40 protein-coding genes and 2 pseudogenes are annotated in these 43,647 nt (G+C 62.6%); 24 read left to right on the forward strand and 18 right to left on the reverse strand.

Annotated elements, in window-relative coordinates; genetic code table 11:
- Positions 1–269: 269 nt before the first annotated feature.
- From msrQ to ilvC, 4 genes are all read right to left on the reverse strand, one after another.
- Entirely contained in the window at positions 270–896 is a 627-nt protein-coding gene (msrQ, locus tag DBO86_RS10980) for a protein-methionine-sulfoxide reductase heme-binding subunit MsrQ (RefSeq protein ID WP_108233684.1), read from the reverse strand.
- Positions 896–1,906: a protein-methionine-sulfoxide reductase catalytic subunit MsrP gene (msrP, locus tag DBO86_RS10985; RefSeq protein WP_108233685.1), complete on the reverse strand. Its 1,011-nt coding sequence runs from the start codon at positions 1,904–1,906 to the stop codon at positions 896–898. The genes msrQ and msrP overlap by 1 nt, the downstream gene beginning before the upstream one ends.
- A 66-nt stretch (positions 1,907–1,972) precedes the next feature.
- On the reverse strand, positions 1,973–2,788 hold the full coding sequence (gene pssA / locus DBO86_RS10990; protein WP_045107781.1) for a CDP-diacylglycerol--serine O-phosphatidyltransferase: 816 nt from the start codon (positions 2,786–2,788) through the stop codon (positions 1,973–1,975).
- A gap of 147 nt (positions 2,789–2,935) precedes the next feature.
- Positions 2,936–3,952, reverse strand: a complete 1,017-nt coding sequence (ilvC, locus tag DBO86_RS10995) for a ketol-acid reductoisomerase (protein WP_108233686.1) — start codon at positions 3,950–3,952, stop codon at positions 2,936–2,938.
- A 126-nt stretch (positions 3,953–4,078) separates the two neighbouring features.
- Here ilvC and ilvY point away from each other — a divergent pair, with 126 nt between their 5' ends.
- On the forward strand, positions 4,079–4,960 hold the full coding sequence (gene ilvY, locus DBO86_RS11000) for an HTH-type transcriptional activator IlvY (RefSeq protein WP_075749422.1): 882 nt from the start codon (positions 4,079–4,081) through the stop codon (positions 4,958–4,960).
- A 53-nt stretch (positions 4,961–5,013) separates the two neighbouring features.
- On the opposite strand, the gene ilvN is transcribed toward ilvY, so the two are convergent.
- A complete protein-coding gene (gene ilvN / locus DBO86_RS11005; RefSeq protein ID WP_003462832.1) occupies positions 5,014–5,505 on the reverse strand; it encodes an acetolactate synthase small subunit in 492 nt (163 codons plus the stop codon).
- Between the two features lies 1 nt (position 5,506).
- Positions 5,507–7,231, reverse strand: a complete 1,725-nt coding sequence (locus DBO86_RS11010) for an acetolactate synthase 3 large subunit (protein ID WP_108233703.1) — start codon at positions 7,229–7,231, stop codon at positions 5,507–5,509.
- A gap of 402 nt (positions 7,232–7,633) precedes the next feature.
- On the opposite strand from DBO86_RS11010, the gene DBO86_RS11015 reads away from it, so the two are divergent.
- Positions 7,634–8,068 carry a DUF4124 domain-containing protein gene (locus DBO86_RS11015; protein WP_003462834.1) on the forward strand — a complete coding sequence of 145 codons (435 nt, stop codon included), beginning with the start codon at positions 7,634–7,636 and terminating at the stop codon, positions 8,066–8,068.
- Between the two features lie 18 nt (positions 8,069–8,086).
- Here DBO86_RS11015 and DBO86_RS11020 read toward each other — a convergent pair whose 3' ends face one another.
- The 3 genes from DBO86_RS11020 to mrcB all read right to left on the reverse strand — a co-directional run bounded on the left by DBO86_RS11020 (position 8,087) and on the right by mrcB (position 11,482).
- A complete protein-coding gene (locus DBO86_RS11020) occupies positions 8,087–8,416 on the reverse strand; it encodes a YqcC family protein (RefSeq protein WP_003462835.1) in 330 nt (109 codons plus the stop codon).
- Entirely contained in the window at positions 8,416–9,096 is a 681-nt protein-coding gene (locus tag DBO86_RS11025) for a tetratricopeptide repeat protein (RefSeq protein ID WP_003462836.1), read from the reverse strand. The genes DBO86_RS11020 and DBO86_RS11025 overlap by 1 nt, the downstream gene beginning before the upstream one ends.
- Before the next feature lie 67 nt (positions 9,097–9,163).
- Entirely contained in the window at positions 9,164–11,482 is a 2,319-nt protein-coding gene (gene mrcB, locus DBO86_RS11030) for a penicillin-binding protein 1B (protein WP_137088567.1), read from the reverse strand.
- Positions 11,483–11,596: 114 nt separating this feature from the next.
- On the opposite strand from mrcB, the gene DBO86_RS11035 reads away from it, so the two are divergent.
- From DBO86_RS11035 to DBO86_RS11050, 4 genes are all read left to right on the forward strand, one after another.
- Entirely contained in the window at positions 11,597–13,159 is a 1,563-nt protein-coding gene (locus DBO86_RS11035; protein ID WP_039964999.1) for a bifunctional aminoglycoside phosphotransferase/ATP-binding protein, read from the forward strand.
- Positions 13,160–13,245: 86 nt separating this feature from the next.
- Entirely contained in the window at positions 13,246–13,590 is a 345-nt protein-coding gene (locus tag DBO86_RS11040) for a pentapeptide repeat-containing protein (RefSeq protein ID WP_003462839.1), read from the forward strand.
- 99 nt (positions 13,591–13,689) lie between these two features.
- Positions 13,690–13,962: a TfoX/Sxy family protein gene (locus tag DBO86_RS11045; RefSeq protein WP_003462840.1), complete on the forward strand. Its 273-nt coding sequence runs from the start codon at positions 13,690–13,692 to the stop codon at positions 13,960–13,962.
- Between the two features lie 105 nt (positions 13,963–14,067).
- Complete coding sequence (locus tag DBO86_RS11050) at positions 14,068–14,865, forward strand: cyclic nucleotide-binding domain-containing protein (protein WP_108233687.1); 798 nt, start codon at positions 14,068–14,070, stop codon at positions 14,863–14,865.
- 295 nt (positions 14,866–15,160) lie between these two features.
- Here DBO86_RS11050 and DBO86_RS11055 read toward each other — a convergent pair whose 3' ends face one another.
- From DBO86_RS11055 to DBO86_RS11080, 6 genes are all read right to left on the reverse strand, one after another.
- Positions 15,161–15,568, reverse strand: coding sequence for a nuclear transport factor 2 family protein (locus DBO86_RS11055; protein WP_017675300.1), 408 nt, complete (start codon positions 15,566–15,568; stop codon positions 15,161–15,163).
- 61 nt (positions 15,569–15,629) lie between these two features.
- Complete coding sequence (locus tag DBO86_RS11060; RefSeq protein WP_074859704.1) at positions 15,630–16,514, reverse strand: ChaN family lipoprotein; 885 nt, start codon at positions 16,512–16,514, stop codon at positions 15,630–15,632.
- Positions 16,515–16,529: 15 nt separating this feature from the next.
- Positions 16,530–17,297, reverse strand: a complete 768-nt coding sequence (locus DBO86_RS11065; protein ID WP_108233688.1) for a heme ABC transporter ATP-binding protein — start codon at positions 17,295–17,297, stop codon at positions 16,530–16,532.
- Positions 17,297–18,337, reverse strand: a complete 1,041-nt coding sequence (locus tag DBO86_RS11070) for a FecCD family ABC transporter permease (protein ID WP_108233689.1) — start codon at positions 18,335–18,337, stop codon at positions 17,297–17,299. Before DBO86_RS11070 ends, DBO86_RS11065 begins: the two co-directional genes overlap by 1 nt.
- Entirely contained in the window at positions 18,334–19,230 is an 897-nt protein-coding gene (locus DBO86_RS11075) for a heme/hemin ABC transporter substrate-binding protein (protein WP_074859698.1), read from the reverse strand. The genes DBO86_RS11070 and DBO86_RS11075 overlap by 4 nt, the downstream gene beginning before the upstream one ends.
- Positions 19,231–19,285: 55 nt before the next feature.
- Entirely contained in the window at positions 19,286–20,350 is a 1,065-nt protein-coding gene (locus DBO86_RS11080) for a hemin-degrading factor (RefSeq protein ID WP_074859694.1), read from the reverse strand.
- A gap of 192 nt (positions 20,351–20,542) precedes the next feature.
- Between DBO86_RS11080 and DBO86_RS11085 the strand changes: the two genes are divergently transcribed.
- Together DBO86_RS11085 and DBO86_RS11090 are read left to right on the forward strand one after the other, a co-directional pair.
- A complete protein-coding gene (locus tag DBO86_RS11085) occupies positions 20,543–22,753 on the forward strand; it encodes a TonB-dependent hemoglobin/transferrin/lactoferrin family receptor (RefSeq protein WP_108233690.1) in 2,211 nt (736 codons plus the stop codon).
- Positions 22,754–22,890: 137 nt separating this feature from the next.
- Positions 22,891–23,208, forward strand: a complete 318-nt coding sequence (locus DBO86_RS11090; protein WP_004424327.1) for a Rieske (2Fe-2S) protein — start codon at positions 22,891–22,893, stop codon at positions 23,206–23,208.
- A gap of 54 nt (positions 23,209–23,262) precedes the next feature.
- Here the strand turns inward: DBO86_RS11090 and sfsA are convergent, their stop codons facing one another.
- On the reverse strand, positions 23,263–23,970 hold the full coding sequence (gene sfsA / locus DBO86_RS11095) for a DNA/RNA nuclease SfsA (RefSeq protein ID WP_108233691.1): 708 nt from the start codon (positions 23,968–23,970) through the stop codon (positions 23,263–23,265).
- The gene (locus DBO86_RS11100; protein WP_108233692.1) at positions 23,960–25,141 is read right to left on the reverse strand and encodes a pyridoxal phosphate-dependent aminotransferase; all 1,182 of its coding nucleotides are present in this window, start codon (positions 25,139–25,141) and stop codon (positions 23,960–23,962) included. The genes sfsA and DBO86_RS11100 overlap by 11 nt, the downstream gene beginning before the upstream one ends.
- Before the next feature lie 258 nt (positions 25,142–25,399).
- Here DBO86_RS11100 and dksA point away from each other — a divergent pair, with 258 nt between their 5' ends.
- The 16 genes and pseudogenes from dksA (at position 25,400) to DBO86_RS11180 (ending at position 43,364) form a co-directional block, all read left to right on the forward strand.
- Positions 25,400–25,846 carry an RNA polymerase-binding protein DksA gene (dksA, locus tag DBO86_RS11105; RefSeq protein ID WP_004424336.1) on the forward strand — a complete coding sequence of 149 codons (447 nt, stop codon included), beginning with the start codon at positions 25,400–25,402 and terminating at the stop codon, positions 25,844–25,846.
- Positions 25,847–25,896: 50 nt separating this feature from the next.
- A complete protein-coding gene (gluQRS, locus tag DBO86_RS11110; RefSeq protein ID WP_108233693.1) occupies positions 25,897–26,781 on the forward strand; it encodes a tRNA glutamyl-Q(34) synthetase GluQRS in 885 nt (294 codons plus the stop codon).
- Between the two features lie 154 nt (positions 26,782–26,935).
- Entirely contained in the window at positions 26,936–27,112 is a 177-nt protein-coding gene (locus DBO86_RS11115) for a hypothetical protein (protein ID WP_003244646.1), read from the forward strand.
- Positions 27,096–30,050, forward strand: coding sequence for a sensor histidine kinase (locus DBO86_RS11120; protein WP_108233694.1), 2,955 nt, complete (start codon positions 27,096–27,098; stop codon positions 30,048–30,050). Before DBO86_RS11115 ends, DBO86_RS11120 begins: the two co-directional genes overlap by 17 nt.
- A 53-nt stretch (positions 30,051–30,103) precedes the next feature.
- Positions 30,104–31,537: a sigma-54-dependent transcriptional regulator gene (locus tag DBO86_RS11125; RefSeq protein ID WP_108233695.1), complete on the forward strand. Its 1,434-nt coding sequence runs from the start codon at positions 30,104–30,106 to the stop codon at positions 31,535–31,537.
- 765 nt (positions 31,538–32,302) lie between these two features.
- Complete coding sequence (locus DBO86_RS11130; RefSeq protein ID WP_108233696.1) at positions 32,303–33,697, forward strand: polynucleotide adenylyltransferase PcnB; 1,395 nt, start codon at positions 32,303–32,305, stop codon at positions 33,695–33,697.
- Entirely contained in the window at positions 33,694–34,182 is a 489-nt protein-coding gene (folK, locus tag DBO86_RS11135; RefSeq protein ID WP_108233697.1) for a 2-amino-4-hydroxy-6-hydroxymethyldihydropteridine diphosphokinase, read from the forward strand. The genes DBO86_RS11130 and folK overlap by 4 nt, the downstream gene beginning before the upstream one ends.
- A 273-nt stretch (positions 34,183–34,455) precedes the next feature.
- Entirely contained in the window at positions 34,456–35,256 is an 801-nt protein-coding gene (gene panB / locus DBO86_RS11140) for a 3-methyl-2-oxobutanoate hydroxymethyltransferase (RefSeq protein WP_108233698.1), read from the forward strand.
- Positions 35,253–36,110, forward strand: a complete 858-nt coding sequence (gene panC, locus DBO86_RS11145; protein ID WP_108233699.1) for a pantoate--beta-alanine ligase — start codon at positions 35,253–35,255, stop codon at positions 36,108–36,110. The genes panB and panC overlap by 4 nt, the downstream gene beginning before the upstream one ends.
- Before the next feature lie 80 nt (positions 36,111–36,190).
- Positions 36,191–37,855, forward strand: a complete 1,665-nt coding sequence (gene pgi, locus DBO86_RS11150) for a glucose-6-phosphate isomerase (protein WP_108233700.1) — start codon at positions 36,191–36,193, stop codon at positions 37,853–37,855.
- Between the two features lie 139 nt (positions 37,856–37,994).
- The gene (gene acs / locus DBO86_RS11155; protein ID WP_108233701.1) at positions 37,995–39,932 is read left to right on the forward strand and encodes an acetate--CoA ligase; all 1,938 of its coding nucleotides are present in this window, start codon (positions 37,995–37,997) and stop codon (positions 39,930–39,932) included.
- Between the two features lie 70 nt (positions 39,933–40,002).
- Positions 40,003–40,875 (forward strand): oxygenase MpaB family protein, encoded by an 873-nt coding sequence (locus DBO86_RS11160; protein WP_074859668.1) that lies wholly within the window; start codon positions 40,003–40,005, stop codon positions 40,873–40,875.
- A gap of 70 nt (positions 40,876–40,945) precedes the next feature.
- A pseudogene (locus DBO86_RS11165) lies at positions 40,946–41,602 on the forward strand (class I SAM-dependent methyltransferase); the annotation flags it as partial.
- Positions 41,490–42,743, forward strand: a pseudogene (locus DBO86_RS11170) (DUF748 domain-containing protein); the annotation flags it as partial. The pseudogenes DBO86_RS11165 and DBO86_RS11170, both read left to right, overlap by 113 nt.
- The gene (locus tag DBO86_RS11175; protein ID WP_004424376.1) at positions 42,740–43,048 is read left to right on the forward strand and encodes a DUF2845 domain-containing protein; all 309 of its coding nucleotides are present in this window, start codon (positions 42,740–42,742) and stop codon (positions 43,046–43,048) included. The pseudogene DBO86_RS11170 and the gene DBO86_RS11175, both read left to right, overlap by 4 nt.
- Before the next feature lie 13 nt (positions 43,049–43,061).
- Positions 43,062–43,364 carry a DUF2845 domain-containing protein gene (locus DBO86_RS11180; protein ID WP_108233702.1) on the forward strand — a complete coding sequence of 101 codons (303 nt, stop codon included), beginning with the start codon at positions 43,062–43,064 and terminating at the stop codon, positions 43,362–43,364.
- A gap of 157 nt (positions 43,365–43,521) precedes the next feature.
- Here DBO86_RS11180 and DBO86_RS11185 read toward each other — a convergent pair.
- The coding region (locus DBO86_RS11185; protein ID WP_146173196.1) for a transposase domain-containing protein at positions 43,522–43,647 on the reverse strand (126 nt) is incomplete at its 5' end.

The following is a 43,647-nucleotide window of genomic DNA, read 5'->3' on the forward strand; positions in this document are numbered from 1 at the left end:
TCGATCAGAACTTCTTCTCTCCAGCGGGAGGCGCATTCTACAGCGTTCAAAACCGCTGTCAACCACCTCTTTCAAACCGCTTTCGATCCATTCGACCGAACCACCAACAGGACTAAACCACCACCCTGTCGACCGACGCGCATTCTACACGCCAGATCCAGCTTTGCAAGCTCTTCATTCAACTTAACTTATTGATTAACAAGCAGTTTTTGAAGCGCTTCATCGCTGAAGTGGCGCGCATTCTACATCCAGCAGAATGCGCGTCAAGCTTATATTTCAATTTTCTTTGGATTCTCTCGAAAAAGGACGCCCGCTCTCTGCAATGCGCCCGCGACAGCGGAGAGACGCATCAGCAGCAACGCGCCACCGATCAACGCGTAAGCGAGCCACTCCCCCAGATCAGCCCGCACCACCCAGAGCATGTGCAACAAAGCCAGCAGCAAGATGGCGTAAACCAGGCGGTGCAGCGTCTTCCACTTACGGCCCAGCTTTCTGATGCTGAAGCGATTGGAAGTAACGGCCAGGACAAGCAAGCCTATATAGGCCAATGCCCCCACGATTATGTAGGGGCGCTCGGAAAGATCGCGCAGCACCAGGTCCAGGCGCACCCCGGCGATAAACAGCACATAGCCGGACAGGTGCAGCGTCACGTAGGCAAAGCACCACAGTCCCAGCTGTCGTCGCACGGCAATCCACCCACCCCAACGCGTCAACTGCTGCAGTGGCGTCATGGCCAGGGTGATCAACAGAAGAACCAGTGCTCCGAGCCCCAGGTTGTCCACTAAAACCTTGCCAGGGTCAGGCCCCAGGAGATTGAAGACGGCGCAGTACAACCAATACAGCGGCGGCATCGATGCCGCCAGGAATACGCCGACGCGCCAAAGCCTGTAGCGCATCAGTAGTACCTCGACAGATCCATACCCGCATAAAGGTCAGCGACCTCCCCATAACCATTGAACATCCGTGTATCGATCACATTCGGACTGAACAAGCCACTGGGCAGTCTCCGCTCGGTGGTCTGTGACCAGCGCGGGTGATCCACCTGCGGATTGACGTTGGCATAGAAGCCGTATTCGTTCGGTGCAATGCGTTCCCAGGTCGTCTTGGGTGCCTCATCGACCAGACTGATCCGCACGATGGACTTGATGCTCTTGAAACCATACTTCCATGGCACCACCAGACGCAGCGGCGCACCATTCTGGTTCGGCAATACACGCCCATACATCCCCACCGCCATAAAGGCCAACGGATGCATGGCCTCATCCAGACGCAGCCCCTCGACATAGGGCCAATCGATCAGCGAGAACCCCGAACGCTGGCCCGGCATGCGCTCACGATCGACCAGCGTCTCGAAACGTACATAGCGCGCCGACGAAGTGGGTTCGACCTGCTTGAGCAGATCAGCCAACGGAAAGCCCAGCCAGGGAATGACCATGGACCAGGCCTCGACACAACGCAGCCGGTAGATGCGTTCCTCGAATGCATGCGGTTTGACCAGATCCTCGATGGAGTAGCGCCCTGGCTTGCTTACTTCGCCATCGACCATCACCGTCCAAGGCTCACCCTGCAGCTTGCCGGCATTGGCTGCCGGATCTCCCTTGCCTATGCCAAACTCATAGAAGTTGTTGTAATGCGTGGCGTCCCTGAAAGGCGTGATGCTTTCACCTTCAGCGGTTATCGCCTGCCAGCGCGCTGCTGCCAGCTTCTCTTGAAACCAGCCCGGAGGCTTCGACGGCTCGACATCCGCGTAGACACCTGCAGCGTAAGCACTGGCCAGCCCCGGCATGGCAGCCATGGCCGCCAATGCCAGCGAGCCCTGCATTAGCTTGCGGCGGGAGAGATAAACCGACTCGGGGGTGACCTCGGACTCCAGAGCCCGAAAGGAAGGGGGAACTCGGATGAGCATGGCGACTCCGCGACTACAGTTCTAGAAGCGAACTGTAGACCACGGAACGCGGAAGAAATTACAGCATCACGCCGATTTACGACGGCGTAATTGCAACAGGTACTGAATAGGCCCAGAAAACGCGTAGGCAAGGAAGATCAGAAGCAGGATACGGGGCGGATCGCTGAATACCACCGCAAACCCCAGCACAACGGCAAGAATGGCCACGAACGGCACGCGCCCCTTCAGATCCAGATCCTTGAAGCTGTAGTACTTGATATTGCTGACCATCAGGCAACCTGCAGCCGCCACCAGCAACGCCACGGCGAAGGACATGTTCGAGCCCTTGATGCCGAAGTCACTGAACGCCCAAACGGTCCCGGCAACCACACCGGCCGCAGCCGGACTGGCCAGACCGATGAAATAGCGCTTATCGACACTACCGATCTGCGTATTGAACCGGGCCAGACGCAACGCCGCCCCGGCAACATAGATGAAGGCGACCATCCAGCCTACTTTACCCATGCTGCCCAGCGCCCATTCGAACGCGAGCAGTGCCGGCGCCACACCGAAGGCGACCATGTCGGAAAGCGAGTCATACTCGGCACCGAATGCGCTTTGTGTATTGGTCAGGCGCGCCACACGCCCATCCAGGCTATCGAGCACCATGGCCACGAACACAGCGGCAGCAGCTACGTAGAAGTTGCCGTTCATCGCGTTGATGATGGAATAGAAACCGGCAAACAGGTTGGCCGTGGTGAACAGATTGGGCAGCAGGTAGATGCCGCGATGGCGCACCTTGCGCCCTTCGGCATCCTGCCCTTCCTCTATGTGCTCGTCGATCGGCAGCAGGCTTTCCAGATTGTCGCCAGCCGGCTTTTGATCCTCGGGACCTTCACTCATTAACAACACCTTGCAACGGGTTTGACGAATTTCGACCCGGGCGCCTGAACTCGGTTCGCCACCCAGTGAGCTGGCTTTATACCAGAAGCCTCGCCCCAGAATGAAAAAACGCGGCATAAAGCCGCGTTCTTTCGCGCATCGCAGACCTTAGTTCTTGGTCTTGTCGACGATCTTGTTGGCAGCGATCCACGGCATCATCGCACGCAGCTTCTCACCGACCACTTCGATACCGTGAGCGGCATTGTTGCGACGGTAGGCAGTCATGGACGGGTAGTTAGCAGCACCCTCGGTGATGAACATCTTGGCGTATTCGCCGTTTTGGATGCGCTTCAGAGCGTTACGCATGGCGGCACGGGATTCGGCGTTGATCACTTCCGGACCGGTGACGTACTCACCGTACTCGGCGTTGTTGGAGATCGAGTAGTTCATGTTGGCGATACCGCCTTCGAACATCAGATCGACGATCAGCTTCAGCTCGTGCAGGCACTCGAAGTAGGCCATCTCCGGCGCATAGCCAGCTTCGACCAGGGTTTCGAAACCGGCTTTGACCAGCTCGACAGTACCGCCGCAGAGAACGGCCTGCTCACCGAACAGGTCGGTTTCGGTCTCGTCCTTGAAGGTGGTTTCGATGATGCCGGTACGGCCGCCACCCACGCCCGAGGCGTAGGACAGGGCAACGTTCTTGGCATTGCCGGAGGCGTCCTGGTAAACGGCGATCAGGTCAGGGATACCGCCGCCTTTGACGAACTCGGTGCGTACGGTGTGGCCCGGGGCCTTCGGCGCGATCATGATCACGTCGAGGTCGGCGCGCGGAACAACCTGATTGTAGTGAATGGAGAAACCGTGGGAGAAGGCCAGGGTGGCGCCCTTCTTGATGTTCGGCTCGATCTCGTTCTTGTACAGCTGGCCCTGGAATTCGTCCGGGGTCAGGATCATGACCAGGTCGGCAGCGGCAACGGCGCTAGCCACGTCGGTGACTTTCAGGCCATGAGCCTCGGCCTTGGCAACGGTAGCGGAGCCTTTGCGCAGGCCGATGGTGACGTCAACGCCGGAATCTTTCAGGTTGCAGGCCTGGGCGTGGCCCTGGGAGCCGTAACCGATGATGGCGACTTTCTTGCCCTGGATGATGGAGAGGTCGCAATCTTTGTCGTAATAAACTTTCATGTTCTTGGCTCTTTTGAGTCGAAAGGAATGGGGTGCGAGGCACCGCGACGAGGACACCTTATGTGATCCGCACCATTGCGTAAAATGATATATTTGCAACACGACATGCCGATATATGAAACACAAATGGACAGCCATTCCCTCAGGCTTTTTCTCTCCCTGGCAGACAACCTGCACTTCGGTCGCACCAGCCGCGAGCAGCACGTCAGCCCGTCCGCGCTCAGCCGCAGCATCAAGCAGCTCGAGGACGAACTCGGCGCCGCGCTGTTCGTGCGCGACAACCGCTCGGTGCGCCTGACTCGCGAGGGCCAACAGTTTCGCGAGTACGCGAGCGAGGTCATCAATGGCTGGCAGGCCATTCGCCAGACCTTCATGCAGGACCAGTTGAATCTGCACGGCGAGCTGTCGCTGTATTGCTCGGTTACCGCAAGCTACAGCTTCCTCTATGACATCCTCAGCAGCTTTCGCCAGGACTACCCACGCATCGAAATGAAACTGCATACCGGCGATCCTGCCAAGGCCGTCGAACGGGTGCAGCAGGGACTGGAGGACCTGGCCATCGGCGCCCTCCCCGACAGCCTGCCGAGCGGAGTGGAGTTTCAGTCGATCACTCGCTCGGAATTGCGCTTTATCGGCCCGCAGACACCACAACTGCTGAACGACGATCAACTGCAGCACCCGACCGCCGAGAGCTGGAAAGACGTGCCGATGATTCTGTCCGAAGAAGGCCTGGCCCGCACGCGCACCGATCGCTGGCTGAAAAGCCATAACATCAAACCGCGCATCTATGCCCAGGTCAGCGGCAACGAAGCGATCGTCAGCATGGTCAGTCTGGGCTTCGGTATCGGGGTGGTGCCGCAGATCGTGCTGGACAACAGCCCGCTGACTGCCCGCATCCGTATCTACGATATCCAGCCACCGCTCACCGCGTACGACATTGGCCTGTTCGCACTGGAAAAGCGCCTCAAGGATCCGCTGATCGCGGCCTTCTGGAATCGTCAGCGCTGAATTTCAGGCAATAAAAAGCCCCGCACCAGGCGGGGCTCTTTTTACCATGACGATCAGATACTCAGTACCTTGTCGCCGCGAGCGATACCGGTGACACCACTGCGCACCGTTTCCAGGATCGATGCAGTACCGACAGCCTGAATGAAGCTGTCCAGTTTGTCGCTGGTACCGGTCAGCTGCACGGTGTAGACGCTGCTGGTCACATCCACGATCTGGCCGCGGAAGATGTCGGTAGTACGCTTGACCTCGGCACGCTGGGCGCCGGTGGCCTTGATCTTCACCAACATCAGCTCGCGCTCGATGTGGGCGCTTTCCGACAGATTGACCAGCTTGACCACCTCGACCAGCTTGTTGAGGTTCTTGGTGATCTGCTCGATCACCTCATCCTGACCAACGGTGGTGAGGGTCAGACGCGACAGCGTCGGATCCTCGGTTGGCGCAACGGTGAGGCTTTCGATGTTGTAGTTACGCTGGGAGAACAGACCAACCACGCGGGACAGTGCGCCCGGCTCGTTTTCCAGCAGCAGGGAAATGATATGTCGCATCTTAGGTCCGCTCCGTCTTGCTCAGCCACATGTCACGCATCGCACCGTCTCTGATCTGCATCGGATAGACGTGCTCGCTGGAATCCACCGCGATGTCGAGGAACACCAGGCGATTCTTCAGGGCGAAGGCTTCCTCCAGCTTGGGCTTGAGGTCCTTCAGCGAGGTGATGCGCATGCCGACATGGCCATAGGCCTCGGCCAGTTTGACGAAGTCCGGCAGCGACTCCATGTAGGAGTGCGAATAACGGCTGTTGTACTGCATGTCCTGCCATTGGCGGACCATGCCGAGGGTGCCGTTGTTCAGGTTGACGATCTTCACCGGCAGGTCGTACTGCAGGCAGGTCGACAGCTCCTGGATGTTCATCTGGATACTGCCCTCGCCGGTGACGCACGCCACGTCGGCATCCGGGAAGTTCAGCTTGATGCCCATCGCAGCCGGGAAACCGAAGCCCATGGTGCCCAGGCCGCCGGAGTTGATCCAGCGGTTGGGCTTGTTGAAGCGGTAATACTGCGCAGCGAACATCTGGTGCTGACCAACATCGGAGGTGATGAAGGCATCACCCTTGGTCACGTCACACAGGGTTTCGATCACGGTCTGCGGCTTGATGATCGAACCGTCGCCCTCGTTGTAAGGGAACAGACGACCGCTACCACGCCACTCTTCGATCTGTTTCCACCAGCTGGCAACGGTGTCCTTGTTCGGGGTTTCGCCGATTTCCTTGAGGATGGCGACCATCTCGGTCAGCACGCTGTCCACCGGGCCGACGATCGGGATGTCAGCCTTGATGGTCTTGGAAATCGAAGCCGGGTCGATGTCGATATGGATGATCTTGGCGTTCGGGCAGAACTTGGCCGCACCGTTGATCACGCGGTCATCGAAGCGCGCACCGACCGCCAGAATCACGTCAGCATGGTGCATGGTCAGGTTGGCGGTGTAGCTGCCGTGCATGCCGAGCATGCCGATGAACTGGCGGTCGGTACCCGGATAGCCACCGAGGCCCATCAGGGTGTTGGTCACCGGCAGGTTGAGCATCTGCGCCAGCTCGGTCAGCGGCGCAGAGGCACCGCCCATGATCACGCCACCGCCGGAGTACATGACCGGACGCTTGGCGGCCAGAAGCATCTCAGCCGCCTTGCGGATCTGGCCGGAGTGACCGCGTACCGCCGGGCTGTAGGAGCGCAGCTTGACCTTCTTCGGATAGACGTATTCGAACTTCTGGGTCGGATCGCCCATGTCTTTCGGAATGTCGACCACGACCGGACCGGGACGACCGGACTCGGCGAGATAGAACGCCTTCTTCAGCACCTCGGGGATTTCCGACGGGTGCTTGATGATGAAGCTGTGCTTCACGATCGGGCGGGAAATACCGACCATGTCGGTTTCCTGGAAGGCATCGGTGCCGACCATGGCGCTCGGCACCTGGCCGGAGATCACCACCATCGGAATGGAATCCATGTAGGCAGTCGCAATACCGGTGATGGCATTGGTCGCGCCAGGGCCAGAGGTCACCAGCACCACACCGGCCTTGCCGGTGGCGCGGGCATAGCCGTCAGCCATATGGGTCGCTGCCTGTTCGTGACGAACCAGGATGTGGGTCACTTCCGGTTCTTTGAACAGGGCATCGTAAATATGCAGGAGAGCACCACCAGGGTACCCATAGATATGCTTAACGCCTTCGTCACGCAGGAAGCGGACGACCATTTCAGCGCCGGATAAAAGCTCCACGTTGTTCACCTCTTGAACGCCAGTATGCCACCCGTCAACGGGTAGCCCTAAGGTAGGTCTTACTGTCAGCGGACACGCACGACGGTGATCGTGGATTCGGAACATCAGCTTGACGAGTAACGGAGCAGCCCATGGTCTTGCGGGGCCGACCCTCCCAGCGCGAGGTAACGCGTTGCGGGTGTCACGGTTCGGCGCGGGTAGCGCCTCTTTTCCCCGAGCTGGAGGACGCTTGCGGCGGACGCCACTACGGGGGAAGGATGGATTGTTCGGGTTCGGCGAAGGCAAGTCAAGAGATGGCTAACCTATTATTCAACCTGCTGCTGTGACGCATCGCAGGATGAAGATAGCCGGCTTTTGGTTATAGTAACCATCAGCACCGCCGCTCTCGATAAAGGAAACAGCATGCGCCACATGATTCTTACTGGCACCTTGATGCTCGCTTTGAGCACATCCGCCATGGCCAGCCAGGTGTACAAGTGGGTAGATGACAAGGGCGTGACCCACTTCGGCGCGCAACCTCCGCAGGGCCAACAGGCCACGACCATCAATACTGCAGCACCACCTCCCCGACCGGCACCCAGTGAGCCGGCACCCAGTTTCGATGAACAGCTCGACCCCGAGCAGGCTGCCATCGACAAGAAGGTCAAGGAAGATGTGGCGAAGCAGGAAGCCGAGCGTAAGCAGTACTGCGAGACAGCTCGCACCAACCTGGCTCAGCTTGAGAACAATCCTCGCCTGCGCATCGAGGATGGTGGCGAGGTTCGCCGCATCGACGAGAACGAGCGCCAGGAACGCATCACCGAACTGAAGAAGTCCATCGCAGAAAACTGCAAGTAATGGACTACGCGCATACCCTCAGGGCGTGCGCGTAAGCAGGCGATCAAATTCGCCCAGCAGCTCGACCAGCCGACGCGCAACGCTCGGCTGCTGCTGATAGACCATCTCTGCCATGGCCTGAATGCCCGATACCGAGGGCAGTGCTACGCCGGTTTCCAGCAGAACCTTCATACGCGGTAGAAAAATCCACTGCAGCCATTGCTCGAACGCCAGCGTATCGACACAGAACGGCTCCGGGCTGGCCAGGGCCTCGGCGCTCGGCGCCTCCTCCTGCCACCAACCCTGTGCACGTAACTCACACTCGATCAGCAGCAGGTGTTCGGCCAGTGCGCTTGCACGAGCATCCATCAGAGATTGACTCGTGCGCGTTCACGGGCCTGGGCAGCACCAGCAGGATCACCCTGGCGCTCGCGGGCGCGGGCAATCAGATCCCACAGGCTGGCCTGCAGCGCCGGACGACCACTGGCTTGAGTCAGACCACGACGGGCCAGTTGCTCGGCCTGCGCTGCATCGCCCTGGGCCATACGTACCTCGGCAAGACGGTAGAGCACCTGCGGCTCACGCGGGGCGATGCGCTGGGCGCGTTCGAGGCTGGAGGCCGCACCATTGAGATCGCCACCGCCCTGCAACTGCTGGGCAGTGGTCAGCAGAGCCAGCACCGGACCGTCCAGTTGCTCATCGGCAGCCAGGCCGCCGCCACTGGGGATACCGCTGGGCATGCTCGGTGCAGACGCACCGAAGCTACCCTGACTGGGTACGGCAGGCTGGCTGCTGACGGGCGGATCGAACGTCAGGCCGCCACTCGAAGTAATCGGCTGCACATCGGTCTGCAAAGGGGTAGAGACCGCACCCTGCGGCACCATCACCACCACCCCGGAGTCTTCCTCGATACGCTGTGGTGCCGCTGCAGGGCTCGCGCTGGACACAGCGCCAGAACCGCCCGACGACAGCGGAGCGCCGGCGTCGATCACCGGAATCGAGCCCTGCGGTACGGTACTGCAACCACTGAGAGCTGCCGTTGCCAGCATCGTGGCAAGCCACTTCTTGTTCACATCCAATCCTCTTCAGGTAACACCGGGATGCGCCACCCGGCCGTCATTCCAACCAACCCTTGACCCAGTCCATCACGGACTCAACCGGCGCCTGGATACCGCACGCGGAGCCCGGGGCAGGTTCGCTGCCGCGAATATAAGGCATCTGTACCGCATTCGGGCAGCCCGAAGCCGAACCCAGACCAGTCTGACGATCCACCCAGGCCAGGGTGACGTTGTCCGGCATCGGCATGTCCAGTGGCAGTGGGTCCGCCTTGCGCATGAAGCTGGTCCAGACCTGCAACGCCCCGGTCGCGCCAGTCAGCGGGGTCGGGCCGTTATCGTCGCGCCCCAGCCACACCACCGCCAGCAGATCCTGACTGAAGCCCGCGAACCAGCTGTCACGCGAGTCGTTACTGGTCCCGGTCTTGCCCGCCAGATTCAGCGAGCTGGGCAGTTGGTTGTAAACCGAGCGCCCAGTACCTTCACGCATGGTCCGCTGCATGGCGTTTTGCACCAGATAGATGGCGCCTGGATCGAAGCGCTGCTGGATCTGGAATGGATAACGACCGAGCGGCTCGCCATCGGCAGTCAGCACGCTGCGAATGCCGCGCAACGGCGTATTGAAGCCACCGTTGGCCAGGGTCTGGTACATGCCCGCCACTTCCATCGGCGTCAGTGCCCCAGCACCGAGCAGCATCGACGGATAAGCCGGCCACTTACGCTCGACGCCCAATCGCTCGAGCGTCTTGAGCACGTTGGGCACGCCGATCTCCAGGCCGAGCTTGGCCGTGGACAGATTGTAGGACTGCGCCAGCCCCTGATACAGGTAGATGGTGCCATGAGCCTTGCGGTCGTAATTCTGCGGCGTCCAGACCTGGCCATCCTGGCCCTTGATGGAAAACGCTTCGTCCTCCAGCCAACTGGTCAGGGTGTACTGACTCGGACGTTCCAACGCAGACAGATAAATAGCCGGTTTGATCAGCGAACCAATCGGCCGCACGGCATCCAGCGCCCGATTGAAACCGGCAAACCGCGGCTGACGGCTGCCAATCAATGCCTGGATTTCCCCGGTTTCAGGGTTGGTCACCACCATACCGGCCTGCACTTCATCCACGCCCTTGCGCCCGGCCAGGCGCTTGAGCGTCTCGGCCAGCGCCTCTTCGGCCTTGAGCTGCAGGATCGGATCGAAGCTGGTGAAGATGCGCAGGCCTTCTTCGGTCAGATCCTGCTCACGATAATCTTCACGCAGCTGACGCTTGACCAGATCGATGAAAGCCGGGAACGAGCTGTCAGCCATGCTGCCGCGCGAGCTCACGCCGAGCGGTTTCTGTTTGGCTGCTGCGGCTTCCTCGGGGGTGATCGAGCCTTGTTCGGCAAGCAGATCGAGCACCAGGTTGCGACGCGCCAGCGCACGCTCGGGATTGCGCCGCGGGTTGAAGTAGGTGGGGCCTTTGACCATGCCCACCAGCAGCGCGACCTGCTCCAGCTTCAGCTCGGAAACCGGCTGACTGAAAAAATACTGGCTGGCCAGACCGAAGCCATGTATGGCGCGCTGCCCATCCTGACCGAGGAACACCTCGTTCATGTAGGCCTCGAGAATCTCGCGCTTGTCGTAGTGCAACTCCAGCAGTACCGCCATCATCGCTTCAGTGGCTTTGCGCGCCAGGGTGCGTTCGTTGGTCAGGTAGAAATTCTTCACCAACTGCTGAGTCAGGGTACTGCCGCCCTGCACCAGGCGCCCGGACGTTGCGTTGATCCACAGTGCACGGGCGATACCCTTGGGTGACACGCCGAAGTGATCGAAGTAGTCGCGATCCTCGACCGCCACCAGCGCATCGATCAGATAGGCCGGCACCTGATCCAGCTTGATCAGGATGCGATCTTCCTGATGCGCCGGGTAAAGCCCGCCAATCAGCATCGGCTCGAGTCGGGCTACCGCCAGGTTGCCGCCATTGGCCTGGGTCAGACCGGCGACGTAATCGCCAGAGAAGCGCACGCGCACCTTCTGTGACGGTTCGGCACCTTCATAGAACTGAAAGCCGCGACTGTGCAGTTCGATGTTGTTACCGGCCACCGACACTGCGCCCGGCCCGTTGACCGTGCTCTCGCGGCGGTAGCCCAGCGCATCGAGCTCACGCAGGAAATCGTCCTTGGCCAGCTTCTGCCCGACGAAAAGTTCGAGCGGCCTGGCGTAGACCTTCGCGGGCACCGTCCAGCGCTTGCCGGAAAACTTTTCCTGCACCACGGCATCGAGATAAACGGCAAAGCCGGCAAGGATCACCAGACCAACCAGACCGAGCTTGAGGCCCCAGGCAAACCAGGGACGCATACCGGACGAGCGGGATTTTTTGTTTGAGCGGGGGGAGCGTTTTCGAGTCATGGCGGGATTATACGCACTTTACATAGGGGCCAGCAGGCCGCCTGGATGGTTTGCAGAGCAGCTCACAGCGGCCATAATGCCCAGCTCGAACAGCGTCTAGAACAAGGATCGAACGTGAGCCAAGCCCTGATTGCCGCATTGCAGAACCCGGCCCTGTATCCGCATCCTGTGGATGGGTTTCAGGTCATTGAGACCCACATTTCCTGGGTTTTGCTCACTGGCCCCTACGCCTACAAGATCAAAAAACCGGTTAATTTCGGGTTTCTCGACTTCACCGAGCTCGATGCACGCCGTCATTTCTGCGAAGAAGAGCTGCGCCTCAACCAGCGCCTGGCCCAAGATCTGTATCTTGACGTGTTGCCGATCGGCGGTAGTGAAGACGCGCCCAGTCTCGACGGCAGCACGCCCGCCATCGAATACGCGCTGAAAATGCGCCAGTTCCCGCAGGAGCAACTGCTCAGCGCCATCCAGGCACGTGGCGAACTGAACGAAGCCCATATCGACGCCCTGGCCGAGCAGATTGCCACCTTTCATCTGAACGCACCGAAGGTGCCGCAGGAACATCCGCTGGGTAGCGCAGAAGCGGTAATGGTTCCGGTGCAGCAGAATTTCGACCAGATTCGCCCGATGCTCAACGAGCAGGCAGACCTGCAGCAACTCGATGCCCTCGAGGCCTGGGCCCAGTCCAGCTACGAACGCCTGCAACCACTGTTGAGCGAACGCAAGGCTCAGGGTTTCATCCGCGAATGCCACGGTGATATTCACCTGGGCAACGCCGCCAAGATTGACGGGCGAGTGGTGCTGTTCGACTGCATCGAGTTTAACGAACCCTTCCGCTTTACCGACGTCACCGCCGATATCGCATTCCTGGCCATGGACCTCGAAGACCGTGGCCTCAAATGCCTGGCACGCCGCTTTATCAGCGGCTGGCTGGAGCGCACTGGTGATTATGCAGCCCTGCAACTGCTGAACTTCTACAAGGCCTACCGCGCCATGGTGCGCGGCAAGGTCGCGCTGTTTCGCCTGGGACAAGAAGAGAGTTCGGTACAACGGGCGGTGATCCTGCGCCAGTACCGCGCTTATGCCGCACTGGCGGAAAGCTATAGCGCCATTCCATCGCCCTTCCTGGCCATCACCCATGGCGTCTCGGCAGTCGGCAAGAGCCACGTGGCCATGCGCCTGGTCGAAGCACTGGGCACCATCCGCCTGCGCTCCGACATCGAGCGCAAGCGCCTGTTCGGCGAGCAGAGCGCCGAAGCCAAGGATCAGCTGGCCGCCGGCATCTACAGCACTGACGCCAGCCAGGCGACCTACCAGCGCCTGCATCAGCTGGCGCATCAGACACTACTGGCAGGCTTCCCCGTGGTGATCGACGCAACCTATCTCAAGGCAGCGCAACGCCAGGCCGCCAGCGAAGTCGCCGAAGAAACCGGCGTGCCCTTCCTGATTCTCGACTGCCAAGCGCCGCAAGCCGTGATCGCCAGCTGGCTGGAGCAGCGCCGCAGCGAGGGCCAGGACCCGTCCGATGCGACGCTGGAAGTGATTCAGGCCCAACAAACCAGCCGCGAGCCGCTCGACGATGAGGAGCAGAGCCACAGCAAGCGCGTTGACACCCATGACAGCGCCAGCCTCGACAGCCTGGTCGAGCGCATTCGCCAGCGCCTGCCTGGAATCTGAGCCACGGCCTACCGCTGACCAGCACCTGCCGGGCAAACCCCGGCAGGCCTTCTATACTCCCGGTGAGACCATCACCGGTATCCGCCATGAGTCAGCCACGCCAGCTTGATCATCCGCTCTACCACCTGCTGCACAACGACGATGTGAAAGGCTTCAATGCGCAGAAGCCAAAAGGCGTGGAGGTCGATCTGTCCGGTGGCGACTTTCGCGGACTCGACCTGCGCAACATGGACACCGACGCCGTCAATTTCAACGACGCGTATTTCCGCGGGGCAGACCTGCGCGGCCTGGACTTCCGCAATGCCCAGATCGAAGGGGCCAGCCTGGCCCATGCGCAGATCTCCGGCGCCTACTTTCCCGTCGAGCTGACTGCTGACGAAATTCTCATGTCCGTGAATTTCGGCACGCGCCTGCGCTATCGCAGCAAATGATGCTTCACGCACCACAGCGTGCGGCGCCTGGATATGTGACCGCTACACTTTTGCCAGGCACGTCACCGTGAATCTTTCACTCACACGCAGGGAGGCCCGATGAACGACGAACTGCAACATTTGAAGAACCTGGGCAAAACCTCGGCGCAGTGGCTGCATGCCGTAGGCATTCACAGCGCCAGCGATCTGCGCCGGCATGGTGCCGTCAGCGCCTACCGGGCAGTCAAGGCCCGTGGTTTTCGCGCCTCCAAGGTGCTGCTGTATGCCATCGAGGGGGCGTTGCTCGATGTGCACTGGAATGAATTGCCGCCGGCACTCAAGGCCGAATTGAATGGTCAGCTCGATGCTGCCCAAAATCACAACAAGAGCTAGCTCACAACACCAGCGCAAGGTGATTTACTCGCCGGGCCGCGCAGCATATTGTTTCAGGGATCTTCGTGTGCCCAGCCAGCCCAGCCAGTTCAAGGAATTACGGTTATGTATTTACTCGGGGAGCAACCGGCTTATGCCGATCAGTTGATCAATCGCCTGCAGAGCATCCCCACTCGCCTGCTGGAAGGGCTGCAACCTGCCGGGGAGCCGCTGCGACTCGAGCGTGTCGATGACCTGGCCAAGGTCTTGCCGGGCAACCAGCTGTTCATTATCGAGAATGGCCTGCTGCACGCCCTGGTCGATGAGCGCCCGCTGTTCTATCTGCAGGAAGGTGACCTGGTCGGCCTACGCCAGGGGATCGATCTGCCCACCTGCCGCTACAGCAGTGAAGAACCCATCAGCCTTGTGCCCTACTCGCGCACCGAGGTGTTCCAGCATATCTATGCCGACGAGCAACGCCAGGAACAGTTCATCCACTACCTGATCGGTCATACGGCCCTGCTGTCCGATGCGCTGGCCCGCCTGAAACAGCCGGAGATCCGCCCGGCCACCGGCTTCCAGCATTTCGCCGCTGGCGAGGAGCTGATTCACCAGGGCGATAAAGCCGACCACGTGTTCATCATCATCGAAGGCCATGCCGAAGCCCACGTCGACGGGCAAAAGGTCGGCGACGTGCAGAAAGATGAAATCTTTGGCGCCATGGCGGTATTCACTCGCGAGAAGCGCAGCGCCACGGTTGTCGCCAGCGAACCTTGCACGGTGATGGTGATTCCCAAGGAACAATTCCTCAGCCTGATGCAAAGCAACCCGCGCATCGCTCACAGTCTGATCGAAAGCATGGCCCGACGCATCGACCTGCTGAACAAGGAAGTCACTCAGTTGCGCTTACCTGGGGAATCCTGAGTCTCCATGCCACATCAGCGAACCCCGGCCCTGCGCCGGGTTTTTGCATTTATGAGCTCGGCAAAAGCGTTCTGAGAAAAATTCTCAAAAGGCGTTGACTACATAATGAGAATTGTTATTATTAACTCAACTGGTCGCGAGATCAGCCGATAAGCTAAAGAGACCATTCAGTCGGACTCTTCAGATTATCTCCTCATCAGGCTAATCACGGTTATTGACCCGGCTCTTGCCGGGTCTTTTTTTGCCTGGACAAAAGTGCGTCCTGCAGTTTCCGGCGAGCTGCGCTGGGCCGGCCCTAATCGTCGACCTGTGCCAGCCAGTCCGGCAGGTTGAAATGCAGGCTGATGCGCGTGATCAGCCCGTGCTGGATCTCGAAGAAGGCGCCGACGCGCATCTCGTAACGCTGCCCGCAGGCCTCCGGCAGGCCATCATCAGTAGCCAGATACTCGCCGATAACGCGGTACTCGCAGGCTGCATGTCGCCCTTGTGGCTCGACCAGGATCACCAGCGACTCGATCATCTCGCGATAGCAATGCAGCTGCCGCTCCAGAAAAGCCGCGAAGGCGTCGCGCCCATGCTCGGTGAAACCCTGATTGGGCTGCAGAATCAGCTCGTCGCTGACCAGTGCCAGACAGGCGCGGATATCCCGATCATTGAGGGCGTTGAAATAACCTTGCAGCAGGTCGCGAACGTCTGTGGACATAGGCCAGGCTCCGAATCGACAAAGCGCCGAGGATACCGTGCAGGCAGCCCACGAAAGGCGGCTAGGGTCGCAGTTTGGCGCAGTGATCCTGCTCCGGCTGCGCTGCCGTGAACCAGACGTAATCGGCCATGGAAGCGTCCACCGAGCCGCCGACCTCGGCCAGTATCAGCACCGCATTGCCGTTGTGTGCACCGAGATCGTCCAGGTGCAGCGGCACGCCGAGGTCCTTGCGCACGTGGAAGGCGCCAGCCAGCAGCAGGCTTGGCTGCGGTGCAGCCAACAGCGCCTCGGCCATGCGCCGGTCGCGCTGCTGCTGCACAGCAAGCATCGCCGGCAACTGGCTGTCCGGCAGCAGGCCGCAGTGCGACTCACGGATATCCGCCAGCAAACGCTCCTGCACCTCGCCTGCACCAGAGCGATCACCCCCGAGCGTCGGGCGCTGGCGATAGATCTGCATGATCTCGGCACGATCCAGATTAGCCGCAAGCAGGGGGTAGGGCTGACGCAATTGATGCATCACCAGCGGCCCGTAAAGCGACCAATCCCATCCAGGTTGCCAGGCCAGGGTATCGAACGGATCGGTAATCGCCTGCCCCGCGCGCGCGGCTGTCCGGGCCTGATCGACTTTGTTCTGCTGATCAGGATTTAGCATCTCCATCAACACGCTGCCCTGCGGGCGCAGCCTGGATAGCTCGCGCAACAGCCAAAGCTGCAGGGCGTGATGATCGGGATTGTCGTGCTGCTCACCAACCAGCACCCGCTGAGCCGATGCCAGACGCCGCAGGAGTTGCTCAGGGCTGATGTTCTGCCCAGTGGCCAGATCGACGATACGCCCCAGATCAGCATGCTCATGCCCCAGCGGTGCAAGCGGTTGCGGGGGCGGCAACATATTGCGGCCATGGCAGGCGGCCAGCAGCATCAGACAGCTCAGCAACAGAACTCGCATCGAGTGCTCCACAGGTCAACGCGCAATGATCAGGGGATGGCCGCGCTCGGGATGAGTCTGCACCAGCACTTGCAAACCGAATACGGCCTGCAGCGGTTCGGCACGCAAGACCTCGGCAGGCGAACCCAGCGCATGTGCCCTGCCCCGCTCCAGCAGCAACAGGCGATCACAGTAGCGCGCAGCCAGGTTGAGGTCATGAAGAATCACCAGTACCGCCACGCCGGATTCTGCCAGACGGCGAACCGCTTGCAGACAAGTGTGCTGATGCAAGGGATCGAGCATCGAGGTCGGTTCATCGAGCAGCAGGATCTGCCCCTCACCGCCCGGCCACAGCTGTGCCAGCACCCGTGCCAGGTGCACGCGCTGGCGCTCCCCGCCGGACAACGCCAGGTAGCTGCGCCCAGCCAGGTGAACAGCATCGGCTGCCTGCAGCGCCTGCTGGACGATCTGCGCGTCGCGCACGCGCCCGCTGTCATGGGGCAGGCGGCCCATGGCGACCACTTCCTCGACACGAAAGGCGAAATTCAGACTGGAGCTCTGCGGCAGGACGGCCAGGCGCCTGGCGCGCTCCGGTCCGGCCCAGTCATAGAGCGCACGCTGATCCAGCGTCACCTGCCCGGCGCTGGCCGGTAGCTCGCCGCTCAGCGCTGCCAGCAAAGTGCTCTTGCCCGCACCGTTGGGCCCCAGCACACCCAGCACTTCGCCGGGGTGCAACTGCAGATCGATGCCACTGAGCACCACGCCCTGGCCGCGGCGGACTTCCAGCTGTTCAACCCATAGCATCAGCTTCGCCCCCGCACCAGCAGATAAAGAAAGAACGGCGCACCAATCAGCGCCGTGACGATGCCGATCGGCAACTCCGCAGGCGCCAACGCCAGGCGCGCGACCAGGTCGGCCAGCAGCAACAGGCTCGCACCGGCAAGCGCGGATGCTGGGAGCAACAGGCGATGATCGGGGCCCACCAGCAGGCGCATCAGATGCGGCACCACAAGGCCGATGAAACCGATCAAGCCAGCGGCCGCCACCGCAGCACCGACCCCCAATGCCGTACAGAACACCAGCTCGCGCTTGAGGCGCTCCACATCGAAACCAAGGTGGCGTGCCTCCGACTCGCCCAGCAGCAGCGCGTTCAACGCCCGTGCCCGTCGCGGCAACCACAGCGCCACGGCCAGCGTGGCCAGCAACAGCGGCCAGAGTCGCGCGTAACTGGCGCCATTGAGGCTGCCCAGATTCCAGAAGGTCAGGGTGCGCAGGGTCGCATCGTCCGCCAGGTAGGTGAACAGACCGATGGCCGCCCCCGCCAGCGCGGTCAGGGCGATGCCCGCCAGCAACATGGTCGCCACATTGGTCTGCCCCTCACGTCGACCCAGACGGTAGACCAACGCCGTGACCAGCAAGCCACCGACGAAGGCACAGGCCGACAGCAGATAGGGCGCGAAGGCTTCGGGTAAGCCACCGAACGCAGCGCCGCCGACAATGGCCACCGCGGCGCCCAGCGCAGCGCCGCTGGAAACACCCACCAAACCGGGGTCAGCCAGTGGATTGCGAAACAGCCCCTGCATCGCCACGCCACAGAGCGCCAGCACCATGCCCACGGTCAGCCCAAGCAAGGTGCGCGGCATGCGTATCTGCGCCATGATCAGTTCGGCCTGCTGTAGCGATGCATCCGCCGTGAGAGGCAGGCCCAGCAGACGCAGTGCTGCACGCAGAGTGTCGCCCAGCGGCAGGCTGACCGGGCCGAGCGCCAGCGACAGCCACAGCACGAGCACGAGCAGCAGGCCCAGTGCGATGAACAATGGGCGCGTCGAAAAAGGTGAGGTCATGGCTCGCGCTTGGCTTCAGCAGTCAGGGGTGGGCTGGCAGGATAAAAGCCTGCGGCGAGCATCGCCAGCCCATCCGGCACGCGCGGCCCAAGACCGCCGACCAGCAGGGTCGGGTCCAGCGCCAGCAAGCGTCCCTCGCGCGCCGCGCGGGTACCGGCCAGGGCCGGGTTCTGCTGCAGCAGGGCCTGCCTCGCGGCATCGCCTCCAAGAGCGCGATCAGCGACCACCACGACCTGCGGATCAAGCGCCAGCAGCGCTTCGCTGGACAGCGCCTTGTAGCCATTGTGACTGGCCAGGTTGCGCCCACCGGCGCGACTGATCAGCCAGTCGGCCGCCGTATCGACGCCGCCCACCAACGGGCTGCCACCGGCGTGCCCGAGCAGCAGCAACACACCAGGCGCTTCCTGGCTGCGCTGGGCCTGCTCGACCCACTGCTGCTGAGTCTGCAGACGCGCCTGGTAATCGGCGAAGGCGCGTTGCGCTGCCGCTTCATCCCCGAGCAACTGGCCCAGACGTTTCAGGTTGGCCTGCAGACTGTCCAGCTCCGCGCGCGCCGTCAGACGTTCGATACGCACGCCGGCTGCAGCCAGTTGTTCGAGCACCGGTGGCGGGCCCATCTCCTCGCTGCCCAGCAGCAGGTCCGGGCGCAGGGCGAGAATGCCCTCGGCAGCCAGTTGCCGTTGATAACCGACGCTGGGCAGCTTGGTCAGCGATGCCGGATGACGACTGGTGGTATCGACACCCACCAGTTTGCTCTCGCCGCCCAGCAACACCACCCACTCACTCAGGGCACCGCCGGAACTCACCCAGCGCTGCGGCAATGGCTCGGCAAGCGCCAGATTGGGAAACAGCAGGACAGCCGCCAGGCCGCCCAGAATATTGGCAAGACGCATGGTCTCAACTCCTCGAACGGGACATCGACCGGCCCCCGCTGGGAGCCGGCACGGATCAGGCCAGCACCGGCAGTGACTCGGCCAGCTCGCGCCAGTCATCACGCTCGGCCATGCCAGGCTTGCGTGCGCCGAACAGCTGGACGACCAGCTCGTCGTCGGCATCGAAGGCTTCCAGGCTGGTGATCACGCCATCGACGCTGGGCTTGCGCACGCGCCACAGCTCGACCACACCACGGGTCTGCAGGTGCAGATTGAAGTCGGGGTCGAGTACGTTGAACCAGCTGTCCATCCAGCGCAGGTTGTGCACCGGGCCGGTGTGGATCTGAATGCAGTGACGGTTACCGACGAACACCATGATCGGCACTTCACGGGCAGCGGCCTGCTCCATCAGCACTGTCAGCTCGGAGGTCGCCAGCGGCTGCGCCCATTGCTCACCCGCCAGGCGCAACGCCTGGGTGCGCGCGACTTCATGCTTTTTCAGCAGGGCGAAGAAATGGTGGGTGTCCTGCAGTGTCGCCCAGCCCTCACGCAGCGCCTGGCTGTCGACCTCCGCATCGGCCTTGCGCGCTGGTGCGGCTGGCGGTGGCAGCAATTGCAGCTCGGCATTCTGCTCGCCGGCGAAACGCTCGACCAGCGGCTGCCAGGCTTCCAGCTCGCTGCGCTCGGTTAGGTAGACCTTGTGCACGGCGACGCCCTGCTGGTCGAACACCTGGATGCTGCGTTGGGTGCCCTTGGCGGTTTCCTCGGCGATGGCGAACACGCTGGCCCAACCACCGAGGAACAGGCGCAGGTCGATGTCGGCAGACACCACCAGGCCCATCTGCCCGGATGCGGCAACGCTCACTTCACGGTACAGCCCCTTGCGCTCATGGACGCAATGCTCGTTACGCGTCAGCACCATGACCCGACCGAGTTCGCCAAGCGCCGGCAGCAGCGCGGCCCAATCCGGGCGCAGGCGCTGCGCGTCGATGCCCAGGCGGCTAGCGGTCAACTCGGCCTCGCTGACACCTAGCTGCGCCGCTGCTTCGCGGGCGCGCAGACGGGGTTGCTCATCACGCAGCCTTTGCCAGGCCTGGTAAAGACCGGCAGCCGGGGCTGCCAAGTTATTTGCGGTACTCATCGGGATTTCCTCTCTCACGGGCAGTTATCACCACCGTCGGCGACACGAGCGCGTACCGACACGGCAGTGCAATTTGAGATAACGATAATCTACCTGAGAATTATTTGCATCAAATAAGTAATCTGGTTAACGTCTTGCGCCGTCGCCAACCAGGCAGTCGCAGAGCTGCCACGCATGCACCGGAGTATCACCATGCACGTTCGCCCGCCCTTCGCTCGCCGCTCCTGGCTCGCGCTGCTGTTGCTGTGCCCTTCACTGGCTCTGGCTGAAACGCCGGCCGAGCTACCCGCTGTCGAGGTCACTGGAATGGCGGCCAAGCAACCGCTGCCGACCACGACCCAGACCGACGCCCAGACGCTGGAACGCCGACAGATTCGCAGCTTCGATGACCTGTCGCGCCGTGCCGAGCCGGGACTGAACTACAACCGCAGCAACAACAGCATCAACATCCGTGGTCTGGACCGCGACCGCGTGCTCACCACCCTCGATGGTATTCGCATGCCCTGGCTGAACGACGCCGTGCGCGACGTCAACGGCGGCCTCAATAGCATCGACTTCCAGGGGCTGTCCTCCATCGACGTGGTGCGCGGCGCCAACTCCAGCCAGGTTGGCTCAGGCGCCCTCGGCGGAGCGCTGCAATTGCGCACACTGAACCCGGACGATCTGCTGGGCGACAAGGACGAGTTCGCCGGCATGATCAAGAACGACTACGACAGCGCCGACCGCAGCTGGGGGCTCAATGCCGCGCTGGCCGGTCGTTTCAACGACACTTCCTGGTTGCTCCAGGCTGGCGGGCGCAAGGGGCACGAGCTCGATAACCAGGGCAACCGTGACGTTCTGGGCAGCCAGCGCACCGAGGCCAACCCCAGTGACACCGATCAGCACAGCCTGCTGCTCAAGGTTCAGCAGAAGCTCGGCGGCGGGCACCGCGTCGGTGTGACCGCCGAACTGTTCGAGCGCACAGAAGACATGGACAGCCGCATCAACCAGGGCACCGCCAACTATCCACGGCACTATGAAACCCGCGAGAGCAACGAGCGCAAGCGCTTGTCCTTCGACCACCAGTACCGCGCCGAGAGCAGCGACAGCCTGCTGGATTGGGCCGACACCATCGTCTACTGGCAGAAGCTGCGGCGCGAAGACGAGGTGGATGCCACTCGCGCCGGAACCCTCGCCGGCCCGTTCGGCCGTAACAACGAGATAGAGAAAACCCAATACGGCATCAACGGCAGCCTGGGCAAGCAACTGGGGCAGCACAACCTGACCCTGGGTGCGGAGTGGAGCCGCATCGAGGCCGAGCAGTACAGCGGCGGCTACGATGCCTGCCCCAGCGTACTGGTACCGCCCTTCCCGCCGCGCCCGGACAGCACGCCCGCCGGCATCTACTTTTCCTGCATCAACCTGCACACCAATCAGGCCGAAATGCCGAAGACGCCGGGCAATCTGTATGGCCTCTACCTGAAAGACGATATCGCCCTCAGCGACACACTGACCCTGACGCCGGGCGTGCGCTATGACCGCTACGAGTACAAACCCAAGAGCGGCACCAGCGGTTACGTGCTGGCCGGCGACAGTGTGATGCTGACCGAAAACAAGGACTCCAAGTGGTCCGGCAGCCTGCTGCTGACCTGGCAGGCGCACGAGCTGGCAACCCTCTACGCGCAGTGGGCGCAGGGCTTCAAGGCACCGGACGTCAACGAGCTGTACAGCACCTTCACCAACTCCGGCATGGGCTACGCGCGCGTCGGCAATCCCAACCTCAAGCCCGAAGAAAGCACCGGCCACGAAGTCGGCGCGCGCCTGGGCGACAAGCATCTGGGCGGCTCCGTCAGCCTGTTCGACAACCGTTACAAGAACTTCATCGACAGCATCACCGCCAACGAAGAGGACTATGGCTTCCAGGCCGGAGAATTCCCGACCTTCTTCGAGGTGATGGAGAACCGCGACAAGGTGCGCATCTACGGCGCCGAGGGCACCGCACAGTGGCAGTTCGCACCCTCCTGGCAAGCCTGGAGCTCGGTCGCCTGGGCCGTAGGCAAGGACCGCGAAACCAAACAGCACCTGAATTCGGTCGCCCCGCTGACCGGCACCCTCGGCCTCAGCTACACCCAGCAGCACTATGGTGCGGACCTGATGCTGACCGCCGCCCGCCGTCGCGACAAGGTCGAGAACGACAGCGACTTCAAGGCCCCCGGCTATGGCGTGGTCGACCTCACCGGTTACTGGCAACCGGCAGCGCTGGATGGCGTCCGACTGCAGGCCGGTCTGTTCAACCTGTTCGACAAGAAGTACTGGAACGCCCTCAATGTGCCCAGCATTGGCGGCCGCACCAGCCCGCAACCAGTCGACTACTACAGCGAGCCGGGTCGCAGCTTCCGCGTGTCGGCCTCCTGGCAGTTCTGAGTTCCACTTGGCGCAAGGATGCGCCCTCCTCCTTCTTACGGGATAATCCGCCCGTCTTGCGGCGCTATGCGCCACCTTCTTACTGCCGGAGGAAGGTCATCCGAGGTCGTCGACCTTCACGCTAACGGGAAACCGCGATGATTCGCTTGTGCGCCCCACAGGAACTGGCCGAGGGTCAGAGCCGGGGCTTCGTGCTCGACCAGTTGAACCTGCTTGCAGTACGCAGGGACGGTCAGGTTCACGCCTATATCAACCGCTGCCCACATCGCGGCATCGCCCTGGAGTGGCGGCCAGACGATTTTCTCGATGACAGCCGCAGCCTGATCCGCTGTGCGACTCACGGCGCACTGTTTCTGATCGAGAGCGGTGAATGCGTGGCCGGCCCGTGCGAGGGCCAGGCGCTGCAAAGGCTGCCGTGCAAGGAAGACGCGAGCGGAATCTGGATCGCGCCGTAGGGTGCGCTATGCGCACGGCGCTCCCAAAGCAGTAGCCGGTGCGCACGGCGCACCCTACGCAAGGACATCCAGCCGGCGGACCAGGGTGATCCCTTCAGGGCTGAGCTCGGCGCCGTAGGCCAGCACCTCAACACCCGCAGCCTTGGCATCACGCAATCCAGCCGCGTATGCCGGGTCGATCTCCTCTGCCGCCCTTACGGCGCGGATAGCGGAGAGGTTCACGCAATACAGCTGCACCGTGCGCACTCCGGCACGCGCCAGCGCCGCCAGCTCGCGCAGGTGCTTGGCACCGCGCTGCGTCACTGCATCGGGAAAGGCCGCCACATCGCTGCCATCGAAGCCCAGCGTCACGCTCTTGACCTCCACAAAGGCCGGCCCATCCGGGTAATCCAGACGAAAATCGGCGCGGCTGTTCTCTACCCCGTAAGCCACCTCGCGCTTGAGCGCGGTAAAGCCCGCCAGTTCGCTGATCACGCCGGCACGCAGCGCTTCTTCCACCAGCGCGTTGGCCCGTGCGGTGTTGATGCAGGCCAGGCGCCCCTGCGGCGTTTCGCTGATTTCCCAACTGCCCGGCAACTTGCGCTTGGGATCGTTGCTGCGGCTGAACCATATCCGACAGCCTTCGCTCATGCAGTTGAGCATCGAGCCGGTGTTGGCGCAGTGGATGGTCATCTGCTCGCCGCTGGCGGTCTCGATATCGGCAAGAAAGCGCTTATAGCGGCGCAGCAGGCGCCCTTCTTCCAGCGGCGGATCAAAGCGCATCGGGCTTCCAGCTCTTCAGGCCGCGGGCGATACGCTCGACCGCCTGCTGCAGACGCTCGACGTTCTGCGTATAGGCGAAGCGCACATGGTGCCCGGCCTGGTAACGGCCGAAATCCAGACCCGGGGTGAAGGCCACATGCTCGGTTTCGATGAAGTGCCGGCAGAAAGCGAAGGCGTCGCCACCGAAGGCGCTGATGTCTGCATATAGATAGAAGGCACCTTCAGGCTCCACGGCGATACCAAAGCCCAGCTCGCGCAACACCGGCAGCAGGTAGTCGCGACGACGCTGGAATTCGTGACGGCGCTCCTCGAGGATCGCCAGCGTGGCCGGCTCGAAGCAGGCCAGCGCAGCATGCTGGGCCATGCTCGGCGCGCTGATGTAGAGGTTCTGCGCCAGCTTTTCCAGCTCCGGTACTGCGGCCTCGGGCGCCACCAGCCAACCCAGACGCCAGCCGGTCATACCGAAATATTTGGAGAAACTATTGAGGACGAAGGCATCGTCGTCCACTTCCAGCACGCTGGGCGCATCGCAGCCATAGGTTAGGCCATGGTAGATCTCGTCCACCACCAGATGACCGCCACGCTGCTTGAGGCAGGTCGACAGGGCAGCCAGCTCATCCTTGTGCAGCAAGGTGCCGGTGGGGTTGGCCGGCGAGGCGACCAGGGCGCCGACGCTGCCTGAGTCCCAGTGCCGCTCGACCAGTTGCGGAGTCAGCTGGTAACGCACGTCAGGGCCAACCGGCACCAATTGCGCGGCGCCTTCGACCAGGCGCAGAAAGTGGCGGTTGCATGGATAGCCGGGGTCGGCCAGCAGCCAGTGCTTGCCCGGATCGACCAACAGACTGGCGGCCAGCAGCAATGCACCGGAGCCACCGGGGGTGACCAGAATACGCTGCGGATCGATGCTCAGTCGGTAACGCTGGGCATAGAAGCCGGCAATGGCTTCGCGCAGTTGCGGCAAGCCACACGCGGCGGTGTAACGAGTGTACCCGGCCGCCAGCGCGGCCTGACCGGCGCGAATGATCGGCTCGGCCGTGGTGAAGTCCGGTTCGCCGATCTCCAGGTGGATGACATCGTGACCGGCTGCCTGCAACTCGTTGGCACGCGCCAGCAAGGCCATCACATGGAAGGGTTCGATGGCGCGACTGCGCGCACTGTAGAGCTGAGCCATGGTTCTGTCTTCAGGGTTGCGAGGCGCGGATTCTAGCAGGGCGGCTTCGGGCCTCGGCAAGGGCACAAAAGCACCGCTACGCTTGTTGCTCAGCCCTGTGAGGATTTCGCTCACAGCCTGGGCAGGGCAGAGACAACCGGGAGTAGCGCGCCCCGATTCGATCTGGTAAGTTCGCCCGCTTGCAGCCGCAGGATCGGGCAAACACCTGGCAACGGATTTACCTGCGCGATGGAATTGAAAGAGTGAGAGGCGTCATCCATGCCCACAAAAGAAAAAGCCCAAAGCACCAGCCAGCTGATGCGTGGTTTCGAGCCCTATCAGGAAAAGAAGGGCGAGGAATACATGAGCGAGCCGATGCGCGCTCACTTCACCAGCATCCTCAATAAGTGGAAGCTGGAGCTGATGCAGGAAGTCGACCGCACCGTGCACCACATGCAGGACGAAGCGGCCAATTTCCCTGACCCGGCCGACCGCGCCAGCCAGGAAGAAGAATTCAGCCTGGAACTGCGTGCCCGTGACCGCGAGCGCAAGCTGATCAAGAAGATCGACGAGACCCTGCAGCTGATCGAAGACAACGATTACGGCTGGTGCGACTCCTGCGGTGTCGAAATCGGCATCCGCCGCCTCGAAGCCCGCCCGACCGCGACCCTGTGCATCGACTGCAAGACGCTGGCGGAAATCAAGGAAAAACAGGTCGGTTCCTGATCTGTCGACGGGGCGCTCAGGCGCCCCGCTCTGTTTCTGGCCTTGGCTCCATGAACACTGCCTATATCGGGCGCTTCGCCCCAACGCCCAGCGGCTATCTGCACTTCGGCTCGCTGGTCGCCGCCCTCGTCTCCTATCTCGACGCCCGCGCCGTTGGCGGCCGCTGGCTGCTGCGCATGGAAGACCTCGACCCGCCCCGGGAAGTCCCCGGCGCCCAAGATGCTATCCTGCGCACCCTGGAGACCTACGGTTTCGAGTGGGATGGCCAGCTGGTGCGCCAGAGTGCGCGCCACGGCGAATACGCCGCCGTGATTGCCCGGCTGTTCGCCCAGGGGCTGGCCTATGCCTGCATCTGCTCGCGCAAGCAGCTCGAAGGCTACGCCGGCATCTATCCAGGTTTTTGCCGCAACGCCTGTCATCCCGATCACGACGCGGCGATCCGTCTGCGCGTACCGGAGCTGGATTATCACTTCGTCGACCGTGTGCAGGGTGAGTTCCGCCAGCACTTGGGCCGTGAAGTGGGCGACTTCGTGATTCGCCGCCGCGATGGCCTGTTTGCCTACCAGCTCGCGGTGGTACTGGACGATGCCTGGCAGGGTGTGACCGACGTGGTGCGCGGCGCCGACCTGCTCGACTCCACCCCGCGCCAGCTCTACCTGCAGGAACTATTCGGGTTGCCGCAGCCGCGTTACCTGCACGTGCCGCTGATCATCCAGCCGGACGGCCACAAGCTGGGCAAAAGCTACCGCTCGCCGCCCTTGCCCGCCGACCAGGCCGGGCCGCTGCTATTGCGCGCACTGCGTGCGCTGGGTCAGCAACCGCCAGCCGAGCTGCAAGGTGCAGCCCCCGCCGAGTTACTGGCCTGGGGCATCGCCAACTGGGATACCACCCGCATTCCCCGCAGCCGCACCCTGGCCGAAGCGCAATTGAGGTAGGGTACGCCGCGCGCACTGATGAACGCCAAGTCCGTTGTTCCGGCACCCTGTACGGTCTCGGTGCGCACGGCGCACCCTGGATGCAAGCCTCAAGTTTGTGGCTTGCGATATGCGGCATCCTTTACCATCGCGGCATCTTTCGACGAGATGTCACATGTATATCTACCGACTGGTTCTGATCCTGGTAGTGGGGATCTACCTGTTCTCACCGGCCATCATGGACTGGTGGATCGACCCCAATGGCGCCTGGTATCGGCCTTATCTGCTGTGGCTGATCCTGATCGTCGTCACCTTCATTCTTCAGAGCCAACGCGATGCTGACGAGCTTTAGCCTGAGCGAACTGATCCTGATCAGCGCCAGCTATCTGCTGGTGCTGTTCGGCGTCGCCTGGGTCAGTGAACACGGCCTTATCCCCCGCTGGATCATCCGCCACCCGCTGACCTATACCCTGTCGCTGGGCGTCTATGCCAGCGCCTGGGCCTTCTACGGCACGGTGGGCCTGGCCTATCAGTACGGCTACGGTTTCCTTGCCAGTTACCTCGGCGTTTCCGGTGCCTTCCTGCTGGCACCGGTGCTGCTCTACCCGATCCTGCGCATCACCCGTACCTACCAGCTGTCATCGTTGGCCGACCTGTTCGCCTTTCGCTTTCGCAGCACCTGGGCCGGCGCACTGACTACCCTGTTCATGCTCATCGGCGTGCTGCCGCTGCTGGCCCTGCAGATCCAGGCGGTGGCCGACTCCATCGGCATCCTCAGCCGCGAGCCGCTGCAGGAAAAAGTGGCGCTGAGCTATTGCGGCCTGATCATCCTCTTCACCATCCTGTTCGGTGCGCGCCATATCGCCACGCGCGAGAAGCACGAAGGCCTGGTGTTCGCCATCGCCTTCGAATCGCTGGTCAAGCTGGTCGCCCTCGGCGTCATCGGCTGGTACGCGCTGTATCAGGTGTTCGGAGGCCCGCGTGAGCTGGAATTGTGGCTGGTGCAGAACCAGGCGGCGCTGGCCACGCTGCACACGCCGCTGCAGGAAGGCCCGTGGCGCACCCTGCTGCTGGTGTTCTTCGCCTCGGCAATCGTCATGCCGCACATGTACCACATGACCTTCACCGAGAATCTCAATCCACGCGCCATGGTCAGCGCCAGCTGGGGCCTGCCGCTGTTCTTGCTGCTGATGAGCCTGGCTGTACCACTGATCCTCTGGGCCGGTCTCAAGCTTGGCGCCACCACCAACCCGGAATACTTCACCCTGGGCCTGGGCATCGCCGTCAACAGCGAGGCGCTGGCGCTGCTGGCCTATGTCGGCGGCCTCTCCGCCTCCAGCGGGCTGATCATCGTTTCCACCCTGGCGCTGTCGGGCATGGCGCTGAACCACCTGGTGCTGCCGCTCTACCAGCCACCGGCCGAGGGCAACATCTACCGCTGGCTGAAGTGGACCCGCCGCACGCTGATCGCCTGCATCATCATGGCCGGCTACGGCTTCTACCTGCTGCTCGGCGCCCAGCAGGACCTGGCCAACCTCGGTATCGTCGCCTTCGTCGCCACCCTGCAGTTCCTGCCCGGCGTGCTCTCGGTACTGTATTGGCAAACGGCCAATCGCCGCGGCTTCATCGCCGGCTTGCTGGCCGGCATCAGCGTCTGGGCACTGACCATGCTGCTGCCGCTGCTGGGCAACCTGGAAGGCTTCTACCTGCCGCTGTTCAACGTCATCTATGTGCTCGACGATGCCAGCTGGCACCTCGCAGCCATTGCCTCGCTCGCCGCCAACGTACTGGTGTTCACCCTGGTGTCGCTGTTCACCGAGGCCAGCCCCGAGGAAAAAAGCGCCGCCGAAGCCTGCGCGGTGGATAACGTGCGCCGCCCGCAACGACGCGAGCTGGTCGCCGTGTCGCCGCAGGACTTTGCCGCGCAACTGGCCAAGCCGCTCGGCGCCAAGACCGCCCAGCGCGAGGTGGAGCAAGCCCTGCGCGATCTGCATCTGCCGTTCGACGAAAGCCGCCCCTACGCCCTGCGCCGTCTGCGCGATCGCATCGAGGCCAACCTGTCCGGCCTGATGGGGCCGAGCGTGGCGCAGGATATCGTCGAGACCTTCCTGCCCTACAAGTCCGGCAGCGAGGGTTACGTCACCGAAGACATTCACTTCATCGAGAGCCGCCTGGAGGACTACCAGTCGCGCCTTACCGGCCTGGCCGCCGAGCTCGATGCGCTGCGCCGCTACCACCGCCAGACCTTGCAGGAATTGCCGATGGGCGTCTGCTCGCTGGCCAAGGACCAGGAAATCCTGATGTGGAACCGAGCCATGGAAGAGCTCACCGACATCCCCGCACAGCGCATCGTCGGCTCGCGCCTGAGCACCCTGGCCGAGCCCTGGCAAAGCCTGCTGCAAGACTTCATCGAATGTCCCGACCAGCACCTGCATAAACAGCACCTGGCGCTCGATGGCCAGATTCGCTGGCTGAACCTGCACAAGGCGGCCATCAATGAACCGCTGGCGCCCGGTAACAGTGGCCTGGTGCTGCTGGTCGAAGACCAGACCGAAACTCAGGTGCTCGAAGACAAGCTGGTGCACTCCGAACGCCTGGCCAGCATCGGCCGCCTGGCCGCCGGCGTGGCCCACGAGATCGGCAACCCGATCACCGGTATCGCCTGCCTGGCGCAGAACCTGCGCGAAGAGCGCGAAACCGATGGCGAGCTGACCGAAATCAGTGGGCAGATCCTCGAACAAACCAAGCGCGTCTCGCGCATCGTCCAGTCGCTGATGAGCTTCGCCCATTCCGGCAGCCACCAGCGCAGTGACGAGCCGGTATGCCTGGCTGACGTGGCGCAGGACGCCATAGGCCTGCTGTCGCTGAACAAGCGCAACTTCGATATCCAGTTCTACAACCTGTGCGACCCGCAGCACTGGGCCTGCGGCGACCCGCAGCGCCTGGCCCAGGTGCTGATCAACCTGCTGTCCAACGCCCGTGATGCCTCGCCACCCGGCGGCGCCATCCGCGTGCGCAGCGAAGCCAGCGAGCACACCGTGGACCTGATCGTCGAGGACGAGGGCAGCGGTATTCCCAAGGCGATCATCGACCGCCTGTTCGAGCCCTTCTTCACCACCAAGGACCCCGGCGAGGGGACCGGCCTGGGCCTCGCGCTGGTCTATTCGATCGTGGAAGAGCATTATGGACAGATAACAATCGACAGCCCGGCTGACCCCGAGCGCCAATTGGGCACTCGAATTCGGGTCACCCTGCCAAGGCATGTCGAGGCGACGTCCGTAGCGATGTAAACAGCGAGCGAGTGTGCCAATGGCACCTCCGTGACCGTCGAGAGACCGAATTGATGCCACATATTCTTATCGTCGAAGACGAAACTATTATCCGCTCTGCCTTGCGCCGCCTGCTCGAACGCAATCAGTACCTGGTCAGCGAAGCTGGCTCGGTACAGGAAGCCCAGGAACGCTACAGCATTCCTACCTTCGACCTGATCGTCAGCGACCTGCGCCTGCCCGGGGCGCCGGGCACCGAACTGATCAAACTGGCCGAAGGCACGCCGGTGCTGATCATGACCAGCTACGCCAGCCTGCGCTCGGCGGTGGACTCGATGAAGATGGGCGCAGTCGATTACATCGCCAAGCCCTTCGATCACGACGAAATGCTGCAGGCGGTGGCGCGCATCCTGCGTGACCGCCAGGGCGCCAAGAGCGCACCCGCGCCAGCTGCCACCAGCAACGCACGCAGTGGCAATACCGAGAAAATCGTCGACAACGCCAACGGTGAGATCGGCATCATCGGTTCCTGCGCGGCCATGCAGGAGCTCTATAGCAAGATTCGCAAGGTCGCCCCCACCGACTCCAATGTGCTGGTGCAGGGTGAGTCCGGCACGGGCAAGGAGCTGGTGGCGCGCGCCCTGCACAACCTCTCCAAGCGCGCCAAGGCGCCGCTGATTTCGGTGAACTGCGCCGCCATTCCAGAAACCCTGATCGAGTCCGAACTGTTCGGCCACGAAAAAGGCGCCTTCACTGGCGCCAGCGCCGGGCGTGCCGGTCTGGTGGAGGCGGCCGACGGTGGCACGCTGTTCCTCGACGAGATTGGCGAACTGCCGCTGGAAGCCCAGGCGCGACTGCTACGCGTGCTGCAGGAAGGGGAAATTCGCCGGGTCGGCTCGGTGCAGTCGCAGAAGGTCGACGTGCGCCTGATCGCCGCGACGCACCGCGATCTCAAGACCCTGGCCAAGACCGGCCAATTCCGTGAGGACCTGTATTACCGCCTGCACGTCATAGCCCTCAAGCTGCCGGCGCTGCGCGAGCGCGGTAGCGACGTGATCGAGATCGCCCAGGCGTTCCTGGTGCGCCAGTACACCCGTATGGGCCGCGAGCCGTTGCGCTTCACTCATGATGCCGAGCAAGCGATCCGCCATTACCCCTGGCCGGGTAACGTGCGCGAACTGGAAAACGCCATCGAGCGCGCAGTGATTCTCTGCGAGGGTGCGGAAATTTCCGCGGACCTGCTGGGCATCGACATTGAGCTGGACGATCTGGATGACGAGGACTTCGGCCTGCCGGCGGCAGGCGGACAGAGCAGTGGCAACAGCCACGAGCCGACCGAGGACCTGTCACTGGAAGATTACTTCCAGCACTTCGTCCTCGAACACCAGGACCACATGACCGAGACCGAGCTGGCGCGCAAGCTGGGCATCAGTCGCAAATGCCTGTGGGAGCGCCGTCAGCGCCTGGGCATTCCACGGCGTAAAACCGGCGTAACCAGCAGCCCTTGAGTTAACGCCTCGGTGACAACCTGTCTGCGCCGGGGTTCCACAAGTTGTTACCTTTTCAATATCTCGTAACAAAGGCCGGGTCTATCGGTAACGAAAATCCGGCTCCCCCTCCCCCACCCAACACCCAAACCTGCCGCAAACCCTTGATTTACAAGGAATCGCAAAAACTGGCACGGCATCTGCTTTATCTCTGGCACAACAACAATAACAAGCAATGCCCTACACAATAAGAACAAGACGTAACGACTCCAGCACAACAAGAACAACAAGGTACGGAGGCGCAGCTAACTGATTCTTTTGGAGAGGAGTTGCCGCAAGGGGTTCGCCCCAGCGACCAGGCTGAGAACAACAAAACTGCCTCAAGGCAGCGCCGGAACTGGTTGATTAAGGCAGCATCAGCGTCCAAAGAAATCCGTTTGCTATTGGCTCCCCTCTCTAGGGAGCACCCGGTAAGCCACGGCAAACCGGGAAGACCCAACAACAAAAACAACAGGCTCTCAATAACAATAAAAAACAGCACGCACCAACTTGGGGGGGAGCTTCGGCTCCCCCAGTAGCTTCCGGTTCTCAAATCCCCGCCTGCCGCCCTTCTACACACCTTCTCCCTACACGATGCTAGAATCCGCAGTAATCATGCGGTCATCGTTTCGCATGCAGTTGAAAAACCTTGCCAAAGCAAACTGCTTTTAACGCCGTGATGCCCACGCAATTCGATTTTCAAGCGCATGCGCAGCAGGCCGACCACTACTCCAAACAGTGCATCCCATGCTGAAAAAGCTGTTCAAATCTTTCCACTCACCTCTGCGCCGTGCCCCACGCCCACGCAGCACTCCCGAAGTGCTGAACAGCAGCCAACATCCGCTCAAGCGCAACGAGATCAGCCGTCACGCCATAAGCGTGGTCGAGCGCCTGCAGAAGGCCGGCTACCAGGCCTATCTGGTCGGTGGTTGCGTTCGCGACCTGCTGCTGGACATAGACCCCAAGGATTTCGACGTGGCCACCAGTGCCACGCCCGAGCAGGTGCGTGCCGAATTTCGTAACGCCCGGGTCATCGGTCGCCGCTTCAAGCTGGTGCATGTGCATTTCGGCCGTGAAATCATCGAAGTGGCCACCTTCCGTGCCAATCACCCCCAGGGCGATGAGGAAGAGAACACCAATCTGGCGTCACGCAACGAGAGCGGCCGCATCCTGCGCGACAACGTCTACGGCACCCTGGAAGACGATGCACAGCGCCGTGACTTCACCATCAACGCGCTGTACTACGATCCGACCCAGGAACACATCCTCGACTACGCCCGTGGCATGCATGATGTGCGCAACCACCTGGTGCGCCTGATCGGCGATCCGGAACAGCGTTACCTGGAAGACCCGGTGCGTATGCTGCGTGCGGTGCGCTTCGCCGCCAAGCTCGACTTCGACATCGAGAAGCACAGCGCCGCACCGATCCGTCGCCTGGCGCCGATGCTGCGCGATATTCCCTCGGCACGCCTGTTCGACGAAGTGCTCAAGCTGTTCCTCGCCGGTTACGCCGAATACACCTTCGATCTGCTGCTCGAGCACGACCTGTTCGCCCAGTTGTTCCCGGCCAGCGGTGAAGCGCTCAAACGCAATCCCGGGTATACCGAGAAGCTGATTCGTCAGGCACTGATCAACACCGACGATCGTATTCACGATGGCAAATCCGTGACGCCGGCGTTTCTCTTTGCGGCCCTGCTCTGGCCTGCATTGCCGGCACGCGTGCTGCAACTGCAGAACAAGGGCATGCCGCCGATTCCGGCGATGCAGGAAGCCGCCCACGAACTGATCGCCGAGCAGTGCCAGCGCATTGCCGTACCCAAGCGTTTCACCATCCCGATTCGCGAGATCTGGGACATGCAGGAGCGTCTGCCGCGCCGTAGCGGCAAGCGTGCCGACCTGCTGCTGGAAAACCCGCGCTTCCGCGCCGGCTACGACTTCCTCCTGCTGCGCGAACTGGCCGGCGAAGACACCGGCGGCCTGGGCCAATGGTGGACGGACTATCAGGACGCCAATGACAGCGAGCGCCGGCAGATGATTCGCGACCTCGCTGGCAAAGGCGAAGCCACCGGTAACGCGCCGCGCAAACGTCGCCGCAGCAACAACAATCGCCGCAAGCGCAGCGACGAAAGCGGCGGCGAATGATGGAACGGGTTTACATCGGCCTTGGCAGCAACCTGGCCAAGCCCCTGCAACAGCTGCGCGCGGCCTTGCAGGCCATCGCACAGTTGCCGCACAGCCAACTCCAGGCGCATTCGTCGTTCTACATCAGCGACCCACTGGGTCCGGCGGATCAGCCGCGTTACGTCAACGCCGTGGCCGCGCTGGATACCGCACTGGAGCCCTGGCAGTTGCTCGACGCGCTGCAACGCATCGAGCAGGAGCAGGGGCGCGTGCGCAAGGCCGAGCGCTGGGGCCCACGCACGCTGGATCTGGACATTCTGCTGTTCGGTGAGCGCCTGATCGACGACGAGCGCCTGACCGTGCCGCACTACCACATGCACGCCCGCCCCTTCGTGCTCTACCCGCTGGCCGAGCTGGCCGCCGAACTGCAGTTGCCGGACGGCCGCAGTCTGAATGCATTACTCGAAGCCTGCCCCTTCAGCGGCCTGGAGCGCCTGGCCGAATAGCCCAGCCGGCCTCTGTGCGAGGGGCTTCAGCCGCGACCCGACAAGCTCGCCGCTGAGGCGCCTCCTACAGGGCGGCCCCTTGCGCAACCCGACATCCCGCGCATTGGCGGTAACGCCAGTAACAGAGCGGTAACACCCGCAATTGACTTCACGCCCCCCCATCAGGACTATAGGTGTCCCGTCGCCCTGCGCCGGGCGCACCTTTGATGCCAATCCAGGCCGGATTGCAGCCAGATAGAAGCGGTATACCGAGCCTGAGCGAGGACCTTTGAAATGCCTGACGTTACCCTGACCACCCTGCAGAGTCTCAAGCAGAACGGTGAAAAGATCGCCATGCTGACCTGCTATGACGCCACCTACGCCCATGCGGCCTGCCAAGCGGGTGTCGACGTGTTGCTGGTCGGCGACTCCCTGGGCATGGTTCTGCAGGGCCACGACAGCACCCTGCCGGTCAGCGTCGAGGAGATGGCCTACCACACTGCCTGCGTCAAACGCGGCAACCAGGGCGCACTGATCGTCACCGACCTGCCATTCATGGCCTACGCCACCACCGAGCAGGCTCTGCACAACAGCGCCAAGCTGATGCAGGCCGGCGCGCATATGGTCAAACTGGAAGGCGCCGGCTGGCTGGCCGAGCCTATTCACCTGCTGGCCGAACGTGGCGTACCGGTGTGCGCGCACCTGGGCCTGACCCCACAGGCGGTGAACATTCTCGGTGGCTACAAGGTGCAGGGCCGCCAGGAAGCACAGGCACGGCAGATGCGCGCCGATGCCATGGCCCTGGAGCAGGCCGGCGCTGCCATGCTGCTGCTTGAATGCGTGCCGAGCGAACTGGCCGCAGAAATCACCCAGGCAGTGAAGATTCCGGTGATCGGCATCGGCGCTGGCAGCGCCACCGATGGTCAGGTACTGGTGCAGCACGACATGCTCGGGCTGTCGCTATCGGGCCGCGCACCGAAGTTCGTACGCAACTTTATGGAGGGGCAGAGCAGCATTCAGGGTGCTTTCAGCGCTTACGTACAGGCCGTCAAGGACGGCAGCTTCCCCGCCGCCGAACATGGCTTTTCCGCATGAACATGGTGAAAACCCTGCGCGAGTTGCGCGCAGCCGTCGCCCAGGCACGGGCCGAAGGCAAGCAGATCGGTTTCGTGCCGACCATGGGCAATCTGCACGCGGGTCACGTTTCGCTGGTGGAGATCGCCGGCCAACGCGCCGACTTCGTGGTTGCCAGCATCTTCGTCAACCCGCTGCAGTTCGGCGCCGGTGAAGATCTGGACAAGTATCCGCGTACCCTCGCCGCCGACCAGGAAAAACTGCTGGCGGCAGGCTGTCACCTGCTGTTTCACCCCGATGTCGCGGAAATCTACCCGCACGGCATGGGTGACCAGACCCGCGTCAGCGTTCCCGGTGTTTCCGAAGGCCTCTGCGGCGCCAGCCGTCCGGGGCATTTCGAGGGTGTGGCGACGGTGGTGACCAAGCTGTTCAACATGGTTCAGCCTGATCTGGCCGTGTTCGGCGAGAAGGACTACCAGCAACTGGCGGTGATCCGCGCGCTGGTGCAGGACCTGAACATGCCGATCCAGATCATCGGTGCGCCGACTCAACGCGCCGAGGACGGCCTCGCGCTGTCATCGCGTAACGGCTACCTCAGCGACGAACAACGCGCCACCGCCCCAGCGCTGTATCGAGGCCTGCAAACGATTGCCGAGGAACTGCGCCGTGGCGCTCGCGACTACGCACGGCTTATCGAGACTACTCAGGCGCAACAGCGTACCGCTGGTTTCATCCCCGATTATCTGGAAATCCGCAACGCGGTGAATCTGCGTCCGGCCCAGGTCGACGACCATCACCTGGTGATTCTGACCGCCGCACAGCTGGGTAGCACCCGTCTGATCGACAATCTGGTGGTTGAACTGCCACGCCAGTAGCTGCCTGCAAAGGCAGCCGGTTACACTCTCAAAGGCCCGGATCAATCCGGGCCTTTTGCTTTTGCGGATCAGGAGCTCCGATGGCCTATTACCAGCAGCCTCAAGACGTCACCACCCTGCCCGCCTGGCAGGCCCTGCAGCAACACCGTGCCGAGATGGCCGGGTTCAGCATGCGCGAGGCCTTCGCGGCGGACGCACGGCGCTTCCAGCGCTTTTCCCTCGATAGCTGCGGGCTGCTGCTGGACTACTCGAAGAACCTGATCGACGAACGCGGCCTCGAGCTGCTGATCCAGCTGGCTGATCAGGCCGGCCTGCACCAGTCCATCGCCGCCCTGTACAACGGCGAGCGGGTCAATGCCTCGGAAGACCGCGCCGCGCTGCATACCGCCCTGCGCAGCCCGATCGGCCGCCGCCTGCTGCTCGATGGCCACGACATCATTCCCGAGGTGCACCGCGTCCTGAACCAGGTCACCGAACTGGTCAGTCGCATCCACAGCGGCCTGTGGCGCGGCTACAGCGAAAAACCGATCAAGGAAGTGGTGAACATCGGTATCGGCGGCTCCTTCCTCGGCCCACAACTGGTTTCCGAAGCACTGCGCCCGTTCACGCAACGCGGGGTGCGCTGCCACTACCTGGCCAATATCGACGGCAGCGAATTCCGCGAACTGACCGCTCGCCTCGATCCGGAAACCACCCTGTTCATCGTTTCCAGCAAGTCCTTCGGCACCCTGGAAACCCTGAAGAACACCCTGGCCGCACGTGACTGGTACCTGGCCATGGGCGGCCCGGAAGAACAGCTGCACCGTCACTTCATCGCCGTGACCAGCAACCGCAAGGCTGCCATCGAGTTCGGTATCGGCGAAGAGAACATCTTTCCCATGTGGGACTGGGTTGGCGGGCGTTACTCGCTGTGGTCGGCCATCGGCCTGCCCATCGCCCTGGCCATTGGCGTGTCCAACTTCAAGGAACTGCTGGCCGGTGCCTACGCCATGGATCAGCACTTCACCCAGGCACCACTGGCCGAAAACATGCCGGTGCTGATGGCCCTGCTGGGCATCTGGTACACCAATTTCTGGGGTGCGCAGAGCCACGCGATCCTGCCCTACGACCACTACCTACGTAACTTCACCAAGCACCTGCAGCAGCTGGACATGGAGTCCAACGGCAAGAGCGTGCGCCAGGACGGTAGCGAACTGAACATCGCCACAGGGCCGATCATCTGGGGCGGCGTCGGCTGCAACGGCCAGCATGCCTACCACCAGTTGCTGCACCAGGGCCGTCTGCTGGTACCGGCGGACTTCATCGTCCCGGTCAACAGCTACAACCCGCTGTCCGACCATCACCAGTGGCTGTTCGCCAACTGCCTGTCGCAAGCCCAGGCGCTGATGCAGGGCAAGACGCGTGAGGAGGCCGAAGCCGAACTGCGTGCCAAGGGCATGAATGAGGCCGACGTGCAGCGCCTGGCGCCGCACAAGGTCATTCCCGGCAACCGTCCGAGCAATATCCTGGTGATGAACCGCATCGCGCCGTTCGAGCTGGGCGCACTGGTGGCCCTGTATGAGCACAAGGTCTTCGTACAGAGCGCCATCTGGGGCATCAACGCCTTCGACCAATGGGGCGTGGAGCTGGGCAAGGAGATGGGCAAGGAGGTCTATCAGCGCCTGACCGGCCAGGTCGACAGCAGCGCCTCGGATGCCTCGACCCAGGGCCTGATCGACCACTTCCGCGAGCGCCATCGCGGCTGATCCATCGCCCTTCGCGCCACCCGGCACCTGAGAGCCGGGCGGCGCTGTACTGGCCCACTGAACATCGCCCCTTGAACCAAGCACCTGCTTGGGTGCACCCTTGTGATTGTTGCGGAAACATAATTACAAGGACCCCGCCATGTTCGAGATCACTCGCCATCCCGTGTCAGATGCCGTGCGTCAGCGTGCGCACCTGGATAACGACGCCTATCTGCGCCTGTACCAGCAGTCCGTCGAGCAACCCGAAATCTTCTGGGCCGAGCAGGCCAAGGCCTTCCTCAGCTGGTTCAAGCCCTGGGATCAGGTGCACGCCAGCGATCTGCAGCTGGGCCACGCCGAATGGTTCAAGGGCGGCCAGCTCAACGTCGCCTACAACTGCATCGATCGCCACCTGGAACAGCGCGGCGAACAGATCGCGATCATCTGGGAAGGCGACAACCCGGCCGAATCGGCGCACATCACCTACAACAAGCTGCACCACAACGTCAGCCGCCTGGCCAACGTGCTGAAAAGCCGTGGCGTGAAGAAAGGTGACCGGGTGTGCATCTACATGCCGATGATCCCCGAAGCGGCCTACGCCATGCTCGCCTGCGCACGCATCGGCGCCGTGCATTCGGTGGTGTTCGGCGGTTTCTCGCCCGATGCCCTGCGTGACCGCATTCTCGATGCCGACTGCCGCACGGTGATCACCGCCGATGAAGGCGTGCGCGGCGGCAAGTACGTTGCGCTGAAGAACAACGTCGACAAGGCCCTGCAGAGCTGCCCGGACGTGTCCACCGTGGTAGTGGTCGAGCGCACCCAGGGTGACGTCGCCTGGGTGGAAGGCCGCGACCTCTGGTACCACCAGGCACTCAAGGACGTCAGCGCGGATTGCCCGGCCGAGCCGATGGACGCCGAGGATCCGTTGTTCATCCTCTACACCTCGGGCAGCACCGGTAAACCCAAGGGCGTGCTGCACACCACCGGCGGTTACCTGCTCGGCGCGGCGATGACCCACAAGTACGTGTTCGACTACCACGAGGGCGACATCTACTGGTGCACCGCCGATGTCGGCTGGGTCACCGGGCACAGCTACATCGTCTACGGCCCGCTGGCCAACGCCGCCACCACGCTGATGTTCGAAGGCGTGCCCAACTACCCGGACGCCTCGCGCTTCTGGCAGGTGATCGACAAGCACCAGGTCAACACCTTCTACACCGCACCGACCGCCCTGCGCGCGCTGATGCGTGAGGGCGAGGCGCCGGTGAAAGCTACCTCGCGCAGCAGCCTGCGTCTGCTCGGCAGCGTGGGCGAGCCGATCAACCCTGAAGCCTGGGAGTGGTATTTCCATGTGGTTGGCGACATGCGCTGCCCCATTGTCGACACCTGGTGGCAGACCGAGACCGGCTCGATCCTGATCACCCCGTTGCCCGGGGCCACCGACCTGAAGCCCGGCTCGGCCACGCGCCCCTTCTTCGGCGTACAGCCAGTGCTGCTCGACGAGCAGGGCAAGGAGATCGAGGGCCCTGGCAGCGGCGTGCTGGCGATCAAGGCCAGCTGGCCGAGCCAGATCCGCAGCGTCTATGGCGATCACCAGCGCATGATCGACACCTACTTCAAGCCCTACCCCGGCTACTACTTCACCGGCGACGGCGCACGCCGCGACGAGGACGGCTACTACTGGATCACCGGCCGCGTCGACGACGTGATCAACGTATCCGGGCACCGCATCGGCACTGCCGAAGTGGAGAGCGCGCTGGTGTTGCACGATGCCGTGGCCGAAGCCGCCGTGGTCGGCTATCCGCATGATGTGAAGGGCCAGGGCATCTACGCCTACGTCACCCTGATGAACGGCCAGGAGCCCTCCGACGAGCTGAAGAAGGATTTGCTCAGCCTGGTCGGCAAGGAGATCGGCAGCTTCGCCAAGCCGGAGCTGATCCAGTGGGCGCCCGGCCTGCCCAAGACCCGCTCGGGCAAGATCATGCGGCGTATCCTGCGCAAGATCGCCTGCAACGAACTGGAAAACATGGGCGACACCTCGACCCTGGCCGACCCCAGCGTGGTCGACAGCCTGATCGATCAGCGCCTCAACCGCTGAGCCTCGCGCCCGGCCTGAAAGGGCCGGGCGCATCTTGTCTTGTGCCTGCCAAGCGCCGACACTGCGCGCCATGGAAAGCCTACGTCGTCAGATCGAAAAACAGGTGCACAGCCTCACCGGCGCCTCGCTGGGCGTGCTCGACCTCGACCAGCCGCGCGGGGATGCTGGCCTGTTCGGCCCCGAGTCGATGGTCTGGGAAGTCCACGCCGACTTCAGCGCGATGATGGTCGGTGGCATCTCCGCCCTGCTCCTGCAGATGCTTCACCCACTGGCACTGGCCGGGGTGTGGGATCACTCGACCTTTCGCCAGGACATGCTCGGCCGTCTGCGCCGCACCAGCCTGTTCATCGCCGGCACCACCTATGGCGGCCTGCACGATGCCGAACAGCTGATCGACAAGGTGCGCCGCATCCACCTGCAGGTGGTCGGTCATGCGCCGGATGGCCGTCCTTACGCCGCCAGCGATCCCGAGCTGCTGACCTGGGTGCATGTCTCCGAGGTCAGCCAGTTCCTCGCCGGCTACCTGCGCTACGTCGACCCGCAGTTGCCGCAGGCCGAACAGGATCGCTACTACCGCGAAGTGGCGCTGATCGCCGAGCGCCTCGGCGCGCAGGACGTGCCCAAATCGGCGCAGGCCATCGCCGATTATCTGCAACGCATGCGCCCGCAGCTGCTCTGCGATGCGCGCACGCGCGAAGTGGTGCGCCTGCTGTACGACGCGCCGATGCCCAGCCTGCTCGCCAAGCCCTTCGGCGGCCTGATGATGCAGGCCGGTGTCGACCTGCTGCCGGACTGGGCCAGCGACCTGCTCGGCGAACACCAGGCCGCCTGGCGCCGCCCGCTGATCCGCGCCAGCGTGCAGCGTACCGCCAACCTGCTGCGCTGGGCCGTACGCAACAGCGCCGCGCAGCGCGCCCGTCGCCGTCTGTTGCCTGACTCATAAGGCGAGCGCTCCCTCGGGCAGCGGCTTTTCTTGATAAACTGCCACTCTTTCCTACCCCGAGATGCCGCGCATGCCCGCTCTTGATCAGGCGCTGCGCGCCGCCCTCGACGACCGTGAAAACCTGCTTAGCCAATTGCACTCGCAAGACACCTACTGCTATCGCCTGTTCCATGGCACGCAGGAAGGCGCACCTGGCCTGACCGTCGATCGCTACGGCCCGCAACTGCTGGTGCAGAGCTTCCACCAACCGCTGGAGCATGACGCCCTGCTGCAACTGGCCGATCAGATTCAGGAAAGGCTCGGCCAGCCCCTGCTGCTGGTCTACAACGACCGCTCGAAAAGCCATTCGCGCATCAACCGCAACCCCGAACTGCATCAGGCCGAGGCGGCTGCCCTGGAGGATCTGGTCGGCCAGGAATGGGGCCTGAATTACCGGGTGCGCGGTCGCCATGCCGGACAGGACCCGCTGCTATTTCTCGACCTGCGCAATGCACGCGGCTGGGTCAAGGCCAACAGCGCAGGCAAATCCGTACTCAACCTGTTCGCCTATACCTGCGGTGTTGGCCTGTGCGCGGCGGCGGGCGGTGCCCGTGAAGTGGTCAACCTGGACTTCGCCGAAGGCAACCTGGCAGTCGGCCGCGAGAACGCCGCGCTCAATCCCGGGCTGCCGACCATGCAGTTCATCCAGAGCGACTACTTCCCAGCCATCCGCCAACTTCGCCGACTTCAGCCTGACCCCCAGCTTCGCCACTGCCGTTCAGCAAATGAACGGGCGCATCGGTGTACTCGACAACCAGAAGCCGCAAGCCGCCAGCGTCGATATCCAGGGCAAGGTCGACCGCTACGCGCCAATGAGCATCAAGGGCAAGCTGACGCCATTCGATCCGCTCAACAGCCTGGATATCGCTACCAGCTTCAAGAATGTCGAGCTGACCACCATCACCCCCTATTCCGGCAAGTTCGCCGGCTATCGCATCCGCAAGGGTCGCCTCAACCTCGACCTGCACTACCGCATCGAGAAAGGCCAGCTCAATGCCGAGAACAAGGTGCTGGTGGAGAACCTGCAACTGGGCGAGCGTGTCGACAGCCCGGATGCTGTCGACCTGCCGATTCGCCTGGCAGTCGCCCTGCTCAAGGACACCCAGGGCCGTATCGCCATCGAGTTGCCGGTACAGGGTGATCTTAACAATCCGCAGTTCAGCGTCATGCCCATCGTCTGGCAGACCTTGCGCAATCTGGTGTTGCGCTCGGCCCAGGCGCCGTTCAAGTTCATCGCCGGGTTGGTCGGTGGCAGCAATGTCGACCTCAGCACCGTGCCGTTCGTCGCCGGCTCTGCGGAGCTGCAGGGCGACGCGCGCCAGGCCCTGGACACGCTGGCCAAAGCGCTTGAGGAGCGCCCGAATCTGCGTCTGGAGGTAGAAGGCCAGGCCGCACAGAATGCCGACGGCCCGCTGCTGGCCGAACAGCGCCTGCAGCGCGAATTTCGCGAAACCTGGTACAAGGTGCTGCAACGCCGTGGTGACAGGGTACCGGCCAGTCCCGATGAGCTAACGGTCGCTGAGGACGAACAGGCCGCCCTGCTCGAAGGCATCTATCGCACCCGCCTCAAGCAGCAGCCACCGGCCGAATGGGCCGAAATGGACAAAGAGCAGCGCCAGCAGAACATGCGCAAGGCGGTGCTGGACTCCTGGGCGCAAAGCAAGCTGCTGCTGCGCCAACTGGCTCAGCAACGCGCTGCAACGATCAAGGATTATCTGGTTGAACAAGGCGGGTTGTACGATGAACGTGTCTACCTGATCGATGCCAACCTGGGTGAGCCAGAAGCCGACGGTCGCGTGCTCACCACCCTGCACCTGGACAGCCAATGATCATGCGCAGCTTATCCATCATCACGCTCACTACCCTGGTTGCCGGCCTGATCAGCATCAGCGCGCAGGCCGACACGCTGCGTTGCGGCAGCACCCTAGTCAGCCTTGGCGACCGTCCGTTCGAGGTCGAGCGCAAATGTGGCGCGCCGGTGCACCGTGACCCGGTCGGCTACACCCTGGGCTCCTATGACCGTCGTGAGTACATGATCGAGGAATGGGTATACGGCCCGAGCAATGGCATGCTCAGCATCCTGCGCTTCGAGGGTAACCGTCTGACCGCCATCGAACGTCGTCGCGAACGCTGAACAGGAGGTTCTCATGCGCAAACTCAGCTGTCTGCTCAGCCTGCTCTGCCTGCCCCTGATGGCCGAGGCGTCCTCCACCTATCGCTGCGGTAGCGCTCTGGTCAGCAAGGCAGCACCCACCACAGAGGTGCTGAACAAATGTGGCGAACCTTCCAGCCGCGCTTTTCTCGGTTACAAGGAAGTGGTCGATAGCTACGGTTTTCGCAACGAGGTGAGTGTCGAGGAATGGGTCTACGGCCCGAAAAGCGGCATGTACCACTTTCTACGCTTCGAGGGCGGCCGCCTGACCGAAGTACGCAGCAAGCGCGGTAGCTGACGTAACACTGCATGCAGGGCGCACGCTCCTGAAGCATCTCGAGCACCCGGCACAAAAAATCAAGGCCCCGCCGGTCACACCGGCGGGGCCTTCGGTCGCGGTAGGGACGGCAGTTACGTAACCGCTCCATAAACCCCGTCCTGGCGGACGGGTTTTTTCAGGAAGCAGAGGCAGAAGCTGGCGAGCAGTTCCACGGCAGCAGCGCTTCGTAATCCTCGACGCTACTGGCGGTCGGCAGGCGTTCAAGGATGTGGCGCAACCAGGCGTAAGGCTCTTGCCCGTT

The sequence above is a fragment of the Ectopseudomonas oleovorans genome, from assembly GCF_003052605.1.
GTDB lineage: Bacteria > Pseudomonadota > Gammaproteobacteria > Pseudomonadales > Pseudomonadaceae > Aquipseudomonas > Aquipseudomonas oleovorans_A.

What these genes read in the sequence shown, in the direction of transcription:
- DBO86_RS11020 (WP_003462835.1), bottom strand. Translation starts at nt 8,416, where the DNA reads ATGGATGCTCGTGCAAGCGCACTGGCCGAACACCTGCTGCTGATCGAG.
- DBO86_RS11160 (WP_074859668.1), top strand. Translation starts at nt 40,003, where the DNA reads ATGGAAAGCCTACGTCGTCAGATCGAAAAACAGGTGCACAGCCTCACC.
- DBO86_RS11070 (WP_108233689.1), bottom strand. Translation starts at nt 18,337, where the DNA reads ATGACCTCACCTTTTTCGACGCGCCCATTGTTCATCGCACTGGGCCTG.
- panC (WP_108233699.1), top strand. Translation starts at nt 35,253, where the DNA reads ATGAACATGGTGAAAACCCTGCGCGAGTTGCGCGCAGCCGTCGCCCAG.
- DBO86_RS11130 (WP_108233696.1), top strand. Translation starts at nt 32,303, where the DNA reads ATGCTGAAAAAGCTGTTCAAATCTTTCCACTCACCTCTGCGCCGTGCC.
- DBO86_RS11080 (WP_074859694.1), bottom strand. Translation starts at nt 20,350, where the DNA reads ATGAGTACCGCAAATAACTTGGCAGCCCCGGCTGCCGGTCTTTACCAG.
- folK (WP_108233697.1), top strand. Translation starts at nt 33,694, where the DNA reads ATGATGGAACGGGTTTACATCGGCCTTGGCAGCAACCTGGCCAAGCCC.
- DBO86_RS11180 (WP_108233702.1), top strand. Translation starts at nt 43,062, where the DNA reads ATGCGCAAACTCAGCTGTCTGCTCAGCCTGCTCTGCCTGCCCCTGATG.
- DBO86_RS11090 (WP_004424327.1), top strand. Translation starts at nt 22,891, where the DNA reads ATGATTCGCTTGTGCGCCCCACAGGAACTGGCCGAGGGTCAGAGCCGG.
- DBO86_RS11115 (WP_003244646.1), top strand. Translation starts at nt 26,936, where the DNA reads ATGTATATCTACCGACTGGTTCTGATCCTGGTAGTGGGGATCTACCTG.
- DBO86_RS11120 (WP_108233694.1), top strand. Translation starts at nt 27,096, where the DNA reads ATGCTGACGAGCTTTAGCCTGAGCGAACTGATCCTGATCAGCGCCAGC.
- sfsA (WP_108233691.1), bottom strand. Translation starts at nt 23,970, where the DNA reads ATGCGCTTTGATCCGCCGCTGGAAGAAGGGCGCCTGCTGCGCCGCTAT.
- mrcB (WP_137088567.1), bottom strand. Translation starts at nt 11,482, where the DNA reads ATGACTCGAAAACGCTCCCCCCGCTCAAACAAAAAATCCCGCTCGTCC.
- DBO86_RS11175 (WP_004424376.1), top strand. Translation starts at nt 42,740, where the DNA reads ATGATCATGCGCAGCTTATCCATCATCACGCTCACTACCCTGGTTGCC.
- pssA (WP_045107781.1), bottom strand. Translation starts at nt 2,788, where the DNA reads ATGAGTGAAGGTCCCGAGGATCAAAAGCCGGCTGGCGACAATCTGGAA.
- dksA (WP_004424336.1), top strand. Translation starts at nt 25,400, where the DNA reads ATGCCCACAAAAGAAAAAGCCCAAAGCACCAGCCAGCTGATGCGTGGT.
- DBO86_RS11065 (WP_108233688.1), bottom strand. Translation starts at nt 17,297, where the DNA reads ATGCTATGGGTTGAACAGCTGGAAGTCCGCCGCGGCCAGGGCGTGGTG.
- pgi (WP_108233700.1), top strand. Translation starts at nt 36,191, where the DNA reads ATGGCCTATTACCAGCAGCCTCAAGACGTCACCACCCTGCCCGCCTGG.
- ilvC (WP_108233686.1), bottom strand. Translation starts at nt 3,952, where the DNA reads ATGAAAGTTTATTACGACAAAGATTGCGACCTCTCCATCATCCAGGGC.
- DBO86_RS11050 (WP_108233687.1), top strand. Translation starts at nt 14,068, where the DNA reads ATGTATTTACTCGGGGAGCAACCGGCTTATGCCGATCAGTTGATCAAT.
- DBO86_RS11075 (WP_074859698.1), bottom strand. Translation starts at nt 19,230, where the DNA reads ATGCGTCTTGCCAATATTCTGGGCGGCCTGGCGGCTGTCCTGCTGTTT.
- DBO86_RS11040 (WP_003462839.1), top strand. Translation starts at nt 13,246, where the DNA reads ATGAGTCAGCCACGCCAGCTTGATCATCCGCTCTACCACCTGCTGCAC.
- DBO86_RS11100 (WP_108233692.1), bottom strand. Translation starts at nt 25,141, where the DNA reads ATGGCTCAGCTCTACAGTGCGCGCAGTCGCGCCATCGAACCCTTCCAT.
- panB (WP_108233698.1), top strand. Translation starts at nt 34,456, where the DNA reads ATGCCTGACGTTACCCTGACCACCCTGCAGAGTCTCAAGCAGAACGGT.
- DBO86_RS11085 (WP_108233690.1), top strand. Translation starts at nt 20,543, where the DNA reads ATGCACGTTCGCCCGCCCTTCGCTCGCCGCTCCTGGCTCGCGCTGCTG.
- msrP (WP_108233685.1), bottom strand. Translation starts at nt 1,906, where the DNA reads ATGCTCATCCGAGTTCCCCCTTCCTTTCGGGCTCTGGAGTCCGAGGTC.
- DBO86_RS11060 (WP_074859704.1), bottom strand. Translation starts at nt 16,514, where the DNA reads ATGCGAGTTCTGTTGCTGAGCTGTCTGATGCTGCTGGCCGCCTGCCAT.
- DBO86_RS11025 (WP_003462836.1), bottom strand. Translation starts at nt 9,096, where the DNA reads ATGCTGGCAACGGCAGCTCTCAGTGGTTGCAGTACCGTACCGCAGGGC.
- ilvY (WP_075749422.1), top strand. Translation starts at nt 4,079, where the DNA reads ATGGACAGCCATTCCCTCAGGCTTTTTCTCTCCCTGGCAGACAACCTG.
- DBO86_RS11015 (WP_003462834.1), top strand. Translation starts at nt 7,634, where the DNA reads ATGCGCCACATGATTCTTACTGGCACCTTGATGCTCGCTTTGAGCACA.
- msrQ (WP_108233684.1), bottom strand. Translation starts at nt 896, where the DNA reads ATGCGCTACAGGCTTTGGCGCGTCGGCGTATTCCTGGCGGCATCGATG.
- gluQRS (WP_108233693.1), top strand. Translation starts at nt 25,897, where the DNA reads ATGAACACTGCCTATATCGGGCGCTTCGCCCCAACGCCCAGCGGCTAT.
- DBO86_RS11055 (WP_017675300.1), bottom strand. Translation starts at nt 15,568, where the DNA reads ATGTCCACAGACGTTCGCGACCTGCTGCAAGGTTATTTCAACGCCCTC.
- acs (WP_108233701.1), top strand. Translation starts at nt 37,995, where the DNA reads ATGTTCGAGATCACTCGCCATCCCGTGTCAGATGCCGTGCGTCAGCGT.
- ilvN (WP_003462832.1), bottom strand. Translation starts at nt 5,505, where the DNA reads ATGCGACATATCATTTCCCTGCTGCTGGAAAACGAGCCGGGCGCACTG.
- DBO86_RS11045 (WP_003462840.1), top strand. Translation starts at nt 13,690, where the DNA reads ATGAACGACGAACTGCAACATTTGAAGAACCTGGGCAAAACCTCGGCG.
- DBO86_RS11125 (WP_108233695.1), top strand. Translation starts at nt 30,104, where the DNA reads ATGCCACATATTCTTATCGTCGAAGACGAAACTATTATCCGCTCTGCC.